Source organism: Paenibacillus amylolyticus (assembly GCF_050990605.1).
GTDB classification, from domain to species: domain Bacteria; phylum Bacillota; class Bacilli; order Paenibacillales; family Paenibacillaceae; genus Paenibacillus; species Paenibacillus amylolyticus_H.
This window is the reverse complement of record NZ_CP158832.1, coordinates 3,688,922-3,746,592: the sequence shown is the minus strand read 5'-3', so window position 1 is coordinate 3,746,592 and position 57,671 is coordinate 3,688,922. Positions and strand designations below refer to the sequence as shown.

Below are 57,671 nucleotides of genomic sequence, written 5' to 3'. Positions count from 1 at the left end.
GTACCGCCGGAAAAAGTACAAGCTTATACCGTGCTAACAGCCAAGTCGGAAACGGCCTGGGAAGATGCCAAGCATAACAGTGATTTTGCAGGGTTCTCACCTTATCTGACAGATATCGTTAAGCTCAAACAGGAGTTTATTGATTATTGGGGTGTGAAGGATACACGTTATGATACGCTGCTTGATATGTATGAACCGGATCTGACGGTTGAGAAAGTGGATGCTGTATTTGCCCGCCTCAAAGCACGTTTGGTGCCTCTGCAAGAGAAGATTAATGCCTCAGAAAACAAGCCAAATACAGAGTTCCTGAATCAGTTGTTTGACACCGATCAACAGGAGAAATTCAGTCTGTTCATCTTGGAACAAATGGGGTATGACTTTGAAGCTGGACGATTGGACGAGAGTGTTCATCCTTTTGCAACGGGTCTTAACCCGGGTGATGTGCGGATCACAACACATTATCTGCAAGATGATGTAGCAAGCGCAGTTTTCAGTTCACTGCATGAAGGCGGACATGCCCTATACGAGCAAAATATTGATGATAGTCTGGCGGGTACCCTGCTTGCAGAAGGAACGTCCATGGGAATTCATGAATCCCAGTCCCGTCTTTGGGAAAACATGATTGGTCGCAGCCTGCCATTCTGGACACGTTATTACAAAGATTTGCAGCAGCATTTCCCGCAACTGAGCGAGGTTGAACTGGAAGATTTCTATCGTGCAATCAACCGGGTGGAGAGTTCACTCATTCGGATTGAAGCGGATGAACTGACCTATAACCTGCATATTATTATCAGATATGAGATTGAGAAAATGTTATTCAACGATGGCCTGGAAGTGAAAGACCTGCCAGAGACCTGGAATGCAAAATACAAGGAATACCTTGGTATTATGCCAACGAATGATGGAGACGGCGTTCTTCAGGATGTTCACTGGTCTGGTGGTGACTTTGGTTACTTTGCTTCGTATTCTCTGGGTAATATGTATGCAGCTCAAATTCTACATACATTGCGCAAGGAAATGCTGGAGTTCGATACCCTTATTGCTGAAGGTAATCTGATTCCAATTAAGGAATGGCTTACAGACAAGATCTATCGATATGGCAAAAGTCGCACACCTTCCGAATTGATTATTGCTGTAACGGGTGAAGAACTGAACCCGGATTATCTGGCCGATTATTTGGAAGCCAAATATGCCGAGATTTACAAGCTGTAATATCCAGTAAACAGTATATTGAAATAGCTCTTTAGAAGAGCTGAAGAGTCGGGCATCATTGCCCGGCTCTTTTTTTTGCATCCAAGTTCTTAACCTTTTGTTGGGCATCGGCATATCCATAATAGAGAGAAACTGCTGAAACCAGTGAAGGAGGGAAACAACATGAAATACACGCCATGGTTCGTCCGGGGCATCGTTATTCTGCTGATTATCATTGTGGCGCTCACCAGCTGTAATAAGGAAGAGAATGAAGCCAAGATTACGATTGGCGAAGTGACTCGTTCGGTATTTTACGCACCGGAATATGTGGCTGTGGCTCAAGGTTTTTTTGAAGAGCAGGGACTTGAGGTGGATATTCAAACGACTGCTGGCGGTGACAAAACGATGGCGGCATTACTCGCAGGTTCGGTGGATATCGCACTGGTAGGAGCGGAGACGTCCATATACGTCTATCAGCAGGGAGCGGAAGACCCGGTCATTAACTTTGCCCAGCTCACCCAGACGGATGGTACATTTCTGTTCGCTCGTAACACAGAAGGTAGCTTCGATTGGGAGCAATTGAGGGATTCCACATTTCTCGGTCAGCGCAAAGGCGGCATGCCGCAAATGGCAGGGGAGTTCGCACTGAACAAACATGGCATTGATCCACAAAGTGATCTGGAGCTGATTCAAAATGTGGACTTTGCCAACATTGCGTCCGCTTTCGCCTCAGGTACGGGAGATTATGTTCAACTGTTTGAGCCCCAGGCATCCATCTTTGAACAAGAAGATCGGGGCAAGGTTGTTGCATCGTTTGGAACAGAAAGTGGTCGTCTGCCTTATACCGTCTTCATGACGAAACAGAGTTATCTTAACGACAATAAGGATATCGTGGAGAAGTTTACGAATGGTCTGCACAAAGCACAGGCATGGGTAGATTCCCGCAGCGCTGAAGAGATTGCGGAGGTCATCACTCCTTTTTTCAAAGACATCGATTCGGCCATTTTGATCAGTAGTGTAAACCGTTATAAGGAACAGGGCAGCTATGCAACGGACCCGATCATTGATGAGGAAGAGTGGAACAATCTGCTTGATGTCATGAGTGCCGCCGGCGAGCTGAAAGAACGCGTGGATTTGAATGCCATTGTGAATAATGCCTATGCGGAAGAAGCCACGAAATCAAAGTAATGGGTATTCAGGAAAGGAAGTGAGCAGAATGCCTGAATCCGAAAGTGTGATCCGACTGGAGGGGATCTCTCAAGTATACGTCAGCGAGCGGGAAGCTTCATTGGTGATTGAAGACTTGAGTCTGGAGATCCAAAAAGGAGAGTTCGTCAGTCTGGTTGGACCGAGCGGATGTGGTAAAACGACATTGTTGTCGATCATCGCCGGGCTGCTCACACCCACCCGAGGAGAAGTTAAGGTTAAAGGCAAACTCGTTGGCGGCCCCTCAGCACAGATTGGTTATATGCTTCAACAGGACTATCTGTTTCCATGGCGGACCATTCTGGATAATACATTGATCGGTCTTGAACTGACAGGCAGACTGGATGAACGGAGCCGTGAGCGTGTACGGGAACTACTGGTAAGTATGGGCTTGGCCGGAACGGAGAATCAGTACCCTTCAGAGCTTTCAGGAGGCATGAGACAGCGAGTAGCCCTGGTGCGCACGCTGGCGACAGACCCAGGAATTTTATTGTTGGATGAACCATTCTCAGCACTCGATTATCAAACCAAGCTGCAATTGGAGGATCTGGTCTCGGACACGTTAAAACAATTTGGAAAAACCTCTGTACTCGTCACCCATGATTTGTCTGAAGCCATTGCGGTCAGTGACCGCGTCATTGTGCTTGATCGCAATCCCGGCCGCATCCGTCGTGAGTTTATCATCCCCGATGGAATTCGGAAGGCTCAGCCTTTCCATGCAAGGGAGCAAGAAGGATTCAATGCGTTGTTTCAGGCGTTATGGAGTGAACTGGATCAGTCAGGGGGAGGTGAGAAAGACGCGTGAATCAAACGAATCCGAAGCAGGAAAAGCGTGACGAATGGATGGGGCAACTGCATCGGAATCATATTCAGCAGGTGGCCAGATGGCGACATCAAGTGCTTGCCGTACAATTATCCATGCTGGTATGTATGTTTTTGCTATGGGAAGTGGCAGGCAGACTCCGTTGGATTGATGTACTGTTATTCAGTTATCCGAGTAAGATTTTTGCCCAGATCGGCAAGGACATCGCTAGTGGCGAATTATGGGCACATGTTGGGGTAACCGTAGGAGAAACGGCAGTTGGTTTTTTACTGGGAACATTCGTTGGAACCTTGCTTGCGGTTTTAATTTGGTGGTCCCCTTTTTTGTCCAAAGTGCTGGACCCCTATATGGTTGTGTTCAACAGTATGCCAAAGGTAGCCCTCGGCCCGATCTTTATTGTTATGTTTGGCGCGGGTTTCACGGCAATTGTTATGACTACGTTGTCCATCACGGTCATTATTACAACACTGGTGGTGTATAACAGCTTCAATGAAGTGGATCCCAATTATATTAAAGTGATTCGTACGTTTGGTGGAGAACGTTCCGAGATTTTTACCAAAGTTGTATTGCCCGCTTCTTTTCCAGCGATTGTATCCACTTTGAAAGTGAACGTGGGCATGGCCTGGGTGGGTGTAATTGTGGGTGAGTTTCTGGTCGCCAAACAAGGGCTCGGTTATCTCATTATCTACGGATTCCAGGTATTCAACTTTACACTTGTATTATCAAGTCTGTTAATTATTGCAGCAGTTGCAACAGCCATGTATCAACTTGTTGTCTATGCAGAACGTAAAATGCTGGCTGGCCGCAGGTGATTCGGACGTGTTTTACTCGTAATGTGACCGGGTATCATATGTATACAATTTCACAAGGGGTGTCACGTTGCCCGATACCGAGAAATCAAGTACCATATTTAGTATGAATATTCCGCACAGATCCGGAATGAATGCGATGATTGGAGAAGAGGGCCTTGAGGTTCTGTCGCAACGATCTAACTTGCCAGCGTCCCTCATTCGGGGCGTGTTGCTGTGACCGGCATGCATGCGCATGTCGGTTGATGTCGTCTAGGTTACATTTGGATGAGACATACTAGTCATGATAAATGAATGAGGCGACGAGCTGGCTAAGAATTTTTTTGCAGCTTAGAGGAGATGGAATGTTAAATGGGTTTTAGGGTAATAAAAACCGCAATTGCCGCATTAATGGCCGTGCTGATTGCGGACTGGTGCGGCTTGCCAGGACCAACCTCAGCGGGATTGCTTGCCATTCTTGGGGTGGATGTAACGAGAAAACGAAGCATTCGTACCATATCGGCCCGATTTTTTGCTTCAGTAGTTGGACTTTTATTTGCAAGTGTACTTTTTCACTTTCTAGGCTTCCATTACTGGGTACTGGCCGTATACATATTGATCGCATTCCCGGTTATTGTCCGGGTTGGCTTCAAGGAAGGTATTGTAACAGGTTCAGTTGTAGTGTTTCGGGTGTTCGGCGGCGGGGAAATGGACGTACATGTTGTCCTCGTACAAGTTGCTTTGCTTCTGATTGGTCTTGGTTCCGCAATGGCGGTTAATCTGGCCTATATGCCGGCAGCGGATCCACAGATGTTACGCATTCGCAAACGAATCGATGAACTCTTTTCGAAGATTTTCAAGGAATTCGCAGCCACGCTGCGTAATCCCAATGAAGCATGGGCGGGGAGAGAGCTGATTGAAGCGGATAAAGCGATTCTCGGCGGTATTGATGCAGCCAAGCGTTCTCTGGAGAATCAGGTGATTCATCCGAATGAGGAATGGAGTGTCTACTTCTATATGCGCAAAACACAGCTGGACTCCATCCAGCATATGATGCATCTGGTGTCCCAGATCTATCAGAAGATGCCACATGCGGAAATGGTGTCGGAGCTGTTCGATCAGCTTAGTCAGGATGTACTTACTGAATCCTACACCGGACGAACTGAAAAACTTCTTGCGGATGTGCAAGAAGAATTCAAACGTATGGAGCTGCCGGATACAAGGGAAGAATTCGAGATTCGTTCCGCAATTCTCCAGCTGTGCCGTGAACTCGCGCTGTATCTGAAAGTCGCGAAGAAGGACAAAGCACCGTCCCCAATCTCGGACCGGTCCCAATCTACAAACGAATAATAGAAAATAGTTGTCACCCTAGACGAATGCCCTGCATACACTTGTAGTGAATGATTGTATGGAGGAGGTTTAAAGATGTCATTGAGTCATAAACATCAATGTAGAGAGATTATCACGAAGGCGATCTGCGGCAAAGGTCGTAAGTTCTCTACCGTAACACATACCGTGACTCCGCCAAATGGTCCGACAAGTATTTTGGGGGCTTGGATTATCAACCACCAATATGAAGCCGTATCAGCGGGTGACGGAATTGAAGTTATTGGTACTTACGATATCAACATTTGGTATTCCTACGACAAGAATTCGCAGACGGATGTAGCCAAAGAAACGGTCTCGTATGTAGAACATGTGCCATTGTCCTATCTGGACCCGAAACACCGGACTTCCACAGTGGAGGTATCTGCGGATGCAACGCAGGAACCTAGCTGTGTGGAAGCCACAGTATCCGCAGGTGGAAGCAGTGTAATTATCCGGGTAGAACGGGAATTCGCTGTGGAACTCGTTGCCGAAACCAAAGTTTGTGTGAAGGTCTGCACAGATGGTTGCGGTGATTACGAAGACAAGGACTATGATTTTGGCAGTGGCGATGGAGATTATGACGATCTCGATCCCGATCTGCTCGACGATGAGCTGTGAGTTTGATTCATCATGTATTTGTTAACCTAAGGTATCATATGCGCCAGAAGGCGCGATGAAGAGGGCGTAAGCCCTCTTTCTTCTTAAATATTGAAAAATGGGTGGTAACGAGCCTCGCAATGTGCCTGGAATACCTTTCACGGGAAGGCTCCGCATTGCGGGGTTATTTTTATTTTAGTTGCACGATCCGGGAGGGGGGACGTAATCGTAATGGATGTGATGGAACAAGCGGAGGAAGCGCTGCGCAGATATGAAAGGATGACTTCTGGAGAACGTGCAGAACGGTTGAAACAGGCAGGTATTGAAGTATTGTCACTGCACGATCGGCGCAAACGTGAACCAGGCTTGCGTGTACGCTATGACGTAGAGATAAGCTGTCTGCAGGCGATCCGGATCAAGCGCAAGGATACTAGTGGCATGGGTGGGGCACAGGAAACTCTGTTGGTGCGTGAAGCGAGTTCGACCTTGTTCAAGCGCATAGAACGACTTGCGATCAAAACGCTGTATACGCTAGGACTGGATCATGGAGCTGTTCGAATGGAATCCTCAGGGAACGGCGGATGTGCAGTGATTTCGATCGATCCGGATCCCTGGAAAGGGGTGAACAACCTTGCTGCTACCTACAGGGAAAGCTGGAAGCAGCATCAGGAACTGCTGGATGAGGAGCGTAGTCACAGAACCGTGCCCATCCTTGGCATGGACCCCGAGTTTCTTCTGGTGCAGATGCCGGAATCCAAAATTGTCCCCGCCTCCAAATTTCTTGAACGCACAGGAATGGCGGGCTGCGATTCCGTGACGATTGGTGGCCGACGCATATATCCGGTTGCCGAATTGAGACCCGCTCCCAGCTCTGAACCACGAGAGCTACTGGCTCATCTGATGAGGGCATTCGCAGCCGCTTCCCGCAGCATCAGTGATCACTCGCTCATCTGGCAGGCAGGAGGGATGCCGCAGCGGGGGTTACCTTTAGGCGGTCATATTCATTTTAGCGGCGTGAATCTTACCGGGGAACTGCTCCGCGCACTGGACAATTATCTGGCATTGCCGCTGGCATTTCTTCAAGACCCGCGTGGATCGGGAAGACGGCCACGTTATGGAGCACTTGGTGATTTTCGCCTGAAATCTTACGGTGGGTTTGAGTACCGTACGTTACCCAGCTTTCTTGTGTCGCCCCTTGTTGCGAAGGGTGTTGTGGCCTTGGCAGGTCTAATTGCGAGTGGGTATACTCAATTACGGCAGCGTCCGTTGGCGAAAGCTGAGGTTCATACCGCTTTTTATGAAGGAAAGCGCGAAGTGATTAAGGAACACATCCCAGCTCTGGTAGATGATCTGAAGAGGTTGGATGGATATGCACGTTATGAACGGTATGCATCTCCGTTAATCCTTCAATTAAAACTGGGAAGAACATGGGATGAGAGCCGGGATATCCGTAAACTCTGGAATATTCGGGCAGGTTCATGAAGAGTGGACGTTTTTTTGATATAATAAGAAACAAGTCTTTTATGAATGATAAGCTACTACGGAAGATATGGAGCAGCAACCTTTGAAGGAACTGGCGAATAGCCAACACATAAGGCGGAGGCGCAAACACAGTGCCTGACCGTCTTATTGTCCTTCCAGGACGCGTTTCTTCCTGACAATTATAGGAACGGGATGGAGGATATTCATCATGGCTCAGTATACGCCAATGATTCAACAATATTTGCAAGTGAAAGCCGAAGCACAAGATGCTTTTTTATTTTTTAGACTGGGTGACTTCTATGAAATGTTCTTCGATGATGCGATTAATGCTGCTCGTGAACTTGAGATCACGCTAACCGCACGTAACGGGGGCGCGGATGACAAAATTCCGATGTGCGGTGTACCGTATCATTCGGCTGACAATTACATACAGCGTCTGATTGAAAAAGGATATAAAGTTGCGATATGTGAACAGATGGAAGATGCAAGTGTAACCAAAGGCATGGTTCGACGTGAAATTGTACGTGTGGTTACACCCGGAACGGTAATGGAAGGTAAGACCCTGGGTGACAAGTCCAACAACTACATGGTTTGTCTTACAGGTAATCAAAATACCCTAGCGCTCGCGGCTTGTGATCTGTCAACGGGGGAGTTGTATGTGACATCCGTACCCTATTCCAAGGAATGGCTTAAGGATGAAATCGGCATCTACGAACCATCGGAGCTGGTGGGGGATGCAGCGCTGCTTGAAACGGTAGAAGCCGAGGCATCTCCAATTGGTCGCCCGGTGGTCTACACGTCTTGGACAAAGAATAAGGAAGATTTGGTCCGTCAGCAGTTTGGCGAGGCTGTGTGGGCAAGATTAGAGCCTGAACGTCAAGCGTGCATTGCACGACTTTTCTCCTATCTGAGTGAAACACAGAAACGTTCTCTTGGGCAATTAACCCAAATCTCAACGTATGAGCCGGATCATTATATGATCTTGGACCCGTTTACCCGACGGAACCTGGAATTGGTGGAAACCGTGCGTGAACGCTCCAAAAAAGGTTCATTACTCTGGTTGCTTGATCGAACTGAGACGTCCATGGGCGCAAGAATGCTGCGTCGCTGGGTCGATAAGCCATTATTGCAAAAAGGGAAGATTAATGAGCGTCTTGAAGCAGTGGATACGTTGTACAACCAGTTTATATTGCGTGAGGACCTGCGGGCAGAACTCAAAGATATCTATGATCTGGAGCGCTTGGTGGGCCGGATTGCATTTGGTAATGCCAATGGTCGTGACCTGAATGCGCTCAAATCATCACTGGAGAAAATTCCAGGACTTCGTCAGCATTGCGCAGGATCATCTTCCGCAACACTTCAGCATATTGCCGAAACGATGGATGATTGCAATGATCTGTGTGAAGCGATCGGGCAAGCCATTGTAGACGAGCCGCCTGTATCCGTAAGGGACGGAGGCCTGATTCGTGAAGGGTACCATGAACGTCTGGATGAATTGCGTGAGGCTTCGGTTAACGGGAAACAGTGGATTGCAGAGCTGGAAGCGCGAGAACGCGAGGCGACAGGCATTCGATCGCTGAAGATTGGATATAACAAAGTGTTTGGTTATTATATCGAGATCACCAAGTCCAATCTGTCCGCACTGCCAGAGGGACGTTATGAACGTAAACAGACACTTGCCAATGCAGAACGTTACATTACGCCGGAGTTGAAGGAAAAAGAAACGCTGATTCTCGAAGCTCAGGACAAAATGGTTGATATTGAGTATGGACTGTTCGCTGAACTGCGCGAGCGGCTGAACAAAGAGATTGCAAGATTGCAAAAGCTGGCTGAACAGGTAGCCGAAATTGATGTGTATCAATCTTTTGCGGTGATCAGTGCTGAGCGCAACTTTGTACGGCCTACGTTGACCGATGGTTATGATCTGGTTGTGGAAGAAGGACGTCATCCAGTTGTTGAGGCGGTCATGCGAGATGGCGCATTTATTGCCAATCACACGGCAATGACCAAGGAAGAGGCACGCATTCTGTTGATTACTGGTCCGAATATGGCTGGTAAGAGTACGTATATGCGACAGGTGGCTCTAATCTCCATTTTGGCGCAAGTGGGTTGTTTTGTGCCTGCGGGTCAGGCTGAAGTGCCGATTATGGATCGCATTTTCACACGGATTGGTGCCGCGGATGATCTCATTGGTGGACAGAGCACATTCATGGTGGAGATGGCCGACATTCAGGTCATGACGGACAAAGCGACACCACGAAGTCTGATTATTATCGATGAATTGGGACGGGGAACGTCCACCAGCGAAGGTATGGCGATTGCTCAGTCTGTTATAGAATATGTACATGATATTATCGGTTGTAAAGCCCTTGTATCCACGCATTTCCATGAGCTTGCTCATCTGGAGGAGAGTCTGGACAAGCTGGCCAACTACTCCATGGCGGTACAGGAGAGCGGTGACAAGGTTAATTTCCTGCGCAAATTGATTGCCGGAGCAGCCAGCAGCAGTTATGGTATCTATTGTGCACGCCTTGCAGGTCTGCCTGATAGCATCATTGAGCGGGCAAATGGACTGTTGCATGGATTCGAACATGCGGCTGCGCAAGTAGCTGTGGGCAGTGAATACATCGGGAATGAGAAGCAGGAAACAGGCCAGAATGTAAAAGGTGTAGAATTCCAGCACACGGATTCGGTTTCTATGCTCCGGGAGCATGATACTGCGGAAAATGCAGATTACACACCTTCTATAGAAGATTCAGCCGAGGCTGGAAAGTCGCATGCCAAGAAATCAAACAGCAGCAAAGCACAGTCCAGTGCAAGCCATTCGGATGTGGTTCAACTGTCCATCTTTGGGGATGATGAGCCGAATGTGGCAACGAAACCGGATGTAGTTGCGGTGGATAAACCAGCGCGAGAATTCATCCGTACGATGAAAGATATCGATGTCATGAATATGACGCCTCTTCAGGCGATGCAGATATTGAATGATCTCAAATTGAAGGCACAGCAATTATCCTGAATATAAGGGAGGGGAAAACCTGTGGCGAAAATACATGTGCTTGATGAACATATTGCCAACCAGATCGCGGCGGGTGAAGTGGTCGAACGGCCTGCTTCAGTCGTCAAGGAGTTGCTCGAAAACTCGGTGGACGCAGGCGCCACCAAGATTGAAGTAACAGTGGAAGAGGGCGGACTCCTCAGTATTCGTGTCAAAGACAATGGTTCAGGTATAGAGCCAGAAGATATGGAAACGGCCTTTTATCGTCATGCGACCAGTAAAATAGCTCATGGCCGAGATCTGTTCCAGATCACAAGTCTTGGATTCCGTGGAGAAGCCTTAGCGAGTATTGCTGCAGTATCCAAGGTAGAGGTATTGTCGGCAAGTGACAATGACGGGCGGGGGCGCCGCATCGTGATTGAAGGCGGGAACCTTGTCTCTCATGAAGATGCAACCTCACCCCAAGGTACAGATTTTGCAGTCAAAGAACTATTTTACAATACACCAGCCAGGCTCAAATATATGAAAACGATCCAGACGGAACTGGGACATATATCAGATGTCCTTTACCGGATGGCGATGTCTCATCCGAACATTTCGTTCCGACTGCGCCATAATGAGAATGTGTTGCTTCAGACGTTGGGAAATGGGGATCTGCTGCAAGTGGTTGCAGCGATCTATGGGACAAGTGCTGCCAAAGCGATGCTTCCCATCCAGGGAGAAAGTCTGGATTACCGGGTAAGCGGGCTGATCAGTCTGCCAGAATGGACACGAGCGAATCGTGGGGGGATGTCAACCATTGTTAATGGGCGATTTGTTCGCAATTACGGTCTCAATCAGGCGATTCTTAAAGCCTACCATACCTTGCTGCCCATCAATCGCTTCCCGCTTGTTGTGGTGCAGTTGGAGATGCATCCCTCTCTTGTGGATGTGAACGTGCATCCGGCTAAGCTTGAGGTTCGCTTCAGCAAGGAACCGGAATTGTATGAATTCGTGGAGACGACTTTGCGAGGCATACTTCGGCAGGAGGTATTGATTCCACAGGTCAAAAAACAACAGATCCGCCGTGGAGATGATAGTTCCTTTATTCAGGAACAATTTCTCTTTCCACGTGGTCCGCTGAAAGACCAGTCTGAAGCAGAAGGGTATGGACAACAAGGCCCACTCGGGAAACCTGCCAGTGCATTATTAAAGTTAACTGCAGAAGATGATGATCTGGATTTGGATGCTCCGGCAGATGTGTCCGCTGTACAGCCGGTATCTGAACAGGGACAGACCGTGCCTTTGCCTGAAGCTCCACCTGAGGTTACGCATCCTCCTGAGCAGTTAGAAAGTTGGAGCGGGGATATTTTGCAAAAGGGGACTAGTCACAATGTGGAGCGGACAACCGCTAACGTGCAGGATGGAACTAAAGATGTAAGTACAAGTTCTTCCGAAGCTTTTCCCAAAACTGACCTGTCTTCTCAAGATGGTGGGGATCGTGGAGCAACAGAGAAACCGTTGGCTGAAGGCAAATCGACTACCTACCGGTCCGATTCCGTAACTTCACCGGTTAGGGAAGCACGATCAACCTACAATCCGTCTTCGAATGCGAGAAATGAACGGACGTGGAAAACTTCAGCTTTGCCTGATGCCACTAAACTTGCTGCTGCCATTAAATCGGATGCATCCATGCCCGCATTTCCGGAGCTGAGTCTGATCGGACAGCATCATGGTACGTATTTGATCGCGCAAAATGACCAAGGGTTATATTTAATTGATCAGCATGCCGCCCATGAACGCGTGAATTATGAGTACTATTATGAGAAATTTGGAAATCCTGCCCAGGCCTCGCAAGAGTTACTGCTGCCGATTACGCTGGAGTTCACACCTTCGGAGACGGAAAAGCTGAAAACAAGGCTGGCCTGGTTCGAGCAGGCAGGCGTATATTTGGAGCATTTTGGTGGACAAACGTTCCGTGTGCGTTCCCATCCGTTCTGGTTCCCCAAAGGGGACGAGAAAGACATTATCGAAGAAATGTCCGAATGGGTCCTTAGTGAACGCAGCATAGACGTGGCCAAGATGCGGGAAGCCGCATCCATTATGTGCTCCTGCAAGGCGTCCATCAAAGCCAACCAGAAGCTGACGGATCAGGAAGCAGAAGTGCTGATTCAGCGTCTGGGTTCGTGTCGTCAGCCCTACACTTGTCCACATGGGCGGCCGATTGTGGTTTCATTTTCAACGTATGATCTGGAAAAATTATTTAAACGAGTGATGTAGCTATTTAGGGGGACATTATGTACATTACAACCGGTGACAAGGAGATTGCCTCTCAGGTGGAGCGTGCGCTTAAGCTCGCCGAAACGACAGGAGGTACCTACGTACCGCGCAATAGAACGTCTTTACCCAGACTGATTGAACATTATGGTATCAACGAAATACTGGTCGTGCTCAATGGCAGAGCGCGTTTGTATCGCAAAGATGGGACGGAGCTCGAGTTTCACCCCAGTATGGGATTTGTTCGCGCTAAACGAGTTCTAAGAGGGGAAGGCGATCCCATGCTGGAAGCTGGTTCGGTGCTTGAAGGAGACACGATTGTTGATTGTACCGCTGGACTCGGTTCAGATGCGCTGGTATTTTCGGTTGCGGCTGGTAATAGTGGAAGGGTCATCGCATGTGAATGTTCTCAACCACTCTATACCCTGCTACTGGAGGGCATGTCCCATTATAAGAGCAATCAGCCTTTGGTGGATGAGGCTTTCCGGCGCATAGATCTGCGGCATGTGGATCATCTTGAGTTGCTGCGGTCCATGCCGGATCGAAGCTGTGATACCGTGTATTTTGACCCCATGTTCCGTGAACCGATGATGGATTCAAGTGCTATACAGCCCTTGCGAGATTATGCAAATGCTCACGCGCTGAATGAACAGAGCATTATGGAAGCGAAACGGGTTGCCCGTAAACGGGTAGTGATGAAAGAAAAGCGCGGCAGCGCGGAGTTTGACAGGCTCGGATTTGAAATACTTGATCGAGCGAATGCAAAAACCCTGTACGGAGTGATTAATGTTGAACGTGGAAGTTAAATCAAAACCTAAACTGCTTGTGCTGGTTGGGCCAACAGCAGTAGGTAAAACAAGAATGAGCATCGAGCTTGCCCAAGCTTTCAATTGTGAGATTATCTCAGGAGATTCGATGCAGGTATATCGTGAAATGGATATCGGAACAGCCAAGATTACCCCTGAAGAAATGAAGGGTGTACCTCATCATCTCATTGATATTCATGAACCAGAGTACCCGTATTCTGTGGCCGAGTTTCAGGAGAGTTGCACCCGATTGATTCGTGAAATCCATGAACGCGGTAAAATGCCTTTTATTGTAGGTGGCACCGGTCTGTATGTGGAATCAGTATGTTACGGCTTCCAATTTTCGGATAGTGGTTCGGATGAAGCGTTCAGGGAGCAACAATTCAGTTATGCGGAGCAACATGGCGCACAGGCCCTTCATGATCGTCTGAGGGAAGTTGATCCGGTCAGTGCAGATCGTCTGCATCCGAATGACCAAAGGCGAATTGTGCGTGCTCTTGAGATTCATCACCTCACAGGCGAGAAGTGGTCTGATCAGCTGGCAGTACAGAAGAAAGAGTCGCCGTATGACCTTCTTATTGTTGGTTTGACAATGGATCGGCAGAAGTTGTACGCCCGGGTAGAAGAGCGGATTGATCTGATGATCGAACAAGGTCTGGTGGATGAAGTGAAGTCCCTGTTGGAACGCGGAGTGGCCAGAGGTCATATTTCCATGCAAGGACTGGGGTATAAGGAGATTGTAGCGTTCCTGCAAGGGGAAGTGAGTTGGGAAGCTGCTGTTGAGTGGTTGAAGAGGGATACGCGCCGGTTTGCCAAACGTCAGCTTTCCTGGTTCCGCCATATGAAGGATATTGAATGGGTGGACATGACGGATACCGAGGATTTTGAAGGGAAATACAAGCAGATAAGTGATTTGATTACACGGAAATTTGATAAAAATGGGCGATAATTAATATTCATCTGACTGGCATGGATTAGATCAGGATATGTAAACCTCTACCTTTTAGTTATTAAAAGGATAGAGGTTTTTACTTATCACATGAACAGATGAAAGAGGTGTATTATTCTTCAAACAACGAATAAAAGTGATTAAAAATGAAGATTATGTCCCTCTTTTGCAAAACTGACAAGCGGTGTATAATGGATAAGTCTACTATTTGTTCATCTCGCCAAGAATGGGGGTAAAATAGCAGACAAGGGGTTTTTGTGGATTATATGAAACTGTTCATGATATAATAGCACGAAAGCTACTCAGCGATATTGAATATTACTTGAACACGAATTCAAATGAACCAATGGGGGTACGGCTAATGAACAAGTCCATCAACATCCAAGATACGTTCTTGAACCAACTGCGGAAAGAAAATATTCCTGCTACGGTCTATCTGACCAACGGCTTCCAAATCCGCGGGACGATCAAGGCATTTGACAATTTTACGATCGTCATTGACAGCGACGGACGCCAGCAAATGGTCTACAAGCATGCCATCTCCACGTTCACGCCGCAACGCAGCGTATCGCTGATGCAGCAAGATAACAGCGGCGAAGCTTAAAAATTACGAAACCTTTTCACCAACCATTTCGTCTACAAGTATAGGTGTTGAAACAGAGCAACCTGAATAAAGGGTTGTTCTTTTCATTCCGGGCAAAATATGTTTAATATATGCTTGAGCCAACAGACGAATAGAATTTATGCAACTGAAAGGGAGTCAGGAGGTAACATGCCAAACGATCCGTTGTCGAGGTCTAATAATCGCAACAACAATAACAAGTCATCCAAAAAAGCGAAGCCAAAGACCTCTAAAAAGAAAAAAATTACGGGTAAACGCGTTGGATGGACACTGTTTTTCACAATGGCAATCGCCATATTTTGTGCACTTGGTGGATATTTATTTATTATGGTGAGTGGTGAGAATCTGCTCAAAGCCAACAAGGACAAAACTACAATTAATGAAACTTCAAAAGTATATGATCGCAATGGCCAATTAATGGGGGAGTTATCCATTCAGAAGCTGGAACCCGTCAAAGAAGATGATATTCCTGAGCTGGTGAAGCAAGCCTTTGTTGCAACGGAGGATAAGCGATTCTACGATCACCAAGGTGTGGATATCTGGTCCATTGGGCGTGCAGCCGTTAAGGATGTCATGGCTCGTTCCATGGTGGAAGGTGGTAGTACATTAACCCAACAGCTTGCCAAGAACATGTTCTTGTCCCGTGACAAGACGTTCTTCCGGAAAGCGACGGAAGTATCGATTGCCATGGCATTAGAGCGCAAGTACACAAAAGACGAAATTCTGACGATGTATCTGAACCGGATTTTCTTCGGTCATCAGCGTTACGGGATTAAAGCAGCATCTGAATTTTATTTTGGGAAAAAAGATCTGAATAATCTTGAATTGTGGGAAATTGCCACACTCGCCGCGATGCCCAAGGGGCCTTCTGCCTACAATCCGGTGAGCAATCCGAACGATTCCAAGGCACGTCGTGGTGTTGTTCTACAGCTGATGTATGAACAAGGCTACATTACGAAGGAAGAGATGGAAAAAGCTAAAGCGGTAGATTATAACTACAAGCGACCAGAAAAAGATCAGAAATATCAAGCATTTATCGATTATGTACTCCGTGAAGCTGAACGAGTAACAGGAAAAACGGAAGATGATCTGAATATAGGTGGATATAAAATCTATACCACCATGGATGCTCAGGCTCAAACAGCCATGGAAACTGCCTTTACAGATGATAGTCTGTTCGAGGCAAGCAAAGATGATCAACAGGTTCAAGGCTCCATGGTTATCATGAACCACGAGAATGGCAGTCTCGTTGCCCTTCTGGGTGGACGGGATTATCAGACCAAGGGTTATAGTCGTGTAACGCAGAGTCGAAGACAACCGGGTTCAGCCTTTAAACCGATTGTGTCTTATGCACCGGCTCTTGAGACAGGAAACTACAGTGCCAACTCATCGCTGAGCAATGCGAAGCAATGTTTTGGTAACTATTGTCCGGGTAACTTGCATGGATATTCTTCAACGATCAGTATGACGGATGCCATTACGAAGTCGGAAAATATTCCTGCAGTCTGGCTGCTTGATAAAATAGGCGTTAACACAGGCATTAATTTTGCCAAGAGTGTGGGTATACAGCTGACAGATGAAGACAAAAACCTGGCGATTGCTCTCGGTGGTCTGAGTAAAGGGACAAATACACTGGAAATGGCGCAAGCCTATAGTGCATTTGCCAATCTCGGAGAATACCGACAAGCCTATTCGATCAAGGAAATAAAGGATAGCGCAGGCAAAACCACATATAAACACGATAACTCGGACACAACGCGTGTCATGAGCGAGCAAAACGCGTATCAGCTTACACAGATGCTGCAGAACGTTGTTAATGATGGTACAGGACGTTCAGCGCGTCTGGATCGACCGGTAGCGGGTAAAACAGGAACGGTACAAAGTGGTATCTCTGGCAACAGTGCCAACCGTGATGTATGGTTCGTTGGATACACACCGGAATGGACTGCCGCTGTCTGGATGGGTTATGACAATCCGGATGCCAATCATATGCTTAAGAACAGCAGTAAGCTGTCCGCAGCTTTCTTTGCCAAAGTCATGGGAGATGCTTTGAAAGGCGTTCCTGTGAAGCAATTCAAAGCACCGGCTGGAGGACAGGCACCTCCTCCAGTAGAAGAACCAGAACAACCAGCCCTATCCGTTAGTGGTCTGAGTGGATCATACGATCCAAATGCTCAAACCGTCTCACTGAGTTGGACTGGAACGGGTGACGCGAGCACGCAATATCGGGTGTATCGTAAAGAAACCTCCGAAGGCCAGTTCACGCATCTCATTGATTCAGTGGGATCTACCAGTGCACAAGATTTAAGTGCATTGCCTGGCCTGACCTACGAGTACTATGTGACAGCCTACGACTTGGCGTCTGGACAGGAGACGGATCCTTCGAATACCATCTCCCTGATGATTGAAGCGCAGGAAATGCCGCCGGAGGAACCTGATCCTGGTATAGACCCTGGGACAGAAACAGATCCAGAGCAGCCAGGTATGGATGATCCGGACAATGGTTCACCGGATAATGGCAACTCGAATGGTAATGGCGGTAACGGGAATGAAAATGGCAACAATGGAAATGGAAATGGGAATGGGAATAACGGTAACAATGGAAATAACGGTAATAACGGTGGAGCCGGCCAAGGTAACGGTCAATCTGGTGGAGGAAACACGACCCCACCTGGTCAGGGAACAACAGAGCCAGGTGGTACAGGTGAAGGCACTGATGATGGGGCCATAACAACGCCAGGTGAGGTTGTAACTCCGGACAGCGGAACGAGTGGAGATACTGGGGGAACAGATACACCTGCAGATTCTCAAGCTGGAACTGGCGGCTAAGCCATGAACGACTAAATAGTTACATTGAAAAAACTGCTTCCCGGAAAACCGGTGAAGCAGTTTTTTGTGTTATACGGAACCAGCTGTAATGGAAGCTGATTTGATGTAGAGGTGTGACAAAGCATGATTTTGAGTGTATACCTTAAATATGGTAAGCTGTAACTATTCGTAATATGTTGTGCATGATGGGCCCAGAACGCTGGAATTCATCATGCGGACGTTATTACATTGTTCACCAATAACATCAGAGCAGGTCACGGACCTGTAGTCGGCAAAGAGGGGTTCGTATGAAACGGAAATTCGGGGACCGCGCGAACTGGCGCCGGATTACGAACCGACAATTCACATGCCGGTTTGTTCAATCCAAAATTTTTACAGGTTATATTACGTTGTACACCATACAGGATTTGAAAGAACCTTTGTGGAAAACCTATGGAGGTAGTACCTTCTGTATCGCAGATAAAGGTTATTCCTGGCTGCAATACTACCCGAAGGGAGAGCACTTTGTAGTTACAGCGATGTTTGATGATCAGGAACGGATTGTGGAATGGTATATTGATACATGCCGTAGCCAGGGGATAACGGATCAGGGTGTTCCTTGGTTTGATGACCTGTATCTGGATGTCGTAGTGCTTAAAGATGGAGAAGTGTTTTTGCTGGATGAAGATGAGCTTGAGGATGCTTTGTCGCGGAAGCATATTACAACAGGTGATTATGACTTGGCTAACAAGACGGCAAAGGAACTGCTGCATGCCATTGATGCACATGTATTCCCATACTTTCAGTTATCGTTGAAGCACAGGCAAAGTTTGTTTGAGAATGGAGAGTTTCGAAAAAACATTCAGATCTAAGACATGTACCTAAAGCGTAGAATTCTTCATGATCCTTCTAATATTGGAGCACCTGATAGAATACATTAATAATCAGGAGAGTTCAGCCCGATAAAATAGAGGTGATGGCGAATGAACGGACGGGTCATGGCTGCAGGAGAGCAACCAGGAGGCAGACCATCCAGACAAATTAATATTGTGTTGCGCAACCAGGAGCCTCAGATGTTGGTCAAAGATGAAGCAGCGTCAGTACAGGCAGCCAAGAGCATAACCAAACATGCGCACTTCCAGGAGATACAGGGCGAGTTGGAGCAACTGGTTGGACTTGAAAATATCAAAGACCTGGTATTTGAGATCTATGCTTTTCTACAGATTGCTCAGATGCGTACTGAAGCAGGCTTACTTAGTGGTGCGCACGTGTATCATATGATCTTCAAAGGCAATCCGGGGACTGGTAAGACAACTGTAGCGAGGATCGTTGCCAAACTTTTTCAGAAGATGGGTGTGTTGAGTAAAGGTCATCTTATTGAAGTAGAGCGTGCGGATCTGGTTGGAGAATATATCGGTCACACGGCGCAGAAAACAAGAGATCTGGTTAAGAAGGCACTCGGTGGGATATTGTTCATTGATGAAGCTTACAGTTTGGCCCGCGGGGGAGAGAAGGATTTTGGAAAGGAAGCCATTGATACGCTTGTAAAGTCTATGGAAGATAACAAAAATCAGTTTATACTGATTCTTGCCGGGTACTCGGAAGAAATTGATTTTTTTCTTCAGACGAATCCTGGATTACCTTCTCGCTTTCCCATTCAAGTGGAGTTTCCAGACTATAGCATTGATCAGTTGATTCAAATCTCTGAGATTATGGCCAAAGAGCGTGATTATATTTTAATGCCTCAGACCATACTCAAACTAAAGCAGCATTTGCTTCAGGAAAAAAATGATTCGCTGCACGCGTTCAGTAACGCCAGATACGTTCGTAATGCCATTGAGCGTTCGATCAGGCATCAGGCGGTTCGTTTGTTGGAACAATACTCAGAAGGCAGTCCAGGAAAACTGGAGCTGATGACAATCCGGACAGAGGATTTGAACTTTGAGCGAAAGTAAGCGATAATATAGTTTTTACACCAGCCGGCCGGGCCAACCGGTTCGGCTTAAGGCATGCCATGGCATATTCGTGGTAATGTATATCAACGGATCAGTAATTAGAGGGAGTGAACATATACATGACAAATGGCACGCATGATACAGATATGGTCAAAAAAGATCGCGCCGTCTTGGTGAGTCTTGTTACGGATGATGTAAAACGTACAGGTATCAATCCGGAGTACTCTTTAGAGGAACTGGTGAAACTTGCTGAGACAGCCGGAGTGGAAGTACTAAGTGTGCTTTCTCAGAACAGGGAAAAACGGGATACCAAATGGTTCATTGGTAAAGGTAAGGTAGAAGAGCTTCGTGCGATTGCAGAGGAACTCGGAGCAACTACAGCTATATTTGATCAGGAATTGTCAGGCGCACAGGTTCGAAATCTGGAAGAAACCCTCGATCTCAAAATTATTGACCGTACCCAATTAATTTTGGACATCTTTGCACAACGTGCCAACACCAGAGAAGGTATTATTCAAGTGGAATTGGCTCAACATAGCTACTTGCTGCCACGTTTGTCGGGACACGGTAAGAACCTTTCCAGACTGGGCGGGGGAATCGGAACAAGAGGTCCGGGTGAAAGCAAGCTGGAAACGGACCGTCGTCACATTCGTGGTCGCATCGATGATCTGAAGCGTCATCTGGAAGAATTGACTCGTCATCGCAAGTTGCATCGTGAACGCCGCAAAAAGACAGGTATTGTTCAGGTGGCCCTTGTTGGTTATACCAATGCTGGCAAATCAACCTTGCTCAAGCAGTTGACGGCTGCAGATGTGTATATTCAAGATCAGTTATTCGCTACATTGGATCCGACATCACGTACGATGGAACTTCCAAGTGGCAAAGAGATCGTACTTACCGACACCGTTGGATTTATTCAAAATCTCCCGCATGATCTGATTGCAGCATTCCGGGCAACGCTGGAGGAAGTGAATGAAGCAGATCTGATCCTGCATGTTGTGGATGCCTCATCAGCTATGCGTGAAGATCAGATGCGGACGGTTAACACGATTCTGCAAGAACTTGGTTCAGGGGACAAGCCGCAGTTAGTCCTGTATAACAAAAAAGATGCGTGTACACCAGAACAACTTGAGATGCTTCCATTGGATAAGGATCATATCAAAGTAAGCGCATTAGACTCGGAAGATCTGCTAAAAATCCGTGAATTAATTCAGACAGAGCTGACAGGTGACACAAAACGTTTCCGTATTCCGGCAGAGCGTGGCGATCTTACGTCGGTACTCTACAAAATTGGTGATGTAGTGGATACCAGTTTTGAAGAAAATGATGTCATTTATGAAGTGGAATTGCAAAAAGGTGAATACGAGAAATTTGGTTATATGCTTGAAGGTTTCATTGAATTGTAATACTCATGACATATTGATGTGATAAGTTGACACGATAATGGATATTCAACGTCAGATTCGTGCTATGAAGGGGAATGAAGTAAGATGGTAAGTTTTGATTCAGAAATATCTGAACTTCAACATCAAGTGGAGCGTCAGATTGAAGGACAACTTCAACAGATTGATCGAATCACAGATCACAATCAATGGAAGGTGATTAATGCTTTCCAACAGCGTAAAGTAAGTGATTTTCACTTTGCAGGTTCAACAGGTTATGCGTATAACGATCGTGGGCGTGAAGTGCTTGATGAAGTATATGCTGATGTGTTCGGTGCGGAAGCCGCATTGGTACGTCCTCATTTTGCTTCAGGTACACATACGATTAGCACAGCTCTGTTTGGAGTACTGCGCCCAGGTGACGAATTATTGTACATCACGGGTAAGCCTTATGACACATTGCATAAAGTGATTGGCAAACCCGGTGATGGCACAGGTTCCTTACGCGATTTTGGCATCGGCTATCGGGAGACGGCCTTAACTGCTGAAGGTGGAGTGGACTGGGAAGCAGTTGAGAAAAGCATAACACCGGCTACAAAAGTCATTGGGATTCAACGTTCACGTGGTTATGACTGGCGCTCATCCTTCTGTGTTGCTGAGATCGCTGAGATGGTTACACGTGTTAAAGCAATGAAGGAAGATGTCATCGTATTTGTGGATAATTGTTACGGTGAATTCACGGAGGAACGTGAACCGACAGAAGTCGGAGTTGATCTGATGGCCGGATCACTGATCAAGAATCCTGGTGGAGGCATTGCGGAAACCGGTGGATACATATGTGGGAAGGAACAGTACGTACAGCTTGCAGCTTATCGCCTGACAGCCCCGGGAATCGGGGGAGAAGTGGGAGCCATGCTGGGGACAACACGTGGCATCTACCAAGGACTTTACATGGCTCCGACAATTGTAGGACAAGCTATTAAAGGAAGTACATTTGCTGCCGCGATGTTTGCTGAATCCGGATTTGTAACCAAACCCGCCTGGAATGAAGCTCGTACAGATCTGATTCAGGCTGTTCAGTTCAGCTCAGCTGAGCATTTAATTGCTTTTGTGCAGGGGATTCAGCGTGCAGCAGCTGTAGATAGTCATGTGGTTCCTGAACCGTGGGATATGCCTGGTTATGAACATCCTGTCATTATGGCGGCAGGTACGTTCATTCAGGGTGGAAGTCTGGAATTATCAGCCGACGCGCCTATTCGGGAGCCGTATATCGGGTATATGCAAGGCGGATTAACGTACTCTCATGTCAAATATGGCGTTTTGATGGCATTACAGACCATGAAAGATCGTAAATTATTGTGAGTTTATCTAACACGTCATTGACACTTGGTAACAACTAAATGTACAATAGGGTGAAGAATAGATGACTGGAAGGTTGATGAACATGGGTGATGAAATTCGCAGAAATATGGCCTTATTCCCGATTGGTATTGTAATGAAACTTACGGATCTGTCTGCACGTCAGATTCGTTATTATGAGCAGCACAGCTTGATCGTTCCTGCGAGAACGTCAGGTAATCAACGTTTGTTCTCTTTTAATGACGTAGAGAGATTGCTAGAGATCAAGGCTTTGATTGAAAAGGGAGTTAACATCGCGGGGATCAAACAAGTGATGAATCCTGTTTCGAAAGAATCCGAGGAAGCTACAGTTATCACGCCAGATACTGAAGTTAAACGCAGAGAACTGTCCGATACGCAGTTGCACCGCTTGCTGAAGCAGCAGCTTGTATCAGGTAAGAGACCAGGACAAGTATCTCTCATTCAGGGAGAGCTTTCCCGATTCTTTAATAAAAAGTAAGTTCGCATAACTTGGCGAGTGAGGGGAAATCATGCACTTATGGTGTAAGAATCCTTGACCCGTGGAACTTTCTAATGTACAAATATAACAGGCAAGCCAAATACGCAGATAAGAAAGGGAGAGGTTATAGTGAGCTATACAAAAGAAGACATTCTCCGCATTTCGAAAGAAGAAAACGTACGATTCATTCGATTGCAATTTACCGATTTGCTTGGAGCTATCAAAAACGTTGAGATTCCTGTGAGCCAGTTGACTAAGGCTCTGGATAACAAAATGATGTTTGATGGATCTTCCATTGAAGGTTATGTACGTATTGAAGAGTCCGACATGTACCTCTATCCAGATCTAGATTCTTGGCTTATTTTCCCATGGGTAGCAGAGAACCGTGTTGCACGCCTGATCTGTGACGTATATCTTCCGGATGGTAACCCGTTCCCAGGAGATCCACGTGGCATCTTGAAACGAAACCTGAAGGAAGCCCAAGATATGGGATTCACTTCCTTCAATGTTGGTCCTGAACCTGAGTTCTTCTTGTTCAAAACAGACGAAAAAGGAAACCCGACTAACGAATTGAATGACCAAGGTGGTTATTTCGACCTTGCTCCTACGGATCTTGGTGAAAACTGTCGTCGTGACATCGTTATCACCCTTGAAGAAATGGGCTTTGAGATCGAAGCTTCTCACCATGAGGTAGCTCCAGGTCAGCATGAGATCGACTTCAAATATGCTGATGCGCTGAAAGCGGCTGACCAGATCCAAACGTTCAAACTCGTTGTTAAAACGATTGCACGTCAGCATGGTTTACATGCTACATTCATGCCGAAACCGCTGTTTGGTATGAACGGATCCGGTATGCACTGTAACCAATCTTTGTTCAAAGGCAATGAGAACGCATTCGTTGACGAGTCGGACGAGCTTGGTTTGAGCAAAACTGCACGTCACTTCATGGCTGGAACTCTGAAGCATGCACGTGCGTTTGCAGCAATTACTAACCCAACTGTGAACTCATACAAACGTCTTGTACCAGGCTATGAAGCTCCTTGTTATGTAGCATGGTCTGCTAGTAACCGTAGCCCAATGATCCGTATTCCAGCTTCCCGTGGTTTGAGTACACGTGTTGAGGTTCGTAACCCGGATCCGGCTGCTAACCCTTACCTGGCTTTGGCTGTTTTGTTGAAAGCAGGTCTGGACGGAATCAAACGTGAGCTTTCCTTACCAGCTCCAATTGACCGTAACATCTACATCATGTCAGAAGAAGAGCGTGTGGAAGAAGGCATTCCAAGCTTGCCAGCTGACCTGAAAGAAGCATTGAACGAATTGATCCGCAGCGAAGTCATCTGTGATGCTCTCGGCGACCACGCCTTGGCTCACTTCTATGAGCTGAAAGAAATTGAGTGGGATATGTACCGCACACAAGTCCACCAATGGGAACGCGATCAATATATTACTTTGTACTAATAGCTCAATCCCTTGGCGCTCTAGCGCTGAGGGGTTTTTCTTTTTGTGGGCAAGTTTCTATATATTTAAAGAAAAACCAAAGTGCCCACAAAATGCCCCCAAAATATTTTTCTACTCGAAAATTTCTTCAGTGAATTTCGTATCTTCCCCGCACTCAAGTAAAAGAACCACGCAGGTATGAGATAGTGAACGAAAAGGGAGGTAAGATCACAATGTTCTAAGATTCTGATAACTTTAGTTTCAATAACGAACCTTAAAATATTCTATTGAATTTTGTTTCGTGACCATGAGTGAAAAATCTTTGTTCAAACTTTGAAAATGATAAAATATGATGCATAGCTATTTCAAGAATTTGATGGAGTTTCTATGTCAATCAGAGAGAACAAATTGATTTGATCACTAAATTATTACTTCCTTTAAATAGTATATAATAAAGCTCTTCTCAATCTGAATAAGCAATATTGGCTCAATGAAACATTCTCTTGAGCTACAATTTAACAATTAAAAGGGGATTCTCTCTGGAAAACAAAAAATGAATTTATCGCTGTACTCATCCTTGTTGACAAAGTATAAAAAATGGCCCACCCATTAATATAGCGGGGAGCCATTGAATATCTACTAAAATATTATTTAGCTGGTTTTTGTGAATTGAATTGTATAAGGCTCGTTATAGTTGTTGATACCGTTGTCCATAATTCTGAAGTAAACCTTCTCACCAGGTTTAGCATTCCAACTAATCGCCTCAGGGTATCCCCGTCCATTCCAGTTATCCATTTGAATGGACAGGATCGCACCGCTTGAATTCATTTTAATAACACCCATAACAATGTCGAAGTTAGCTGGTGGAGTGGCTATAACAGAATATGTGATTTCGGATGAACCGTTTGTGTTGTCGACTACATAAAAATCGTTGTCGCTCATGCTATCTAAATACTGTGTTGCGCTAAATCCAGAAGACTGGTTTACACTTGAGTACATCACTTCTGCTGTCTCAAATGAATCAGCCCAACCAGTTTTAGCGAATGCAGAGCTGGAACCGAATGCTAATAGACAAGCAGTTGCCATAACAGAAATAGAGAATTTTCTTAATCTTTTCATATTCAAACCTCCCAAATATACTAGAACCAATAGAGTAAGATCCAAGTTTTAAGTTGTTATTTGAAATTAAAGATATCGAGTAGAGTTCACATAATTAGGTTGGCCAACCATGGTTAAATATACCATATAGTATTGTTATCTGTAAATAATATAGTTGTAAAATGTTGGATTTATGGATATTCTTTTGAAATGCTAAGAAAGAGATACTTTCGTGATACATTCGAATATAGGATGCAAAAATAGGCCGGCTTCTTTGTTTACTATGCAAACAAACCCAAGGATAAACCAAAAGTCATTGAATTAGAGAAACCACTTCTCCGCGTCCGCAGAGTTATCGGCAATTAGGACATATGTTGTAAGATGTTGATATTGAATGCAAATAAGATCTACAAGGCTCCATCATCTCTTCAGATCTCAGTACATATAATCAACTGCAGAAATAAAGATGAATTCTAATAATACCCAATAATTCGCTATAATCAATGTTTCAAACTTATGTTGGAAGTTTCATATAAAAGAGGTATACTATAATTAAATTTTTAGCAATTTAATTTTAAATAATTAATTGGAGATGTTAATATGGATCAGGCAAAACAACTAGTGACAGAACAACGTACATTTTTTTATACAGGACAAACTAAAAATATCGAGTACCGGATTAATGCGCTGCAACAGCTTAGAAAAGGAATTGAAAAGTATCAGCAACGGATTCAAGATGCACTTCGGGCTGATTTGAACAAATCTGAGGCGGAAGCATACGGTTCCGAGATTCGCATTGTTCTTGGTGAACTGGATTTTGCATTAGAACATCTGCAGGAATGGGCTGCACCCAAACAAGTCCCAACCAATTCGGCTATGCCGGATGGGGTGAGCACCATTTACCCTGAACCATACGGAGTAGCGCTTATTATTGCACCTTGGAATTATCCGTTCCAACTGGCCTTTGGTCCACTGATTGGAGCAATTGCAGCCGGTAACTGTGCAGTTATCAAGCCTTCTGAATTAACACCGGCCGTATCTCGTTTGACATATGATCTGATTCATGAGATTTTCCCTCAGGAGTATATTGCCGTTATGGAAGGGGAAGTTGAAGCCAGCACCGCATTGTTGAAAGAGAAGTTTGATTATATTTTCTTCACTGGAAGCACAGGTGTTGGGCGCATTGTTATGAAGGCAGCTGCGGAGCACCTGACTCCTGTAACTCTTGAGTTGGGTGGTAAAAGTCCTGCTATTGTCCATAGTGATGCAGATCTGAAGCTGGTGGCTCAGCGTATTGTTCGTGGTAAGTTCCTGAATGCAGGGCAAACTTGCGTTGCTCCGGATTACTTGCTTGTGCATGAACAAGTTCATGATGAATTGATCAATCTGATTGGCGCTGAGATCAAAGATAAATTTGGGGATGATGTGTTACAGAACACTTATTTCCCGCACATTGTCAATGCGCGTAACTTTGATCGGTTGTCGAAATTCCTCAAAGATGGAAAAACGCTGATAGGTGGACGATCTGTACGTGAGCAGTTGCTGATTGAGCCCACTGTACTTGGAGATGTGAACTGGGAATCACCTGTTATTCAAGAAGAGATCTTCGGTCCAATTCTTCCTGTATTTAAGTACAGTGACCTGAACCCTATGCTGGATGAGATTGTTCGCCGGCCAAAACCTTTGGCGCTATATCTCTTCACACAGAATGAGCAACTGCAGAATCAGGTTCTGAATCAAGTATCCTTCGGTGGAGGATGTATTAATGACACACTTTCTCATATGACATCGCATTATCTCCCGTTTGGTGGTGTAGGAGAGAGTGGTATGGGCTCATATCACGGACAACAGAGCTTTGATGTGTTCTCGCACCACAAAAGTGTTCTGAAACGCAGCGAATAATTTGCTGATACAACAATATATAAATAAAAAAGAGGTTGTCCTGTTCATCAGGACAACCTCTTTTCGTATTTCATTGCATCTAGTTTGGTTACTCAAGTTAAATATTAATGAATATCTCGGAAAAGGCCAATGACTTTACCCAGAATACTAACGTGTTTCAAACGTAAAGGTTCGAAGGTCGCATTCTCCGGTTGAAGACGAATATGATCTTTCTCTTTGTAGAACGTTTTCACTGTAGCTTCATCGTCTTCAGTCATTGCCACTACGATATCACCGTTATCAGCAGTTTGCTGTTGACGGACAATAACGTAATCTCCGTTAACAATTCCAGCTTCCACCATACTATCTCCCACTACTGAAAGCATAAACACTTTCTGTTCGCCTACATAATGTGTAGGAAGAGGGAAGTAGTCTTCAATGTTCTCGGTTGCAGTAATTGGAACCCCGGCTGTTACCTTACCAACGACAGGAATACGTGCAACGCTATGAGCAAATTGATGAGAATGCTCAGATTCTTCCTGGCTCAAAAGCTCAATGGCTCTTGGCTTGGTAGGGTCGCGTCGGATCAAACCTTTTTTCTCCAAACGATCCAAATGTCCATGTACTGTTGAGCTGGAAGCAAGTCCAACCGCTTCACCAATTTCCCGTACGGAAGGAGGATACCCCTTCAACCGGACTTCATTTCGTATAAACTCCAGAATAGCCTGCTGCCTGCTGGATATCTTCGACATACCGTATCAACCCCATTTTAGTAACGTTTGGGAAAATTATAACATAGAACCTCCGTTCGTACAAACATAAGTTCTAAATAAAATGGCATAAAATCAGTGTTTTTAAACTTATAGAACCGAATTTGTCCAAAAGTCAGAGCACAATACTGCAAATGTGCAAATGCTTTGCAAAAGGACTTCATATATGATGTAGCTCCCTTCGAAAAACAAGCGAACAATTGTTCTAAAAATCTATTGAACAAAACAAGTGTTCGTGTTATATTGATTTCAACAGATAGGAACAAACGTTTGGAGGCGGGTATTTAATGAGATATTCTACTTATCAAAGCATTCATGAACCGATGAATTCGGAACTGGTGAAGTCTAACATAGGGAACTACAAGAAGGTTTTAGCGCGTTTCAAGATTTCTTCATGGATGTTAAAGGTAGCCATTACCTCTTTGATTATATTTATTGGATGCAGCACTGTTTTAACCGTATTTGCTGGCAATGAGAATGATGTTCTGCCTGGAGGGAAGATAGCCGTTTCACAAGGGGAAACATTATGGAGTATTTCTTTGGAACATAAACCGACGAATATGGATACACGTATATATATAGAAGCAATTAAGAAAGTGAATCAACTTCAAGCGACTTCCATCCAAGTAGGTCAAGTACTAACTCTACCGCAATTCGCAGAATAAAAGCACATCAATGAGTGTTAACGCGTGTCAGCTTGACAAGCTGCCTTTATCATGGCAAAGTTAATATGACTTTGTATTTTTGGAGGGGACAAGCTTGGATATAGATAGTCTGGTAGCACGCATTAACGAATTGGCTCGTAAGCAAAAGTCCACTGGATTGTCAGAGGAAGAACTTGCTGAACGTGCTGAGCTAAGAGAGATTTATTTGAGTAATATTCGCAGCAATTTCAGACAACAATTGGATACCATTGAGATTGTTGATGATGAGAATGACAAAGGCCACCAAGGCAAACTCAAACACTAACGAAACCTAATGATATCATTATGATATTTAGGTTTCTTCCTGTTATTTTGAGTGTGCAATTTATAGGGGGAAATGTTGGTTTGCAGTTATGTAAGCCGATACAAAGACACATAAGGGGGATTCTCATGTCGCGTTCGTTCGAGAGAACGGTTAAGAAAAATTCCAAGCAGTTAAATCAGCAACGCAAAAAAAGTGGTCAACCAATCACAGGTACACCAGGTGAAGAAGTCTTTAAGGGACGTAGCCTTTTGTTCCCTATATTTTTGATTGGTCTCGCCTTTTTGTATCTGTTTATGAGTACGTTCCTTGTGCAAGCTCCAATGACAACCTGGGACTGGGTGACCATGCTGCTCTATGTATTTTTGGCAGTCATCTTCATGCTTCGCCGTCCATACATCAAGATTAGCAGTAATCGGATTATAACGACGAAGGGTAATCGTGAACGTTCAATTGGGGTTGACGATATTGTCAAATTCAGAATTGAACCCGGTACAGTTGTTATCGAACATAACAGTCGCGGGAAAAGATGGGTGTTCACCAAGTTATTGAACCGTTACGATACAGATGCGATTGCAGAACGTTTGCTGAAATTTGCAAAAGCACACCAGATCACCGTGGAAACCGTCGAAAAGTAATTATTGCATAAAGGGGTAGATGATCGGAATGGCGTTAAAAGCGATTTTGTTCGACCTGGATGATACTTTATTATGGGATGAGCGTAGTGTTCGAGAAGCTTTTCATGAGACTTGTCTAATCGCAGCGAAAGAGACTGGGGTCAAACCAGAAGAACTTGAAGAAGCTGTTCGTAATGAGGCACGTGGGCTGTATGAATCATATGAAACCTTTCCCTTTACCAAAATGATTGGAATCAATCCGTTTGAAGGCCTATGGGCAAACTTTACTGGTGGGGATCAACCTGAGTTCCGTCAGTTGGAACAACTTGCTCCAGTATACCGTAAAGAATCCTGGCGACGTGGGTTATTGAAGTTGGGTATAGATCGGGAAGATCTTGCTGAACAACTGGCCGCGCAATTTGGAGTAGAACGGAGATCCAGACCCCATGTATACGAAGAAACGATGGATACCTTGCGTCAGTTGCAAGGGAAGTACAAACTGTTGCTGTTAACGAACGGTTGTCCTGCTTTGCAACAAGAGAAGTTGGATGGTGTACCTGAATTGACTCCTTTCTTTGATGAGATAATTATCTCGGGTAACTTCGGTAAAGGAAAACCAGATCCGTCGATATTTGAACATGCTTTGAGCAAACTGGGTGTTAAACCCGAAGAGAGCATGATGGTCGGGGACAAGTTAACGACTGATATTCGTGGTGCTTTATCATCTGGCATCCAATCCGTATGGATTAACCGTGAGCATAAGACCAACAACGAAACGTATACGCCAGACCATGAAATAACGCATTTATCGGAATTAGATCAGCTTATTGCTAAGTTCTGAGCAGATCAGCTATAACATCTTTTCTCAGCACCCTGAAGCATTGGAAGCTTCAATGAACGATGATGTCGTTCTTGAAGTTACCAATGTTTTTTTATTTGAGTTTGTTGACTAAATTACTTTGTTAAAAGAGATCTCCATTTTTTTTGCTAAAAGTTATTGAAATTAGGGGGAAGCTGAATTAGAATATAACTAACATACTAGTATGACTAGTATTTAGATTCTCCTAAAGCAATTTCTTTTTGACTTACATCATTAAATGGAAGCAGGGAGATATTGCTTATTATTTTCGATTGATTGTAAGCGCTTAATATTCTGAAAAGCTTGTTTCGATTTGGAGATCACACCACTTAGTAAGTGCTAATGAATGATGTGAAGCACCTTGAATTTGTGTGATTCTACATAACAAATAAAATGATATCGCTTACATTGAGCTATTGTCTATTTCGCAGTGGGGGTGAAGTTGAAGGAGTTGTTGTCTTCTACAAGAGGAGAAACGATGGGAATTGTACATGAATTACTCTTACTTATCAAGTCCTGGATCGGAGTGAAAACACATGGAGTCGGAAACCGCTAAAACAACGTTAACCATCACATCTTTACGTAAAGAGAGCAGATTACGAACGGCAGCAACTTTGTTCCGCAAAGACTGGCAGTTGTATTCACTATTAATCCTTCCCATCATTTATCTTCTTATTTTTAAATATGGGCCGATGATTGGTAATGTGATTGCGTTCAGACGTTTTGTTCCCGGGGGAAGTATATTTGGAGAAACGTGGGTTGGATTAAGATACTTCAAAATGTTCATTGAGGACCCTACCTTCTGGAGAGTATTCGGTAATACGCTGATGTTGGGCGGACTTGCGTTGCTCTTTACATTCCCGGTTCCAATCATTTTTGCCTTGATGCTTAACGAAGTGAAGAGTAAACGATTTAAAAAGTTTGTGCAGACCGCGTCATATCTGCCTCATTTTCTGTCCATCGTTATCGTTGCGGGTATGATCCTGCAGCTGACAGCAGTGAATGGTTCCATTAATGGACTGGTGGCTTTCTTCACCGGAGACAATATTCCTTTTATGCAGCGAGCTGAATGGTTCAGAACAATCTATATCACTTCTGAGGTATGGCAGGGTATGGGTTGGGGAGCGATACTGTATCTGGCTGCACTCACTACGATTGATGATTCTTTGTATGAGGCTGCGCGTATTGATGGTGCCAATCGCTGGAAGCAAACGATTCATGTAACGATACCAGGGATCTTGCCAACGATTGTGACATTATTGATTTTGAACATGGGTAATTTCCTGGCTGTTGGATTTGAGAAGATCTTACTCTTGTACAATCCCCTTATCTACGAGACATCTGATGTGATCTCCACTTACCTGTATCGGGTCGGACTGGAATCCAGTAACTTCAGTTATGCTACCGCAATTGGCTTGTTCGAATCGCTGATCGGTCTGATTCTGGTGTTCTCCGTAAATGCCATCTCACGCAGACTGACACAAAGAAGCTTATGGTAAAGGAGGAGCATCATGCAGGAATCCAGATCTTACAAGGTATTTAAAGTATTCAACGTTATCTTTCTGCTGTTCGTGGTATTTATAACGCTTTATCCATTCTTAAATGTCGTGGCACAATCCTTCAGTAGTGAATCGTATATTAATTCGGGAAAAGTTAGTCTATTCCCAAGAGGGTTCAATATAGAGACATACAAGACCATCTCACGTGACAGCATGTTCTGGACGAATTATAAAAATACGATTATCTACACCGTGGTAGGTACATTAATCTCCATGTTCATGACGACTATTTTTGCATATGCCCTGTCCAAAAAGAGATTAATGGGTCGCAAGTTTTTGACCATGTTCGCCGTGTTCACGATGTTCTTCAGTGGTGGGTTGATTCCAAACTATGTGTTGATTAATTCCCTTGGATTCAACAACACCATGTGGGCACTTGTTGTTCCTGGCGCAATTAGCATATACAACATGCTGATCATGAAGTCATTTTTTGAAAATATGCCTGAAGAACTGGAGGAAGCTGCCTCTATTGACGGGTTGAACACCTACGGGATCTTGTTACGCATTATATTGCCGCTGAGTAAAGCAGTTATGGCAACCATGGTGTTGTTCTATGCAGTAGGTCATTGGAATTCCTGGTTCCCAGCCTTTCTGTATTTGGACAAAAAAGAACTGTTCCCGGTCACCATTTATTTGCGCAATATGATTGCAGGAGCGACGAGCGGGGCGTCTGCCGGTGCAACCTCAGCTGATAACCTGACACAGATTGCTGCCAATATTAAGTCAGTAACGATGGTATTAACCATCTTGCCGATACTCACCATCTATCCATTTGTCCAAAGATACTTTGTAACCGGTATCATGTTAGGGTCTGTTAAACAGTAATACGTAGCAGCTATATAAATTGAACTAAAGATGATTTACAAAGAACACTCCGATGACAGAATAACCTTTCAATCGCTGTTATCCCCAGAATTTTTCGATTCCCTGTTTAAAAGGGAAAATCCGGTGATAAAGGCGAGCGCTTCGCTTTATCAGGTTTTTTCTGTCCTCACCGTTTTGTGTAAATGAATAGTTTAATTTATATAGAATGATTCACATGATTAATTTTTAGATGTTGTTTAAAGTTTAAGGCAAGGTCAACCTAAATTAAACTCAGGGGGATAACCTAAATGAATCAAAAGCCACGTAAGTTTGTTGGTAAAATGGTGTTGGCAACAATGATGAGCGTTGTTTTGGCAGCATGTAGCAGCGGTACTGGAGCTGGAGGTGACGTCACAGAAGTTCAAACCAAGGCAGCGATGGAAACGTACAATGTAGGGGATACTTTCAAGGCGACTGAGCCATTTAATCTATCCATACTATACAGTGATCAACCTACTTATCCATATAAAAAAGACTGGTTACTTTTTGATAAAATTACCGAACTGACGGGTGTTACGCTTGAGCCAACGATTGTACCCATGAGCGATTACTCTCAGAAGAGATCCCTGTTGATTAGTTCCGGTGATGCACCACTGGTTATTCCTAAAACGTACCCTGGGGAAGAGTCTGCATTTGTGTCCTCAGGTGCGATCTTGCCGATTAGCGATTATATTGATCTGATGCCAAACTTCAAGGATAAAGTGGAAAAATGGGGTCTGGAAGATGAACTAGAAGGACTTCGACAGGAAGATGGAAAGTACTATGTACTCCCGGGTCTGCATGAAGAAGTATGGCCAGATTACACATTACTCGTAAGAACGGATGTCTTTGAAGAAAATAACATCGCCATTCCGACCACATGGGACGAATTGTATGATGCAGCCAAAAAGCTGAAAGAGATCTACCCGGATTCCATTCCATTTTCGGATCGTTTCCAATTTAATAGTACATTGAACATTGCTGCTACCGGCTTTGGTACCAAGGCTGGATGGGGTTTTGGTAACGGATTGACGTATAAGGAAGATCAGGATGAATTTGTGTACACGGCTACAACACCAGAATACAAAGAGCTGCTGACGTACTTTAACAAGCTGGTATCTGAAGGATTGCTGGACAAAGAAAGTTTTACACAGGATGATGATCAGGCTGTACAGAAATTTGTATCCGGCAAATCATTTATGATTAATGGTAACTCCCAAACGGTGGTATTGCACCGAAATGATATGAACAAAACGCTGGGAGAGGGCAAATTCTCAGTTGCGAAGATTACAGTGCCTGGTGGACCAAAAGGGCAATTAATGTCAGGCTCCAGACTTGAAAACGGTGTCATGATATCCGGAAAAATTCAAAAAAGTGAAAACTTCAAAGCCATTATACAATTTATTGATTGGTTATATTACAGTGATGAGGGTCAAGAGTTTGCCAAATGGGGCGTTGAAGGCGAAACATTTACCAAAGAGGGCGGAACACGCAAATTGGCAGAAGACGTAAACTACAATGGCTTGAACCCTAAAGGAACGAAGGATCTGCGTATTGACTTTGGCTTCTCTGGTGGTGTCTTTGCGTACGGTGGTACCACAGATCTGCTGCAATCCATGTTTAGTGAAGAAGAGTTGAAGTTCCAGCAAGACATGAAGGATACCAAGGAAGTGATCCCGGCAGAACCACCGATTCCTTACTCTTCAGAGGACCGTGAACGGGTGACGCTTCTGAGTACACCACTGAAAGACTATTCTGACCAGAATACACTTAAATTTATCTTAGGCGAACGAAACTTGTCTGAATTCGACACTTTTGTTAAAGAACTTGACAGTCAGGGTCTATCCAATTATCTGAAGCTGGCAAATGACACGTACAAAGCCTACAAAGAAAATAAGAAATAACATAGTTGATGTTGGCCAAATTACCGTTTCACACCGATATTTAAGTGGAACGGTAATTTGTGCTAATATGAATGAATACGGCTGAGAGAAAGAGGTCAAGGCATGTCAATTAATCAAAAAATCAGAGGCTCGACCCGGGCATATTCATATAATTTGTTAAAGGAACGAATTCTGCATCTGGAACTTAAGCCGGGTACCAAGATTTCAGAGAAAGAGATTGCAGATGAATTGCAAGTGAGCAGAACCCCCGTGCGAGAAGCATTCATGAAGCTTGCAGAAGAAGAGCTGCTGGACATTATTCCCCAGAGTGGAACGATTGTCTCTCATATTAATCTGGAGCATGTGGAAGAAGGCAGGTTTACGCGGGAAAAGATGGAGAAAGAAATCGTGACATTGGCTTGTGCTTCTTTTCCTGAAGAGTACAGATTTCGACTTGAAACCAACATTGCTATGCAGGAAGTCTGTATAGGAAAAAACAATTTCTATCGTCTTTTTGAGTTGGATGAAGAGTTTCATCAGATTTTGTTCCAGGGCACGGGTAAGCTGAGAACATGGAAAATGTTGCAACAACTGAATATTCCGTTTAATCGGTTGCGTTTATTACGTCTAGCGGAGGACTCCAACCTGGAGGTCATTATCTCCCAGCACAAAGAGATTTATCGGCTTATCACAGAACGTCAGACCGAGCAAGCTGTTCAGGTGATGGAAGCTCATCTTAGGTTAGTTGTTATTGAACAGGAATCGATAAAAACAAAATACCCGCATTATTTTATATAGTGCACCGTTGTTGTATAATACTGCCCATAGGCATATTGCGAAAACCCCTGTTCAATTGAACAGGGGTTTTGGTTAAGCAAGTCCGAACACGAGAGTGTTAGGCTTGTTTGATAAATGTAGGATCAGGGTATGGATCTGCAATCCAGCCATCTTTTTCAATGAACAGACGCACAGCAATAATTTGTTTGTTCTCCATTAAGGTGAAGAAATGCGGTGTATTCTCCGGTACGGAGATGACGTCTCCAGGAGACAGTTCTACATTAAAGTAGCCCACATCATCTGTAGCTTTGATAACAAAGATTCCTTTACCAGCGACAATTGCACGAATCTCATCTTCAGCGTGGGTGTGGATCTCTTCGAACTTGGCCAGCTTCTCTTCAATATCTGGTGTTTGTTCGGACAACGTGATGACATCCCAGATTTGGTATCCGCGACGTGCAGCCAAATCTCTGATCTCATAATCATACGTTTCCAAAACTTCGGTTTTCTGTTCATCCGTTAATCCAAAGTTATTTTGCAGATCAGTGTTCAGTTTGGATGCGTCCCACTTCTCATATAATACTTCGTATTTGTTCAAAAAATTTCGAACATTTTCGTCACCAGTGATGCGTTCGTTCGTATTTCGGATAACAATTTCAGCCATGTTCTTTCCCTCTTTTCCACTTGGTTTAATTGAATTATATCGGATGGCTCTGTTTTTGTCGATTCTCAAATTCCGTCCTTAATTCGTGTAAACCCGCCATCTTTCGCGAGAAAACCCGATCTTTCACATTAAGTTAGTTTCTGTTAAACTAAGATTTAACGTTTTGCGGGGGTGAAGATAGTGGATAAGATTAGTCTACACGATGCATTAAAACAACGAATATTAATCCTCGACGGTGCGATGGGGACCATGATTCAACAAGTTGATCTGACTGGCGAAGATTTTGGCGGCGAAGATCTGGATGGATGTAATGAAATGTTAGTGCTTACTCGTCCAGAGCTGATCCAGCGCATTCATGAAGAATATCTGGAGGCTGGCGCCGATTTAATTGAAACCAATACATTTGGTGCGACATCGGTCGTGCTTGCTGAATACGATATTCAGGATCGGGCACGCGAGATCAACCTGGAAGCAGCAAGAATTGCGAAAGCTGCGGTTGATCGTTTCTCTACACCGGAATCTCCACGTTATGTGGTAGGTGCCATGGGACCAACTACCAAAACACTGTCTGTCACTGGGGGAGTAACGTTCCAGGAACTTATCGACAGTTATTTGGAGCAAGCGCTTGCTTTAATAGAGGGAGGCGTTGATGCGCTACTGCTCGAAACTTCACAGGATACCCTCAATGTAAAAGCAGGCAGTATTGGAATTCAAAAGGCCTTCGAACAGAGTGGCGTTACATTGCCCCTGATGATATCAGGAACGATAGAACCGATGGGAACAACCCTAGCGGGTCAGAACATCGAATCCTTTTATATATCCTTAGAACACCTTAACCCAATTTCGGTTGGACTAAACTGCGCCACGGGTCCGGAGTTCATGCGTGATCACATTCGTTCGTTATCCGGAATGGCATCGGTTGCCGTTAGTTGTTACCCGAACGCGGGTCTTCCGGATGAGAACGGTAACTACCATGAGTCACCAGACTCGCTTGCTCAGAAAATTGGTGCTTTTGCCGAACAGGGCTGGTTGAATATTGCTGGTGGATGTTGCGGGACAACCCCTGCACATATTCGGGCTATGCGCGATACACTTGCCCAGTACCCCCCAAGAGAAATGAACGGAACACATCCACCGGCATTGTCTGGTATAGAACCAATCTATATCGAACAGGACAATCGTCCATACATGGTTGGTGAACGTACGAATGTGCTGGGATCACGGAAATTCAAACGACTCATCGTGGAAGGCAAATATGAAGAAGCTTCGGAAATTGCCCGTGCTCAAGTGAAAAATGGAGCCCATATTGTCGATGTGTGTGTACAAGACCCGGACCGTGAAGAGTCTGAAGACATGGTGAAGTTCCTTGAACTGGTTGTGAAAAAAGTAAAGGTTCCTCTCATGATTGATACGACAGATGCTTCCGTAATTGATCTGGCTCTCCAGTACTCACAAGGTAAAGCGATAATTAACTCCATTAACCTTGAGGATGGCGAAGAGAAGTTTGAGCTGATCACGCCATTGCTTCATAAATACGGTGGTGCGGTTGTTGTCGGAACAATTGATGAAAGGGGTCAGGCGATTAGTCGGGAAGACAAGCTTGATGTAGCCAAGCGCTCTTATGATCTGCTGGTGAACAAATATGGACTCAAACCCGAAGACCTCATTTTTGATACATTGGTGTTCCCGGTAGGTACGGGAGATGAACAGTACATCGGTTCGGCCAAAGAAACCATTGAAGGTATAAGAGTGATCAAGGAAGCGATGCCTGAATGTCATACGATTCTCGGGATCAGTAACATTTCATTTGGATTGCCTGAAGCGGGACGTGAAGTGCTGAACTCAGTGTTTTTGTATGAGTGTACCAAAGCAGGTCTCGACTATGCCATCGTGAACACAGAGAAACTGGAGCGTTATGCGTCCATTCCTGAAGAAGAACGCAGGCTCTCGGAAGAGCTTTTATATAACACCAATGATGATACACTGGCGGCGTTTGTAGCGGCGTTCCGTAACAAGAAGGTGGAGAAGAAGGAAAAAATCTCAAACCTTTCATTAGAAGAGCGCCTCGCTTCATATGTTGTGGAAGGAAGCAAAGAAGGATTGTTGCCAGATCTCGAACAGGCACTTGCCAAATACACAGCACTTCAAGTGATTAACGGTCCACTGATGCGTGGGATGGAGGAAGTAGGTCGTCTCTTTAACAACAATGAGTTGATTGTGGCTGAGGTGTTGCAGAGTGCGGAGGTTATGAAGGCTTCTGTAGCATATCTGGAGCAATTCATGGAGAAGAACGAAACTTCAGTTAAAGGCAAGATTATTCTGGCCACGGTTAAGGGCGATGTTCATGACATCGGGAAGAACCTGGTAGAGATCATCCTGTCCAATAACGGTTACCGGATCATTAATTTGGGTATAAAAGTACCACCAGAACGTATCATTGAGGCGTACCGCGAAGAAAAAGTCGATGCGATCGGTCTCTCGGGGCTATTGGTAAAATCAGCGCAGCAGATGATTCTTACTGCTCAGGATTTGCGAACAGCAGGTATTGATGTGCCTATTATGGTTGGCGGAGCGGCGCTAACACGTAAATTCACCAAGAATCGTATCCGTCCTGAATATAACGGAATGGTTGTATATGCAAAAGACGCGATGGATGGTCTGGATCTGGCGAACAAATTGATGAATCCCGTTACTCGTGAAGCGATGCAACTGGAGATGGAAGCGGAGAAGGAAGCGGATGCTTCAGGTGCTGTAGCTGTTCAGGAACTTCCAGAACTCACACGAGTGGAGCGTTCGGATATCGCTGTAGATCATCCGGTTCTTGTACCGCCTGATCTGGAGCGGCATACGATGCGCAACTATCCGTTATCACATATTCTACCTTACGTGAACATGCAGATGTTACTTGGTCATCATCTGGGGTTACGCGGTTCAGTAGAACAGCTGCTTGCTTCAGGCGATAAGAAAGCTACCGACCTGAAAGCTGTTGTGGATGATATTATGCAAGAGGCTGTTCGTGACGGGATTATTCAGGCGCATGCCATGTATCGTTTCTTCCCGGCTCAGTCCAGTGGTAACAGCATCATTATCTATGATCCAAAGGACACAAGCAATATTTTGCATACATTTACGTTCCCACGTCAAAAAGTCGAGCCGTTCCTGTGCCTGTCCGACTTCCTGAAGCCTGTTGAATCCGGTCAAATGGATTACGTTGGTTTCATGGTTGTTACTGCCGGACATGGGGTACGTGAACTATCCACGGCGTGGAAAGATCAAGGGGATTATCTTCGCTCGCATGCTCTTCAATCCGTAGCGCTCGAAGTAGCAGAGGGATTAGCTGAGCGTGTGCATCATATGATGAGAGATATCTGGGGGTTCCCGGATTCAGCCCAGATGACCATGAAGCAAAGACACGGTGCACGTTATCAGGGAATTAGGGTATCCTTTGGATATCCGGCTTGTCCGGATCTGGAAGACCAAGGTCCGCTGTTCAAGTTGTTACAGCCTGAGGATATCGGTGTGGAATTGACGGAAGGTTTCATGATGGAACCTGAAGCATCCGTATCAGCGATGGTGTTCAGCCATCCGCAGGCCAAGTATTTTAATGTAGAAAAGGCATAAATCAGTTGAGTGTCAGGCAAAGCCCTCCGCCATGTCGGAGGTTTTTTGCTGGCAACAGAAAGAGGTGCGATCCAGAATGGAACTATATTTCCTGGGAACTAATGCTGGTGTACCTACGCTACAACGGAATGTAACTTCCATTGGGCTACGCATGTTGGATGAGCGCAGAGCTTTGTGGTTGTTTGACTGCGGGGAAGGAACGCAGCACCAGATTTTAAGTTCTCCGCTTAAACTAAGCAAATTGGAGAAAATATTCATTACTCACCTGCATGGGGATCATGTATTTGGACTTCCGGGACTGCTTTCGAGCAGAGCCTATCAAGGTGGCACCACACCATTAACGGTATATGGTCCGCCAGGTACGGAACGAATGATCAGTACAACCATGGAGATTAGCCAATCCCGGGTTAACTATGATTTGAATATCGTGGAACATACGGGCGGCGTCCTGTTTGAGGATGACAGTTTTATCGTGGAAGCTGCTTTGCTTGAGCATCGGATTGACAGTTATGGTTATCGGGTCACGGAAAAAGATCGTCCAGGCAGCCTGGACCCAGCCAAACTGGCGGAATACGGTTTGAAACCCGGCCCATTGTTCGGCAGGCTGAAACGTGGAGAAACCATTACGCTGGATAACGGTCATTCGCTTCGTCCAGAAGATGTATTGGGAGCGCCAAAACGAGGCATGGTGATCACCATATTGGGTGATACCCGTCCATGTGACAACGTACAGCCACTTTCCATCAATGCAGATGTACTTGTGCATGAAGCTACATTCATGCATGATCTGGCCGATACAGCGCATGAGTACTATCATAGTACTTCTAAACAAGCGGCAGAAGCGGCTAGAGCAGCCAATGTAGGGCAACTGATCATGACTCACTTCAGTTCACGTTATAAGGATGAGGATCAACTTCAGCCACTTTTGGAAGAGGCGCAGTCCGTATTCCAGAATACCAGACTTGCAAATGAACACCAGCTTATTCCTGTCGTGCATCGCAAGCAAGAATCTCAACCCTGATTACGAACCAGTGCACGGTTAAACACGTCATATAAAGATCCGGGTAATTGCACGGGACTGAGGGAGAGGAACTCCCGCGGTCCCTTTTGCAATCTGGTCAGAAAGCGTGTAGGATGGGCAATATGAAGAGGGAAATGATTCAAATTATTTTCCGGGAAAGCGCAGGAAATGACAAGCTTGTACAGAAGACGCGCGAGTTAAACCGTCGGTGTTCGATTCGGTTCGACTTGTTACATGCCCATGTCAGCAAGCCATTATTTTTTGCCTGAATACATAGGTTCGCCGTCAAGTTGGAGGTAAATGATTAAGGTCATGAAACGTTAATGGAATAAAGAAAGGAAGTGCTGTGTGTGATTAAGGCCTATCTGATTGACTTGGATGGTACGCTCTATCATGGCAGACATCGTATCGAAGGAGCTGATCAGCTTATTCGAACACTGCAGGAGCTAGGAAAGCCGTATTTATTCGTAACCAATAATTCTTCTCGCACACCACAAGGTGTGGCAGATCACCTGAACGGGATGGGCATACCTGCCGACGCGTCTCAAGTATGTACTTCTGCTGTGGCAGCTGCTGAATACGTTGCTGAAGAGTCCCCGGGTGCAACAGTGGCATGTATCGGAGAAGCAGGGCTGCTGGAAGCCATAGAGAAAGCAGGACTACAGCTGACGGAAGATGCACCAGATTACGTCATACAGGGGATTGATCGTGAATTTTCCTATCATAAACTGACCAAGGCACTCCGGTGGATTAATGCGGGATCAAAATTCATCATGACCAACCCGGATCTGCAGCTTCCTTCCGATGATGGACTGACACCTGGGGCGGGGACTATTGGAGCAGCAATTGAAGCCGCGACCGGAGTTCATCCTACAGTTATAGGCAAGCCATCGAGTGTTATAATGAAGTCAGCCATCAGCCGACTGAACCTGGCCGCTAATGAAGTGGCAGTGATCGGAGACAATATGCGAACCGATATTGCAGCTGGAGTTGCAGCAGGATGTGAGACATTGCTGGTACTTACCGGTGTGACAACACGGGATAATATGGATGGACACATTCAAGCAGCCAAGGCTCGACCTGATCATGTGTTTGAAGATTTGCATAAATTGATGGAGTGGCTGTCGCAAGAGGCAGACCAAACTTCCAAAAAGGGGTAATGTACGATGCCGGAACTGCCGGAAATGGAAAATTACCGGACCTTGCTGTCCGAGAAAATACTTGATCTACCGATTACAAGTGTTGTGATTAATCGTGATAAAACGATAAATACGGAGCCTGATCTGTTTATCAATGAACTTACAGGTAATCGCATCATATTTGTTGAACGCCGAGCGAAGCATCTGATTTTCCACTTGGCTAATGGCAAACGTCTGGTGCTGCACCTCATGTTGGGCGGTATGATTTTCTGGGGCACGGAAGAGGAGCGCCCTGATCGTTCCACACAGGTGGAAATCCGGTTTGGGGATCACATTTTATTCTTTATCGGACTGCGCTTGGGTTATTTACATCTGCTTACTTCGAAAGAAACTGAAGAGGCGATGTCTGATCTTGGACCTGAACCTTTGGATCGACGGATGAATGTGGAACGTTTTGCTTCTCTGTTGAAAGGTCGTCGGGGTACGCTCAAGACAACGTTAGTGAACCAGCATATTATTGCGGGGATCGGCAATTGTTATTCGGATGAGATTGCTTTTGCAGCAGGTCTGAGACCAAGCTCCAAAACGCAGAACATCGCGACTTCACCAGAGCTGACGGAGCGCTTGTTCCATTCGATGCAGTCCGTGTTGCGCGAAGCAGCTTCTGAAGGTGGTTATATGGAAATGCCACTGATGCAAGGGGATACGAAGACAGGAAGCTTTGACGAGCAATGTCGCGTATACGATCGGGAAGGCGAAACTTGTCCGCGCTGCGGGGGAACGATTGAACGAGTGGAAATTACGGGCAAGAAGGCATTCTTCTGTCCGAAATGTCAACATGAAGTCTAACATCGGAATCGGGGCACATGTCAGCACGAGAGGTGGATTTCTTCAGGCAGCCAAGAGAGCACATGCGATGGGGGCAACGGCGTTTCAGTATTTTCCAAAGAACCCGCGCAGTCTTGGTCTGAAAAGTCTGGATCTCAAGGATGCTGAGCAGTGCAGGGATTGGTGTGAAGAGCATGGACTGGCTTCGATTGCTCATTCACCCTATCCTACGAATCCGGCATTGGGCATGACCCGTGGAGAGGCGGGGTTTCATGCTACAATAGCTTCCATTCGCAATGATCTTGAAATTTCGAATGCTTGCGGTTCTGTTGGAACGGTGGTCCATTTTGGACATATCAAAACAAACGATCCGCTGGAGGGGTATCAGAACCTCATTCATTGTCTGGATACTGCCTTGGAGAATTGGAATGGTCATTCCAAGGTGCTGCTTGAGAATCAGGCAGGTGATCATGGCCCCATGGGCACGACAATGGAAGAAATGATACAGATTCGCAAATTGAGCCGATATCCGGAGCATATTGCTTTTTGTTTTGACACATGCCATGCTTTTGCTTCAGGTTTGTGGGCGTCAGGCAATGAAGCGACGATGCTCGATAAGGGCAGGATGCTCGGATACTGGGATAATGTTGCTGCTGTACATTTTAATAATTCCAAATATGCGTCTGGTTCGTGTAAGGATAGACATGCGAGGATTGGACAGGGATATATTGGAAATGAATCAATGAAAGCATTGTTAACTGCGCCTGAGTTCCAAAAAGCGGTTGTTGTGCTCGAGACAGAAACGGGCGAAGATGGAACGCACCGTGATGATATAGCGCTCATGCGTTCCTGGTTATAATGGGGAGAGGAGCGATTTTATGCATGTTTTTTTGGATGACTATCGGGCATGTCCGAAAGGATTTGTTCTGGCAACGAATGCAGAAGAGTGCCTGATGCTGCTAAGAGAAGGTGACGTGGACATTTTGTCTCTGGATTATGAGCTTGGTCCGGATTCGCCGAGTGGCGGTGAGGTCGCGGCATCCATTGTACGAGAAGGTTTATTTCCGCGCGAAATCTATTTGCATACATCCAGTATGTTTGGGAAACGCCAGATGTTCGAGATGTTATATAGCAATAAACCCGATACGGTTACCATTCATAATGGACCAATGACGGGTGAGGTCATGCTGCGTGTTGCCGCGGGAGAAGAAAGTTAATGAAGCCAATTACATCCAAAATGTTAATGCGCGGCGTATGGGAAGGCATGCCACAGGCTGTGTTCATTTATACCCCTTTATGTGGGACATGTGCGGCAGCACGGCGTATGTTGGAGGTCGTTGAGCACATGCTGCCAGAAGGTATATTATCCGAAATGAACATTCATGACATTCCTGAACTTGTACAACAATTTCAAATTTCAAGCGTTCCAGCAGTGATGCTTTTTGATGGCCAGCAAGATGTTCCAAAAATGGTTTATCGGATGAGCTCTGTGGAGCATCTGCTCTCGGAGATCCGGAAAGCGGTGCTGAAATGAGCATAATTTCAATGGAACATGTCTCACTTCGACGAGAAGAGAATCAGATTTTGGACAACGTGCATTTGCGCATCGAACAAGGTGAACATTGGGCTATTCTGGGTCGGAATGGTTCTGGCAAAACGACGTTACTTGAAATGATGAACGGATATATGTTTCCAAGTCAAGGACGTATTGAAGTGCTCGGTAATCTGTATGGACAATGTGATGTCAGGGAAGTACGTAAGGAAATTGGTTATATCAGTCAAACGTTGATTGAGAAACTAACACCAAGAGATCCGGTGTGGGAGGTTGTCGCTACAGGAGCTTATGCTTTTTTGCGTTTTTATCAGACGATTCCTGATGAAGTAAAGGCAAAGGCAATGAGCTTGTTAGATGAGATGGGCTTTGCCAACCTGGCTAACAACCCGCTTGGAACGTTATCCCAAGGGGAGCGTAAAAAAGTCATGCTTGCTCGGTCATTAATGGCTGAACCGAAATTGCTGATTATGGACGAGCCTTGTGCCGGGCTGGACTTATATGAACGTGAGAAAATGTTGGCTGAGATTGATCGTCTGCGCCAGCGTAACATTACAGTTGTGTATGTAACGCATCATGTTGAAGAGATCGTACCTTTATTTACGCATGTGGCTTTGATTCGCGATGGACGTATTGCGGCGGCTGGCCCCAAGCATGAAGTTTTGACACAAGATACAATTAAGCATACGTACGATGTTCCAGTCGATATCCAGTGGGATAACGGTCGTCCCTGGATACACGTACGTTCTGGAGGGTAACACAATTTGAGTACACAATCGCCTTGGGAAGAAGGCAACTTCTCCCGTTTTATCTGCACAGCCAATCATGGCTTTGCACCTTATGCACAGGAAGAATTGCGCCGTACATTTGGTGCGGTCAAGAGCACGGTACTCGTACCAGGAGAAATTTTGCTCGCCGGTCTGCCGGTAGCGGAGGAAGAAGTGGCAGGTAAATTGTTGGAAGATTATCCAACGTTTTTACGTCATATCCAGCCTGTTCAGTTTCAGGAAAATACAGAAGATTCGGAGCAGTCTATTGAGAAATTGATTGCATTTGTATTGAATCATAAGGAACTGACTGGTGCTTCTGTTGTATTACAGGTACGGAAGACAGAAGGGTCATTTTGGCAAGAAAATGCAGTCTCATTGAAGCAATTGCTGACAGAAAAGCTGGATGAGCTGGGCTGTGAATGGGTTGTACGTGATGCTGAATATGTCATTTCTGTATTTGCTGCGAATGATATGTTGTATGCTGGTATATCCAGACCTGAACAGAACCTGTCAGACTGGAGCGGCGGAGCCGTACGTTTTCAAAAAGAAGATGGACAGATCTCGCGTGCCAAGTTCAAATTGCTTGAAGCAGAGCAAACGTTTGGCATTGATTTTACTTCCTTTCATAAAGCACTTGATATCGGTGCAGCACCAGGGGGATGGACCTCGTTCCTGCTTGAACGCGGGCTTGAAGTAACGGCTGTAGATCCGGCGAAGATGGATGCGACGCTGCTGGCATCGCCAAAACTGACATTTTTGAAAAAAAATGCAGGGGATGTTCGTTTCCGCGAAGGAGAATTCGATCTGCTCGTATGTGATATGAGTTGGAGTCCCAAGCTGATGAGCAGACTTGTATCGGATCTTCTGTATAGCCTTCAGCCCGGGGGGACAGCCATCGTTACCGTGAAACTGTTGCATAAAAAGCCGCTCGCGCTCATTAAGGATGTTATCGATACGTTTGAGCGTTCGCGGATGCAGATTCAACGTTCCAAGCAGTTGTTCCATAACCGGGAAGAGATTACACTCTATATGGTCAAATATTAAGAGAGCTAGCCTTGATTAAAGCAGCTAAAGGTATTATGAAATTGATTCGATTAGCTAATTAAATTTTTGTGCTTTACAATCTATTCCTGCCTGTACTATAATGATACCAATATTAACCATAACAAATCTGAGGGAAAGCATCCCGAAGCGAACGAAACCGGATATCCGGTCTGTTCTTCTTCGGTGAAGCTTTCCCTTTTTTGTTGTGTATTGAAGGAGGAATTGATATGAGATATCCGGCCAGGCTGGAACTTGGAAGCCTGCTGGGAGGTAGATATCGTATCGTATCCATTCTGGGAACAGGCGGAATGAGCCATGTATACGAGGCGGAGGATTTGAAGCTGCCGGGCAAGATATGGGCAATTAAAGAAAGTGTGACCGCTATGCCATATGAAGGCAGCATGGAGACAGAGGCTGCTCTCCTGACATCACTTCGCCATCCAAGATTACCGCAAATCATTGATTTTTTTGTCCCGGATGAAGATGGGTACACGTACTTGGTGATGGAATACATTGAAGGGTTAACGCTCAGTGAGTATTTCAAGCAGTGCCGCGGGAAGATCCCAATGGAGCAGTTAACGGAGCTGGTGCTTCAATTGCTGGATGTGTTGAGTTATCTGCATAATCTGAATCCACCTGTCATCTATAGGGATCTGAAACCATCCAATATCATGATCACCCCGGAACATGAAGTAAGATTAATCGATTTTGGCATCGCCAGAAGTTACAAACCGCATAGTGCCGAAGATACCGTCAAGTTGGGAACAGCTGGTTTCGCCGCTCCAGAACAATATGGCTCAGGTCAGACCGATGCCCGTTCAGATTTATACGGACTCGGAGCTTTGCTGCTGTATCTTATGACTAGCGGGGCGTATACGGAATGGATTCAGGGTGTGGAAAGCTCAATCCGGAGTGATGTTCCACGGACGTATATCCCTGTTGCAAGAAGACTGTTAAGGTATAATGCCGAGGAACGATTTCAATCTGCCGATGAGGTGCGGAAGGAACTGCTCCGAATACCCGGTGGAATATCGCATGGTGGAGATGCAACCATGACCTTGAATGGTGGAACAAGAGTTATTGCCTTGACTGGTGCTTCATCTGGTGTGGGGGTTACCCACACCGCTATAGCTATCAGTCATTATCTCGAAAGGCAAAACTTTAAAGTAGCTGTGATTGAAATGTCACCTCGCTCTCAATCCTTTGCAAGAATTCAACAAATCGCTCAAGCGGGTAAACCTGTGCCAACAGGCAGACAGTTTGCAGTGGATGGTGTGCATTATTGGAAACAATCCGGGCGAGCGGATATTTTGTCTTTGCTTGGGGGGAGTTATCAATTCATCGTGATGGATCTCGGTAGTGGTCAGGACCAGAACCGGCTGGAAGAATTCCTGCGTGCAGATCTGCCGATTGTTATAGGCTCAGGTGCTGAATGGAGGCAGGCGGAGATAGGCGCTTTCGTTCGATCACATCATCGGTATCCACAAGAGAAATGGATATATTGTCTGCCCCTCGCAGCCACTGAAGCTGTTCAGCGCATTCGTAAATCGCTGGATACATCAAGTGTGTATGGTCTGCCGCTACATATTGATCCTTTTGACAAGGATGCACAGATGGATAAGGTGTTTTCTCATATTTTAACGCATATGATGGCACAGCAACCCAAGAAACGTTCGTTCTTTTCACGAAGGAAAGTACATGATTAGACGAGATTACGAAAGGAGAGCCTCTTTTGTCTAAATTAAGAAAACAAAGCCGTCAACTGATCTATGCCGGGCTTATCGGAGCAGGAGCTGTAGGGTTGGTGTTCGGAGGATATGTTATTTATAATGTCAAAACGATGGGTGATGTCAGGTCAGCCTTAGAAGTCCGCTATTTATCGGCATATGAGGAAAAGGAAGCTGAATTAAAGCAACAATGGGATTCTGGAGCACAAGGATGGGTAACCATTCGGGATATTGAAGCAGGTGAACCGATATTACCGGAGGATCTGAAGCTCATTGCTGTTCCCGATGCACAAGCACCACGAAATCTTTGGTCCAGTACCAAGCAGATGGAGGGCCAAGTGGCCAAAATAGAGTTGAAAAAAGGAACAGCTATTACCACCGAGATGGTGTATGAGGATGCACCGGCTCCGCCTGATTTAAGAAATCGAGAGCTGCAAGTTGTATTACTGCCGTCCTCTCTCGTTATGGGAGATATTATTGATGTTCGTATCCAATTCCCTACCGGACAAGACTATGTTCTCTTATCGAAGAAAAAAGTGGAACGACTCAATGCAGCTACCTTATGGATTACGATGACGGAGGAAGAAATTTTGTCACTCTCAAGTGCAATTGTAGATGCCTATTTACATAAAGCTTCAATCTATGCTTTAACCTATGTAGAACCACAGTTTCAGACACCTGCAATCGCAACGTATCCTGCCAATTCAGAAGTGTTAAAACTGCTGGAGAGTGATCCAAATATTGTTCGACGAGCAGAACAGGAGTTATCCAGACAGGTGCGAAGTTCGCTTGAAAGTTCACTGGCTGCTTCCATGACAGCACCGTCAAAAGGAGTGGAACAGGATGTAGCACAATCCTCAGTTACCTATAACAGTCGTCCATCAGCGAATAATCCGGCAACATCAGATGGAGTGATGTGGAATGATGGATCAGGAAACGGAGCAGGAGCTAATGCTGGAAGCGCAGATCATTCTGCGCAAGCTTCACAATCAGATGAACAGCAGAGTCTGTTAACGGGCGGAGAATAGAGAGTAATACGAGTGTGTACTTGAAATAAGTTCAGATAACAAGGGGTTTTAGATGAAGAAAGGAGTTGTGACATCTATGTATAGATGGATCTTTGCGGGTTTATGTGAGAAGAATGATCTGATGTTATATCTTTGCAAGATATTGGCTTCAACAGGGAACAAGGTGTTGCTTGTAGATGGAACCTTACAGCAGAAGTATGGGTACGGTGTAGGTGACAGTCAGCAGTCTTTGCGAATTACGGAATTTGAAGGATTTGATATGGCTTGTCATTTTGTCACTTCAGCAGCTGTAGAGAATCACCTTGAAGTCAATGGAGAGCGATTGGACAGTTATGACTATGTGTTATATGACATGGAGACCTCGCATTTTGCTTCACGTAATCTCTGGTTAACCGCTGATGTAAGAGTCTGGGTGAGTGATTATGAGCGTTACAATCTGGAGCGTGGCAAGGGCTGGTTGAAGCGGTTGCTTGAAGAACAGTCATTGCCTGGAGAACTGTCATTTCAGCGGCTCTTCATTAACGGGGTTGACTGCAAGCTTGAAGCTCGTTATCTGTGGGCATATCTGGAGGGCAGTCCGTTTGAATGGACAGGAGAATCCCTGGTGCTTCCATGGGATGAATTAACAGCAGCGGTTAAACTTGAGAATGAGCATCATCGCCGAGTTCATCTGGGACCTTTGTCGCGCAATTACAAAAAATCGTTGTGTCGCGTGGTAGAGCAGTTAACAGGATGGGAAAGTGTTCGCAGTCGTCGTGCGATGAAAGAAGCAGAAAGGATGAGAGCATGAGCACCATTACCTTTTGGAGCCCTTTTGCAGGAACGGGTTGCACTTCAAGCACATTAATTAGTGCTTATGCGATGGCACTTCACTACAGAACAAGGGTGTTACTTGTTAATGCAGGCCTTGCCGGAACTGGCACAGAAGCTGCTCTACCATCCAAAGATTCAGATTCAGCGGATTTTATGTTCTCCTTTGAAGAGGGTGGCTGGGATGCGATTGAACGGCTGCATTCAAGCGGAAGTCTGAATAAGCACAATCTCAGGGATTATACGAAGCCACTTCTGAAGGAAAGACTTGATTTTCTAACCGGAAGAATCGATGAGATGGAACGTTCCCGGCAGGAACATGATGAGACTTTGAAAAAACTGCTAAATGTAGCCAATGAGTATTATGATCTGGTTCTTCTTGATGCGGATGATGCCAATGGGGATTCACAGCTCAAGCTGCAACACGCGGATTATGTTGTCATTAATCTCGATCAAAATATGCGAAATCTGGAGTTGTTCTTTGAAGAGATCCTGCCAGAACGAATGAACAAACAGAATATACATGTTGTAATCAACAAATACGATTCCCATTCCCGGGCAACGCTTTCCAATATTCGGCGCCAGTTCAGATACAAAGGCACGATCTCTGCGATCCCATACACAACCGGATACCTGGATGCAATGAATCGGCGAGATGTCGCCAGGTACTTGCAGTTGGAAAGTTTGACTGAGGAAAAGGATATTCGTAAAGGGCGCTTTGCTGCAAGCATGAGCGAACTCGCTCGCCTGATTATGGACGGTGCGGGTATGCGCACAGTTCTGAAGAGGCTGGAAAGGGGAGCCTGAACCTCCGATGCTCTGGAATACCATATGGATAAGTTTAATTCTGATTCTGTGCTTGACGTATGTCTGGTTCAAGTATAGAACGTTTCTTCGTGAAAAGAATGCTCGTATTCCTGAACAGGAATCATTCACGATTGACACGCTGATTGAGAAGGTGAAGAACTCACTTCATGAGCTCAGCCATAGTCAACTCGCGGATGCAGGTCTGCACGAAGAAGAATACCGTCGAAGAATCAATCAACGTGCCGAGATGAGAAAAGCGCTGAAGGGCTGTGTCTCAGGCAGTATCAGCGACAAAACGTATGTCAAAAACCTGATAGGGGATCTGCTGACCCGAAGCATAGGTCTGAACAAATCCAATGTAGATGAAGTTATTTTGTTTGCGGAACCAGATTTGTTAACGATCCAGGACCGATTCGAAATTGTGTTTTATCTGTACCGACAGCAATTCGGTGTGGATGCACTTTCCCGATTGATTGATACCTACGATCTGGGAAGGCTGAGAATGGAGGAAGGTACGGAAGACGGAGGGAGTTATTATATATCCGAGGAAGACATTCACTATGTTTTCGAGTGCGAATATCGGGAGCTTGGATTCAGAGAAAAGATTGATATCATCGTACAGCGTATCTACCAGCATTACAAAGGGTTCTCGGTTGTTGATGAGATAAGGGACCAACGTATTGATGGCGTTAGTGGTGGTGTCAGCGGTATGCTTGATGCTGTTCATAATATGGGACTTCAAAAACCGGCATCATGGAATGATTTGCTGGATCAAGGACTGGAGGAAGATACACATGAAGAACCGCTTAGCGGTATGGAAAGTGTCTGGATTTTTTATAAAGGTAAGTCCATTCATCTAGCCTTTCTGTCATTTGGCAGCATCCAAGAACTGAAAAGGGTATGCCAAAATATATACAAATACAATTATCCGGGACAGTTGTCGGAAGCAAGTGGATATAAGGTGAACGAGATGAAAGACGGCTCCCGAGTCGTGGTTGTCCGTCCTCCTTTTGCAGAATCATGGGCATTCTTCGTCCGGAAGTTCGATATTCCGAATGCTTCACTTGAACAATTAATTACGGGTAACAACGCAGATCTGCCAATTACATTACTTCAATACCTGATGAAAGGAAGCCGCATTACAGCTGTAACCGGGGCACAGGGTTCTGGTAAAACAACGTTGCTTATGGCTATGGTCAAACATATCTATGCATCGTACACCCTTCGGGTGCAGGAGATGGCGTTTGAACTTCAATTAAGACGAATCTATAGCCGACGTAATATCTTGAGTTTCCGAGAGACTGAACACATTTCAGGTCAACAAGGACTTGATTTGCAGAAAAAAACGGATGGTACCGTCAATATTCTTGGTGAGGTTGCGAGTGATGAAGTGGCCGCATGGATGATTCAAATGTCTCAGGTCGCCAGTTTGTTTACCCTGTTTACCCACCATGCCAAAACGTTCCGTGATCTGGTTTTCTCTCTCCGTAATTCCTTGCTCAAGACAGGTATGTTCCAGCATGAGCATATTGCTGAGGAGCAGGTTGTGAGTGTCATCAATTTCGATGTTCATATGAAGAAAGATGCTGAGGGACGAAGATATATCGAACGTATTACGGAATGTCTTCCTCGTGCGAATCAAGGTGATAACGTGGAAGAGAGGGCAGGTTTTACATTTCGTAATATTGTGGAGTACAGAGATGGAGAGTATGTTGCAACAGCTCCAATCTCATCGGGATGCATGTTGGATATGCAAGAACAGATGACATTACAGGATGCCGAGAAATTTGAACAGTTTATGAAGCAACACTGGGGTGATCTGCATGACAATTAAATGGATTCTGCTTCTCGTATTAAGTATTTGTGCAGGAGGGTTGCTGATCACCCTTCTGGTTTTAAATGTATTGCGTCGCAGAGGAGGTGTTTCAACAAGTCCATCCAGCGTTATTCTTTCTCCTAGCGGGAAGGGATTCAACGGACTGGGAACAATCTTGTTGCAATCCTACCGTCTTGGAATGAAAATTCCACTGCTATCGGCGTATATTCTACAGGTGCAGAAGCGTATTTCATTTCGACATGTGAGGGATGAGCCTTCACTTCGCAGGCTGACGATGACAGTGGTTCTGATTATTCTGGGAGGCTATGGAGGCATAAGTGTCATTCTGTTTCTTCTGCAGCCAGGCATAGCCTTTGTAATGTTGTCCGTGCTCTGTGCCGTGGTCCTAAACAGCCTGGTGCTTGATATGTGCCTCAGTCGAATGGAAAAAAGGTTGCTGGTGCAGATGCTGGATCTCTTTGCCGATGTAAGGCATCGATATCATCAGCATGGCATGGTTGAGGAAGCGCTCTATGAAGCCGCTGAATCAGGTACAGGAGAAGCAGCAGAACAGGTCAGGCTAATCTATGAAGCTCTAACTTCTCCGGATCCGAATGAAGCACTTGAGCGTTATTATGAAGTGGCTCCCAATCGTTTTCTAAAAGGATTCGCAGGCGTTTCCTACATGGTCATGGAGTTCGGGGATAAGGACAGAGCTCAAGGTTCTATTTATCTTAATGGACTGGGTAACCTGACTCAGGAGATTCATTTGGAGATATTACGGCGTGATAAATTGGATTATTTACTCAAAGGACTTAATATCATTGCGCTCGCCCCTGTATTGTTCACCGCTCCAATCGAACGCTGGGCTAGAGTCAGTTTTCCAACGATGGATGAATTTTACCGTAGCAGAATCGGTTTTGTTACCAAAATATCGATCTATGTAATCATCATCCTTGCCTATTTGTTGCTGCAAAGGCTCCAGCAATACGATGAGACCCGTTACCGGTCAGGATATAAGCGTTCATGGTTGGATCAGTTTCTGTACAAACAAACGTTTATAAGGAAAATGGCGATGTTGTTTGCAGCGAAACCTGGCAGTACACAGTACAGTCAAACGATACGGCTGATGAGGGAGAGCAGCTCAGAGTTGAAATATGAATGGCTTGCGATTCGTCGAGTGATGTTATTCGCAAGTTGTTTGGTCCTTACAATAGGTTGCATCTTGCTGTTGCATCAGGTTGAACGTAATCACATCTTGCATGATCCGATCCGGGATGACCGAATGTTTGGCGCAATGGCTGAAGCGGACCTCAGGAAGGCCGAGGAAAAAACAGCATTGGATCAATCCGTGCTGGAAAGTGTAGAAATGAACCGAGCAGCTACATACGAAGACATCTCCGGTGCGTTACAGCAGCTATCTCCCGTACAGCTGGATCATGATACCCAGGCTGAGACGATCGCACGCATTATGCAAAAACTTGAGGTGTATAACAAGCAATATGTACACTGGTGGGAAATGATTGTAGCGATTGTCATGGGTGTAGCGGGGTATTACATGCCCATATGGCTCATGTTATTTCAGCGGAAAATGCGAAAGTTGGATATGCGGCATGAAATCTATCAATTTCAGACTGTGATATCCATTCTGCGTGAGATGGACCGGATGTCAGTCGAAGAGATATTGGAATGGCTTAATCGATTTGCCGTCATTTTCAAGCGTCCGCTGCAAAAATGTTTGTTGCATTTTGAACATGGGCCAGAGCATGCACTTGAACAGTTAAAGGAAGAGGCGGGCTTACCCGAGTTCCAGCGACTGGTTGATAAATTGCAGCTTGCTCTTGGCAAAATTTCAATACGTGAAGCCTTCGATGATCTCGAGAGCATGATGGCATTTTATTTTGAACAACGCAAGCAAGAGTACAGCAAAATGATAGATGTAAAAGCATCATGGGGAAGAACCATTGGATTTACACCCATGTATGCACTTATCTTTTTGTATCTGGTCATTCCATTGGTCGGTATGAGCTTCTTGCAGATGAACATTTATTATGAACAAATTCAGAAACTGTAGCACCATTCATTCGTGTGAAAGTCTGAAATATATTAATAACTTATAACTTGGGAGGATTTATCATGAACAATGCATCAAGCGCTTTAAAGGTGGCAGCAGGGATATTTTTGACAATCGCTCTGATCACAATTGTAGTTCTGTTATTTATTTCGGCTCAGGAGGCAACCAAGACGGCCCAGAACAATTTTGCTGATATCCAAACCGAGTTGTCCCAGGCCGCATTTACGGTGTATGACGGAACAACCATCAGTGGATCGCAGGTTACGAATGCACTGCGTAAATATGCTGACAAGGATCAGTTCGGTATTCAAGTTATTACAGGTAAAAATAAAGCAGGTCAATGGTACGGCAATCAATTAAACATTTCACAGGATCTCAATAATGCAGATTATGGCTCGGTTATTGCACCTGACGATAAAGTGGGGATTATTAACCAGACCATGAGCGAAAAAGACAATCAATATGTCAATCCAAGTGGTAAATTCAAAGCGATTATCGTAAAAGACCGTTCCAACGTGGTAAGAGGGCTGATCTTCCAGCAATCCTGACAGGAGTTGGTTCAACATGTCCCAGAATACTCAGCATCTTATGTTGTTTTGTACGGCGGTTGTCCTGTTTGTGACAGCCTGCCTGTACGGGCAACAGAATATTAAGATCCTATCAGCTGCTTTGACCGACAGATTACAGACAATAGCAGGGATGGAAGGTCGACTGACAACAACATTGCATACCACCAAGCCGTATCAATATAGTGGTGCGGAAGTGTTGCATACCGTGAGACAGATGACAGGTACAGGAATCCCTGTGGAGGTAGATGGGACTTCCTATGTGATCGATCCACTTATCAGCAAAACTGCGACGATTCCTGTTCAGCTTGATGCCATCTACATGCCTGAGTTTATACGAAATGAAACTGGAGAACTGCTCAAGATTGTTTTTTGGAAGGAGGCCAGTGTGAATTGATTAATGCCGCATCCAAGTTGCTCGCCGTATTGCTCGCAGTCCTTCTGCTATATGTGTATCCGGCTGCGGAAACAGCCGATCGGCAGGATGATATCGCACGTATGACGGCTGTTCAGAATGTAACACGTTTTGTTGATGCTGTTCGAACGAAAGGATATATTTCACCTCGAATGTTGGCTGAGTTTGAGGAGCAACTGGCCCAGACGGGCAATGTGTATGAGTTGTCGATGGAACATTTACATAAGAAATATGTACCGCATTATGCGGACCCGATGGACAATAACAGTTTTACCGGGACTTACGAGGTTGTACAGGATGGATATTACTCAGCTCAGATTCGAGAAAGATTATTCCCATCCTCAGATGTGATACCGGCTGATAATCCCGGCCGAAGATATACGTTGACGACAGGGGATTATTTTACCGTCACTCTCCAAAATACAAACCGTACACCTTCCATGCTCATTCGTGAATGGCTTAGTGGTACGACTCAGGCCTCAGCGGTATTTGTCACATACGGAGGTATGGTTCTCAATGAAGATTACTGAGCTATCCATTGTATTTGTACTGATCTTCTTTCCGCTCTTCTGGATCATCTCACTCCATACTCAAGATGCCGAGGAGGCTCACTATCTTGGACATCGATACAGATCTGCACTTCAAACCGCAGTTATGGATGCGGGCGCAGTGATGCATCAGAATGAGAAACAAAATGATGAAGCAGGTTATGATTCAACTAAGTTTGTTAAAGCGGACAAGGAGCTTGCCCTGTTGACATTTACTCAGACAATGGCTTTGAATATGGGCATTCAGGATGATCCCGCAGCTATTCGAAACATGTTTAATTACATTCCTGCCGTGGTTATTCTGGATTACGATGGCTATTATATGTTTTCCACAGAAACAGAGATGACGGGTCACCTTGAAGATTCTTTCAGGCAAGTATGGAGCCCCAAAAAACCTTATACATATTCAGATTCAAATGGTAACAGTATTAACTTTACACTGGACGACTACGTATATGGGTATGACGCAAGCGCAGGGAAATGGATTGAGGGGTTTCAAAAAGAACTGGCTTCAACCACACAGATTCCTTTACTTCAAAATGCCGACGTATTTGAGCAAGTTAGACGAAGTCGGATTTTGACTAGTGTGCAGGATGATCTGGCTGATGTGATTAACCGTCATAATGAGTTTGCCAGAAAGAATGGTATTTCCTATACATTTACGATGCCCCTGATTGCACAGGAAGATTGGTATAACTCCATTAACGATACTGGGATTATGGCCTTTATCCAAGGTATAGGTGTGGGTGACCAGAAGATCAACAATTATGCGATTGGTGGAGGCAGACTCGTGAAGAAAACGGCCATCGTAGGTGGGGTAGATCCTTTAACAGGTATCAAGTACTATTACCCCTCCACATGTGGTAATGGTTACCGTGCCGAAGAGGTATTCACAGACGCAAGACAAGCAGCTGCACAAGGCTATTTCGAATATAACTACTCTAATCGTTAGGGCAGCGTGTATACAAAATCATGGAAGAGGTTCCTGAACTGTTTACATTACTTTCAGAAAAGACGGGACCTGTGCTAGAATAGGGTTTCGGAACAATAATAAAAGTAATGTCTAATAGATAGGAGCAACCTCATCTTATGAGTTTATTGTCAGTAGAGAACGTGAGTCACAATTTTGGAGATCGCACGTTATTTAAAAATGTATCGTTTCGTTTACTTGCCGGAGAGCGCGTAGGACTTGTTGGTGCCAATGGTGTGGGTAAATCCACATTGATGAACATCCTTACCGGTAAATTGCTTAAAGATAGTGGGAAAGTGGAATGGACACCTAAGGTCCGTTATGGATATCTGGATCAGCACACGAAGCTTACACCAGGCAAAACGATTCGTGATGTACTTAAGGATGCTTTCCTTCCGTTGCTTGAATTGGAAAAAGAAATGATGAATATTACAGACCAGATGGCAAATGCGGATCCAGATAAGCTGGAGCAGTTGCTGGAAGAAATGGGGA

51 protein-coding genes (2 of these 51 running past the window's edge) are annotated in these 57,671 nt (G+C 45.2%); 48 read left to right on the top strand and 3 right to left on the bottom strand.

Features of this window, described 5'->3' with window-relative positions; genetic code table 11:
• The 19 genes from ABTV53_RS16680 to glnA all read left to right on the top strand — a co-directional run.
• Nucleotides 1–1,212, top strand: the 3' portion of a protein-coding gene (locus tag ABTV53_RS16680; protein ID WP_433744372.1) for a carboxypeptidase M32. 303 nt of this gene lie to the left of the window's left edge; 1,212 of the gene's 1,515 nt are visible here — the last part of the coding sequence; its start codon lies beyond the left edge, outside the window; the stop codon is at nt 1,210–1,212.
• 162 nt (nt 1,213–1,374) lie between these two features.
• On the top strand, nt 1,375–2,379 hold the full coding sequence (locus tag ABTV53_RS16675) for an ABC transporter substrate-binding protein (RefSeq protein WP_433744369.1): 1,005 nt from the start codon (nt 1,375–1,377) through the stop codon (nt 2,377–2,379).
• Between the two features lie 28 nt (nt 2,380–2,407).
• Complete coding sequence (locus ABTV53_RS16670; protein WP_433744367.1) at nt 2,408–3,202, top strand: ABC transporter ATP-binding protein; 795 nt, start codon at nt 2,408–2,410, stop codon at nt 3,200–3,202.
• Nucleotides 3,203–3,240: 38 nt separating this feature from the next.
• Nucleotides 3,241–4,032, top strand: coding sequence for an ABC transporter permease (locus ABTV53_RS16665; RefSeq protein WP_433754248.1), 792 nt, complete (start codon nt 3,241–3,243; stop codon nt 4,030–4,032).
• Between the two features lie 348 nt (nt 4,033–4,380).
• The gene (locus ABTV53_RS16660; protein WP_433744364.1) at nt 4,381–5,358 is read left to right on the top strand and encodes an aromatic acid exporter family protein; all 978 of its coding nucleotides are present in this window, start codon (nt 4,381–4,383) and stop codon (nt 5,356–5,358) included.
• A 75-nt stretch (nt 5,359–5,433) separates the two neighbouring features.
• Nucleotides 5,434–5,994, top strand: coding sequence for an outer spore coat protein CotE (locus ABTV53_RS16655; RefSeq protein ID WP_062835006.1), 561 nt, complete (start codon nt 5,434–5,436; stop codon nt 5,992–5,994).
• 210 nt (nt 5,995–6,204) lie between these two features.
• Nucleotides 6,205–7,455: a putative amidoligase domain-containing protein gene (locus ABTV53_RS16650; protein WP_433744361.1), complete on the top strand. Its 1,251-nt coding sequence runs from the start codon at nt 6,205–6,207 to the stop codon at nt 7,453–7,455.
• A gap of 208 nt (nt 7,456–7,663) precedes the next feature.
• Complete coding sequence (gene mutS / locus ABTV53_RS16645) at nt 7,664–10,474, top strand: DNA mismatch repair protein MutS (protein WP_433744359.1); 2,811 nt, start codon at nt 7,664–7,666, stop codon at nt 10,472–10,474.
• Nucleotides 10,475–10,495: 21 nt separating this feature from the next.
• Nucleotides 10,496–12,712 carry a DNA mismatch repair endonuclease MutL gene (mutL, locus tag ABTV53_RS16640; RefSeq protein WP_433744356.1) on the top strand — a complete coding sequence of 739 codons (2,217 nt, stop codon included), beginning with the start codon at nt 10,496–10,498 and terminating at the stop codon, nt 12,710–12,712.
• Between the two features lie 17 nt (nt 12,713–12,729).
• Nucleotides 12,730–13,515 (top strand): class I SAM-dependent methyltransferase, encoded by a 786-nt coding sequence (locus ABTV53_RS16635; RefSeq protein ID WP_433744353.1) that lies wholly within the window; start codon nt 12,730–12,732, stop codon nt 13,513–13,515.
• A complete protein-coding gene (miaA, locus tag ABTV53_RS16630; RefSeq protein WP_433744350.1) occupies nt 13,496–14,464 on the top strand; it encodes a tRNA (adenosine(37)-N6)-dimethylallyltransferase MiaA in 969 nt (322 codons plus the stop codon). The genes ABTV53_RS16635 and miaA overlap by 20 nt, the downstream gene beginning before the upstream one ends.
• 361 nt (nt 14,465–14,825) lie before the next feature.
• Nucleotides 14,826–15,068: an RNA chaperone Hfq gene (hfq, locus tag ABTV53_RS16625; protein WP_017687918.1), complete on the top strand. Its 243-nt coding sequence runs from the start codon at nt 14,826–14,828 to the stop codon at nt 15,066–15,068.
• Nucleotides 15,069–15,236: 168 nt separating this feature from the next.
• Nucleotides 15,237–17,915 carry a PBP1A family penicillin-binding protein gene (locus tag ABTV53_RS16620; protein WP_433744347.1) on the top strand — a complete coding sequence of 893 codons (2,679 nt, stop codon included), beginning with the start codon at nt 15,237–15,239 and terminating at the stop codon, nt 17,913–17,915.
• A gap of 287 nt (nt 17,916–18,202) precedes the next feature.
• Nucleotides 18,203–18,766 carry a DUF402 domain-containing protein gene (locus ABTV53_RS16615; protein WP_062835000.1) on the top strand — a complete coding sequence of 188 codons (564 nt, stop codon included), beginning with the start codon at nt 18,203–18,205 and terminating at the stop codon, nt 18,764–18,766.
• A 111-nt stretch (nt 18,767–18,877) separates the two neighbouring features.
• The gene (locus ABTV53_RS16610) at nt 18,878–19,849 is read left to right on the top strand and encodes an AAA family ATPase (protein ID WP_339307626.1); all 972 of its coding nucleotides are present in this window, start codon (nt 18,878–18,880) and stop codon (nt 19,847–19,849) included.
• Between the two features lie 119 nt (nt 19,850–19,968).
• A complete protein-coding gene (gene hflX, locus ABTV53_RS16605; RefSeq protein ID WP_433744342.1) occupies nt 19,969–21,255 on the top strand; it encodes a GTPase HflX in 1,287 nt (428 codons plus the stop codon).
• An 84-nt stretch (nt 21,256–21,339) separates the two neighbouring features.
• Nucleotides 21,340–22,593: an aminotransferase class I/II-fold pyridoxal phosphate-dependent enzyme gene (locus ABTV53_RS16600; RefSeq protein ID WP_421890610.1), complete on the top strand. Its 1,254-nt coding sequence runs from the start codon at nt 21,340–21,342 to the stop codon at nt 22,591–22,593.
• Between the two features lie 82 nt (nt 22,594–22,675).
• Complete coding sequence (locus ABTV53_RS16595) at nt 22,676–23,089, top strand: MerR family transcriptional regulator (protein WP_056689944.1); 414 nt, start codon at nt 22,676–22,678, stop codon at nt 23,087–23,089.
• A 129-nt stretch (nt 23,090–23,218) separates the two neighbouring features.
• Entirely contained in the window at nt 23,219–24,547 is a 1,329-nt protein-coding gene (gene glnA / locus ABTV53_RS16590; RefSeq protein ID WP_091029299.1) for a type I glutamate--ammonia ligase, read from the top strand.
• A 630-nt stretch (nt 24,548–25,177) separates the two neighbouring features.
• On the opposite strand, the gene ABTV53_RS16585 is transcribed toward glnA, so the two are convergent.
• Nucleotides 25,178–25,645: a hypothetical protein gene (locus ABTV53_RS16585; protein WP_433744339.1), complete on the bottom strand. Its 468-nt coding sequence runs from the start codon at nt 25,643–25,645 to the stop codon at nt 25,178–25,180.
• A gap of 579 nt (nt 25,646–26,224) precedes the next feature.
• Between ABTV53_RS16585 and ABTV53_RS16580 the strand changes: the two genes are divergently transcribed.
• Nucleotides 26,225–27,526, top strand: coding sequence for an aldehyde dehydrogenase (locus ABTV53_RS16580; protein ID WP_433744337.1), 1,302 nt, complete (start codon nt 26,225–26,227; stop codon nt 27,524–27,526).
• A 104-nt stretch (nt 27,527–27,630) separates the two neighbouring features.
• Here ABTV53_RS16580 and lexA read toward each other — a convergent pair whose 3' ends face one another.
• On the bottom strand, nt 27,631–28,257 hold the full coding sequence (gene lexA, locus ABTV53_RS16575) for a transcriptional repressor LexA (RefSeq protein WP_017688034.1): 627 nt from the start codon (nt 28,255–28,257) through the stop codon (nt 27,631–27,633).
• A gap of 305 nt (nt 28,258–28,562) precedes the next feature.
• Here lexA and ABTV53_RS16570 point away from each other — a divergent pair, with 305 nt between their 5' ends.
• From ABTV53_RS16570 to ABTV53_RS16535, 8 genes are all read left to right on the top strand, one after another.
• On the top strand, nt 28,563–28,940 hold the full coding sequence (locus ABTV53_RS16570; protein ID WP_433744334.1) for a LysM peptidoglycan-binding domain-containing protein: 378 nt from the start codon (nt 28,563–28,565) through the stop codon (nt 28,938–28,940).
• A gap of 94 nt (nt 28,941–29,034) precedes the next feature.
• Complete coding sequence (locus ABTV53_RS16565; protein WP_017688036.1) at nt 29,035–29,244, top strand: DUF896 domain-containing protein; 210 nt, start codon at nt 29,035–29,037, stop codon at nt 29,242–29,244.
• A gap of 125 nt (nt 29,245–29,369) precedes the next feature.
• Nucleotides 29,370–29,879, top strand: a complete 510-nt coding sequence (locus tag ABTV53_RS16560) for a hypothetical protein (RefSeq protein ID WP_017688037.1) — start codon at nt 29,370–29,372, stop codon at nt 29,877–29,879.
• Between the two features lie 28 nt (nt 29,880–29,907).
• Complete coding sequence (locus ABTV53_RS16555) at nt 29,908–30,699, top strand: HAD family hydrolase (protein ID WP_433744330.1); 792 nt, start codon at nt 29,908–29,910, stop codon at nt 30,697–30,699.
• Between the two features lie 554 nt (nt 30,700–31,253).
• A complete protein-coding gene (locus ABTV53_RS16550; protein WP_433744327.1) occupies nt 31,254–32,216 on the top strand; it encodes an ABC transporter permease in 963 nt (320 codons plus the stop codon).
• A 12-nt stretch (nt 32,217–32,228) separates the two neighbouring features.
• Nucleotides 32,229–33,101 (top strand): carbohydrate ABC transporter permease, encoded by an 873-nt coding sequence (locus tag ABTV53_RS16545; protein ID WP_433744324.1) that lies wholly within the window; start codon nt 32,229–32,231, stop codon nt 33,099–33,101.
• 287 nt (nt 33,102–33,388) lie between these two features.
• On the top strand, nt 33,389–35,023 hold the full coding sequence (locus tag ABTV53_RS16540; RefSeq protein ID WP_433744322.1) for an ABC transporter substrate-binding protein: 1,635 nt from the start codon (nt 33,389–33,391) through the stop codon (nt 35,021–35,023).
• 102 nt (nt 35,024–35,125) lie between these two features.
• Nucleotides 35,126–35,800, top strand: coding sequence for a GntR family transcriptional regulator (locus tag ABTV53_RS16535; protein ID WP_433744319.1), 675 nt, complete (start codon nt 35,126–35,128; stop codon nt 35,798–35,800).
• A 97-nt stretch (nt 35,801–35,897) separates the two neighbouring features.
• Here the strand turns inward: ABTV53_RS16535 and ABTV53_RS16530 are convergent, their stop codons facing one another.
• Nucleotides 35,898–36,443, bottom strand: a complete 546-nt coding sequence (locus ABTV53_RS16530) for a cupin domain-containing protein (RefSeq protein WP_047843398.1) — start codon at nt 36,441–36,443, stop codon at nt 35,898–35,900.
• A gap of 180 nt (nt 36,444–36,623) precedes the next feature.
• On the opposite strand from ABTV53_RS16530, the gene metH reads away from it, so the two are divergent.
• The 20 genes from metH to ABTV53_RS16430 form a co-directional block, all read left to right on the top strand.
• Nucleotides 36,624–40,064 (top strand): methionine synthase, encoded by a 3,441-nt coding sequence (metH, locus tag ABTV53_RS16525; protein WP_433744317.1) that lies wholly within the window; start codon nt 36,624–36,626, stop codon nt 40,062–40,064.
• A gap of 76 nt (nt 40,065–40,140) precedes the next feature.
• A complete protein-coding gene (gene rnz, locus ABTV53_RS16520; protein ID WP_433744314.1) occupies nt 40,141–41,085 on the top strand; it encodes a ribonuclease Z in 945 nt (314 codons plus the stop codon).
• Between the two features lie 350 nt (nt 41,086–41,435).
• Complete coding sequence (locus ABTV53_RS16515) at nt 41,436–42,245, top strand: TIGR01457 family HAD-type hydrolase (RefSeq protein WP_433744311.1); 810 nt, start codon at nt 41,436–41,438, stop codon at nt 42,243–42,245.
• A 6-nt stretch (nt 42,246–42,251) separates the two neighbouring features.
• Complete coding sequence (locus ABTV53_RS16510; protein WP_433744308.1) at nt 42,252–43,073, top strand: Fpg/Nei family DNA glycosylase; 822 nt, start codon at nt 42,252–42,254, stop codon at nt 43,071–43,073.
• Nucleotides 43,063–43,911 carry a deoxyribonuclease IV gene (locus ABTV53_RS16505; RefSeq protein ID WP_433744305.1) on the top strand — a complete coding sequence of 283 codons (849 nt, stop codon included), beginning with the start codon at nt 43,063–43,065 and terminating at the stop codon, nt 43,909–43,911. Before ABTV53_RS16510 ends, ABTV53_RS16505 begins: the two co-directional genes overlap by 11 nt.
• A 19-nt stretch (nt 43,912–43,930) precedes the next feature.
• Nucleotides 43,931–44,269, top strand: a complete 339-nt coding sequence (locus tag ABTV53_RS16500; RefSeq protein WP_433744302.1) for a cyclic-phosphate processing receiver domain-containing protein — start codon at nt 43,931–43,933, stop codon at nt 44,267–44,269.
• Nucleotides 44,269–44,586: a thioredoxin family protein gene (locus tag ABTV53_RS16495; protein WP_062834898.1), complete on the top strand. Its 318-nt coding sequence runs from the start codon at nt 44,269–44,271 to the stop codon at nt 44,584–44,586. Before ABTV53_RS16500 ends, ABTV53_RS16495 begins: the two co-directional genes overlap by 1 nt.
• A 2-nt stretch (nt 44,587–44,588) precedes the next feature.
• Nucleotides 44,589–45,362, top strand: coding sequence for an ABC transporter ATP-binding protein (locus ABTV53_RS16490; protein WP_433754247.1), 774 nt, complete (start codon nt 44,589–44,591; stop codon nt 45,360–45,362).
• Nucleotides 45,363–45,368: 6 nt separating this feature from the next.
• Entirely contained in the window at nt 45,369–46,418 is a 1,050-nt protein-coding gene (locus ABTV53_RS16485; protein WP_433744299.1) for an SAM-dependent methyltransferase, read from the top strand.
• A gap of 227 nt (nt 46,419–46,645) precedes the next feature.
• A complete protein-coding gene (locus ABTV53_RS16480) occupies nt 46,646–48,124 on the top strand; it encodes a serine/threonine protein kinase (protein WP_433744296.1) in 1,479 nt (492 codons plus the stop codon).
• Nucleotides 48,125–48,150: 26 nt separating this feature from the next.
• The gene (locus ABTV53_RS16475; RefSeq protein WP_433744293.1) at nt 48,151–49,173 is read left to right on the top strand and encodes an SAF domain-containing protein; all 1,023 of its coding nucleotides are present in this window, start codon (nt 48,151–48,153) and stop codon (nt 49,171–49,173) included.
• Nucleotides 49,174–49,249: 76 nt separating this feature from the next.
• Nucleotides 49,250–49,963 carry a hypothetical protein gene (locus ABTV53_RS16470; protein ID WP_433744290.1) on the top strand — a complete coding sequence of 238 codons (714 nt, stop codon included), beginning with the start codon at nt 49,250–49,252 and terminating at the stop codon, nt 49,961–49,963.
• A complete protein-coding gene (locus tag ABTV53_RS16465; RefSeq protein WP_433744287.1) occupies nt 49,960–50,790 on the top strand; it encodes a hypothetical protein in 831 nt (276 codons plus the stop codon). Before ABTV53_RS16470 ends, ABTV53_RS16465 begins: the two co-directional genes overlap by 4 nt.
• A 7-nt stretch (nt 50,791–50,797) precedes the next feature.
• Entirely contained in the window at nt 50,798–52,624 is a 1,827-nt protein-coding gene (locus ABTV53_RS16460) for an ATPase, T2SS/T4P/T4SS family (RefSeq protein WP_433744284.1), read from the top strand.
• A complete protein-coding gene (locus tag ABTV53_RS16455; RefSeq protein ID WP_433744281.1) occupies nt 52,614–54,680 on the top strand; it encodes a hypothetical protein in 2,067 nt (688 codons plus the stop codon). The genes ABTV53_RS16460 and ABTV53_RS16455 overlap by 11 nt, the downstream gene beginning before the upstream one ends.
• A gap of 62 nt (nt 54,681–54,742) precedes the next feature.
• Nucleotides 54,743–55,228 (top strand): hypothetical protein, encoded by a 486-nt coding sequence (locus ABTV53_RS16450; RefSeq protein ID WP_062834890.1) that lies wholly within the window; start codon nt 54,743–54,745, stop codon nt 55,226–55,228.
• Nucleotides 55,229–55,244: 16 nt separating this feature from the next.
• Nucleotides 55,245–55,643, top strand: coding sequence for a hypothetical protein (locus ABTV53_RS16445; protein WP_433744278.1), 399 nt, complete (start codon nt 55,245–55,247; stop codon nt 55,641–55,643).
• Nucleotides 55,640–56,191: a hypothetical protein gene (locus ABTV53_RS16440; protein WP_433744276.1), complete on the top strand. Its 552-nt coding sequence runs from the start codon at nt 55,640–55,642 to the stop codon at nt 56,189–56,191. Before ABTV53_RS16445 ends, ABTV53_RS16440 begins: the two co-directional genes overlap by 4 nt.
• Nucleotides 56,178–57,161 (top strand): hypothetical protein, encoded by a 984-nt coding sequence (locus tag ABTV53_RS16435; RefSeq protein ID WP_433744274.1) that lies wholly within the window; start codon nt 56,178–56,180, stop codon nt 57,159–57,161. The genes ABTV53_RS16440 and ABTV53_RS16435 overlap by 14 nt, the downstream gene beginning before the upstream one ends.
• A gap of 137 nt (nt 57,162–57,298) precedes the next feature.
• On the top strand, nt 57,299–57,671 hold the 5' end (the start) of the coding sequence (locus tag ABTV53_RS16430) for an ABC-F family ATP-binding cassette domain-containing protein (RefSeq protein ID WP_433744271.1). Its footprint extends 1,178 nt past the window's final position; only the first 373 of its 1,551 coding nucleotides appear in the window; the start codon lies at nt 57,299–57,301; the stop codon falls past the right edge of the window.

Coding starts and splice junctions, on each gene's coding strand:
- ABTV53_RS16595 (WP_056689944.1), top strand. CDS start 22,676: ATGGGTGATGAAATTCGCAGAAATATGGCCTTATTCCCGATTGGTATT.
- ABTV53_RS16635 (WP_433744353.1), top strand. CDS start 12,730: ATGTACATTACAACCGGTGACAAGGAGATTGCCTCTCAGGTGGAGCGT.
- ABTV53_RS16665 (WP_433754248.1), top strand. CDS start 3,241: ATGGGGCAACTGCATCGGAATCATATTCAGCAGGTGGCCAGATGGCGA.
- ABTV53_RS16530 (WP_047843398.1), bottom strand. CDS start 36,443: ATGGCTGAAATTGTTATCCGAAATACGAACGAACGCATCACTGGTGAC.
- ABTV53_RS16580 (WP_433744337.1), top strand. CDS start 26,225: ATGGATCAGGCAAAACAACTAGTGACAGAACAACGTACATTTTTTTAT.
- rnz (WP_433744314.1), top strand. CDS start 40,141: ATGGAACTATATTTCCTGGGAACTAATGCTGGTGTACCTACGCTACAA.
- ABTV53_RS16495 (WP_062834898.1), top strand. CDS start 44,269: ATGAAGCCAATTACATCCAAAATGTTAATGCGCGGCGTATGGGAAGGC.
- ABTV53_RS16550 (WP_433744327.1), top strand. CDS start 31,254: ATGGAGTCGGAAACCGCTAAAACAACGTTAACCATCACATCTTTACGT.
- ABTV53_RS16510 (WP_433744308.1), top strand. CDS start 42,252: ATGCCGGAACTGCCGGAAATGGAAAATTACCGGACCTTGCTGTCCGAG.
- ABTV53_RS16445 (WP_433744278.1), top strand. CDS start 55,245: ATGTCCCAGAATACTCAGCATCTTATGTTGTTTTGTACGGCGGTTGTC.
- ABTV53_RS16535 (WP_433744319.1), top strand. CDS start 35,126: ATGTCAATTAATCAAAAAATCAGAGGCTCGACCCGGGCATATTCATAT.
- ABTV53_RS16570 (WP_433744334.1), top strand. CDS start 28,563: ATGAGATATTCTACTTATCAAAGCATTCATGAACCGATGAATTCGGAA.
- ABTV53_RS16470 (WP_433744290.1), top strand. CDS start 49,250: ATGTATAGATGGATCTTTGCGGGTTTATGTGAGAAGAATGATCTGATG.
- ABTV53_RS16610 (WP_339307626.1), top strand. CDS start 18,878: ATGAACGGACGGGTCATGGCTGCAGGAGAGCAACCAGGAGGCAGACCA.
- miaA (WP_433744350.1), top strand. CDS start 13,496: ATGTTGAACGTGGAAGTTAAATCAAAACCTAAACTGCTTGTGCTGGTT.
- hfq (WP_017687918.1), top strand. CDS start 14,826: ATGAACAAGTCCATCAACATCCAAGATACGTTCTTGAACCAACTGCGG.
- ABTV53_RS16670 (WP_433744367.1), top strand. CDS start 2,408: ATGCCTGAATCCGAAAGTGTGATCCGACTGGAGGGGATCTCTCAAGTA.
- ABTV53_RS16620 (WP_433744347.1), top strand. CDS start 15,237: ATGCCAAACGATCCGTTGTCGAGGTCTAATAATCGCAACAACAATAAC.
- ABTV53_RS16435 (WP_433744274.1), top strand. CDS start 56,178: ATGAAGATTACTGAGCTATCCATTGTATTTGTACTGATCTTCTTTCCG.
- ABTV53_RS16455 (WP_433744281.1), top strand. CDS start 52,614: ATGACAATTAAATGGATTCTGCTTCTCGTATTAAGTATTTGTGCAGGA.
- ABTV53_RS16675 (WP_433744369.1), top strand. CDS start 1,375: ATGAAATACACGCCATGGTTCGTCCGGGGCATCGTTATTCTGCTGATT.
- ABTV53_RS16650 (WP_433744361.1), top strand. CDS start 6,205: ATGGATGTGATGGAACAAGCGGAGGAAGCGCTGCGCAGATATGAAAGG.
- ABTV53_RS16655 (WP_062835006.1), top strand. CDS start 5,434: ATGTCATTGAGTCATAAACATCAATGTAGAGAGATTATCACGAAGGCG.
- ABTV53_RS16560 (WP_017688037.1), top strand. CDS start 29,370: ATGTCGCGTTCGTTCGAGAGAACGGTTAAGAAAAATTCCAAGCAGTTA.
- ABTV53_RS16545 (WP_433744324.1), top strand. CDS start 32,229: ATGCAGGAATCCAGATCTTACAAGGTATTTAAAGTATTCAACGTTATC.
- ABTV53_RS16540 (WP_433744322.1), top strand. CDS start 33,389: ATGAATCAAAAGCCACGTAAGTTTGTTGGTAAAATGGTGTTGGCAACA.
- ABTV53_RS16505 (WP_433744305.1), top strand. CDS start 43,063: ATGAAGTCTAACATCGGAATCGGGGCACATGTCAGCACGAGAGGTGGA.
- ABTV53_RS16480 (WP_433744296.1), top strand. CDS start 46,646: ATGAGATATCCGGCCAGGCTGGAACTTGGAAGCCTGCTGGGAGGTAGA.
- ABTV53_RS16585 (WP_433744339.1), bottom strand. CDS start 25,645: ATGAAAAGATTAAGAAAATTCTCTATTTCTGTTATGGCAACTGCTTGT.
- lexA (WP_017688034.1), bottom strand. CDS start 28,257: ATGTCGAAGATATCCAGCAGGCAGCAGGCTATTCTGGAGTTTATACGA.
- ABTV53_RS16500 (WP_433744302.1), top strand. CDS start 43,931: ATGCATGTTTTTTTGGATGACTATCGGGCATGTCCGAAAGGATTTGTT.
- ABTV53_RS16450 (WP_062834890.1), top strand. CDS start 54,743: ATGAACAATGCATCAAGCGCTTTAAAGGTGGCAGCAGGGATATTTTTG.
- ABTV53_RS16460 (WP_433744284.1), top strand. CDS start 50,798: ATGCTCTGGAATACCATATGGATAAGTTTAATTCTGATTCTGTGCTTG.
- ABTV53_RS16465 (WP_433744287.1), top strand. CDS start 49,960: ATGAGCACCATTACCTTTTGGAGCCCTTTTGCAGGAACGGGTTGCACT.
- ABTV53_RS16555 (WP_433744330.1), top strand. CDS start 29,908: ATGGCGTTAAAAGCGATTTTGTTCGACCTGGATGATACTTTATTATGG.
- mutS (WP_433744359.1), top strand. CDS start 7,664: ATGGCTCAGTATACGCCAATGATTCAACAATATTTGCAAGTGAAAGCC.
- ABTV53_RS16600 (WP_421890610.1), top strand. CDS start 21,340: ATGGTAAGTTTTGATTCAGAAATATCTGAACTTCAACATCAAGTGGAG.
- ABTV53_RS16660 (WP_433744364.1), top strand. CDS start 4,381: ATGGGTTTTAGGGTAATAAAAACCGCAATTGCCGCATTAATGGCCGTG.
- ABTV53_RS16615 (WP_062835000.1), top strand. CDS start 18,203: ATGAAACGGAAATTCGGGGACCGCGCGAACTGGCGCCGGATTACGAAC.
- hflX (WP_433744342.1), top strand. CDS start 19,969: ATGACAAATGGCACGCATGATACAGATATGGTCAAAAAAGATCGCGCC.